The organism is Pseudonocardia xinjiangensis, assembly GCF_012911925.1.
In the GTDB taxonomy this organism is placed as follows: domain Bacteria; phylum Actinomycetota; class Actinomycetes; order Mycobacteriales; family Pseudonocardiaceae; genus Pseudonocardia; species Pseudonocardia xinjiangensis.
In genome coordinates, this window is record NZ_JAAXKY010000002.1 from 56,485 (window position 1) to 114,155 (window position 57,671).

Consider the following 57,671-nt stretch of genomic DNA (forward strand, 5'->3'; position numbering starts at 1 on the left):
CCGGGTGGCGGTGCTGCCCGAGTTCGTGCAGGCCCATCGACTGCAGACGATGACTGATCTGCCAACACTGCTGTTGTTCAGCTACGGCGGCCCGCCCGAGAACCAGACACACTCGCATTCCCAGGGCATCGTCGGAATGCGCCAGGCTTGCGGGCTCTGCGGGAACCTCGCTGCCGACGGAGCCGTCATTGCTACCGGTGGCGTACCGCGCCGGCTGCCGGCCGCCAACGGGCTGCTGGGCGTGCACGCATTGCGCACCGTGGAGCACACGGACGTTCTCCGCGCCGAGCCGACCGATGGTGCCCGTGTGGCCGCCCGACGGCGCCGGCCGGTGTCGCGTCGCCGCCTGGTACTGAGCGACGGTCAGCGACTGCGCGTCGACGTTGTCGCGTTCGGGGCGAGCGCCTCCTCGACCCCGTCGTTTCTCCCTCGACGGTGGCCCGTGGGACGTCGACCTCAACATGTGGATCGTCGGCCACGCCCACGAGGGGGATCGTCATCGACGCCGCGCACGACGTCGAGAAGATCGCGCTCGGGGTCGGCGGGCGCCGGCGATTGGGATGGCGAACGTACGAGCACGGAGTCAATCCGGCGTCCAGCGCGGAGGTGCCGCACCTGGCGAAGCGGATTGCACAGGGGCACTGACATGTATGCCGTCTGCCTGACCTGTCCAGTTGCAATCGGCGTTATTGGCACACTCCATCTCACTTCGGCCCCACGAACCGACCGTCCGACCCGTACGTCGCGAGGAGGCTGTCGCCATGGTATTACCCCACCACCACGAGCACGCCGACGCTGGGGTTCCGCCACCGTTCGAGCCACCGTCGCTCGCCGCCTCGGCTGAGGAGCATTACCCAGTCGACCGAGTGATCTTCAGTGTGGCCGCCGTGCTCGTCATCGCGTTCATCGCCTGGGGCACGCTCCGCACCCAGACGCTGAGCAGGGTGGCGAGCACCGTGCTCGGCGGGTTGATGACCGGTGGCGGCTGGGCCTTCGTGCTCGCCGCAAGCGGCTTTGTCGTGTTCGCGCTGTGGCTGGCGTTCAGCAAGTACGGCCGGATCCCGCTGGGCCGCGAGAACGAGCCGCCGGAATTCCGCACCGTCTCCTGGATCGCGATGATGTTCAGCGCCGGGATGGGCATCGGCCTGATGTTCTACGGCGTCGCCGAGCCCTTGTCGCACTTCGTCTCGCCCCCGCCCGGCACGGCGCAGCCTGGAACACCGGAGGCGCTTGATGTCGCAATGGCGACCACGCTGTTCCACTGGACTGTGCACCCGTGGGCGATCTATGCCGTCGTCGGCCTGGCTATCGCCTACAGCACCTTCCGACGCGGGCGCTGCCAGCTGATCAGCTCCACCTTTGCGCCGCTGTTCGGCCGGCGCGGCTCCAGCGGCGCGTTCGGGCGCGCCGTCGACATCCTGGCGATCTTCGCGACGCTGTTCGGTTCAGCCGCCTCGCTCGGGCTCGGGGCGCTGCAGATCGGCGGCGGCCTGGTGGCGGGCGGGTTCATGGCCTCGGTCGGCACGGGGCTGCTCGTTGCGATCATCGTGGTGCTGACCATCGCGTTCATCGCCTCTGCCGTCACCGGGGTGGCCAAAGGCATCCAATGGCTGTCGAACATCAACATGGTGCTGGCCGCGGTGCTCACGATCGTCGTGTTCGTAGGCGGACCGACCGTTTTCATCCTCAACCTCCTACCCACCATGATCGGAGACTACTTCGGCAACCTTGCCCAGATGGCCGCACGCACCGCGGCGACCGGCGGTGACGCCACAGCCGAATGGCTATCCGGCTGGACGGTCTTCTACTGGGCCTGGTGGATCTCGTGGACGCCGTTCGTGGGCATGTTCATCGCGCGCATCAGCCGCGGCCGCACGATCCGCCAGTTCATCGCGGGCGTCGTGCTCATCCCGAGCACGGTGAGCCTGCTCTGGTTCGCGGTCTTCGGCGGCGCGGCGATCGCCGCCCAGCGAGGCGGCATCGACCTCGCGTCGCAGTCCATCGAGGGCCAACTCTTCGGGCTACTGAACACCCTGCCCCTCGGCGGCCTGCTCGGCATAGTAGCCATGACACTGGTTGCGATCTTCTTCGTGTCGGGCGCCGACGCGGCATCCGTAGTCATGGGCACGCTGTCGCAGGGTGGCACCATCCATCCCTCGCGCGGCATCGTCGTGTTCTGGGGCGCCGTGCTCGGCGCCATCGCAACGATCATGCTGCTGGTCGGCGGGAATGACGCGTTGTCCGGCATTCAGAACATCACCATCATCATGGCGGCACCGTTCGTGCTCGTCATGGTCCTGATGTGCGTGGCGTTGACGAAGGACCTGCGCAACGACCCACTGATGCGCCGGACGCACCGCTGCACCACCGCCATCGAGCAGGCCGTCGAGTTCGGCACGCAGAACTACGGCGACCGCTTCTACCTCCCGGTCAAACCGCACCCGGATCGGGCGTCCGCCCCCCAGATCCGGGGACGGCGCGAAGTGACCGGCGGGTCCGGCGCGAGAGAAGGACCCGGCTAGCCGTGTCGCGCGTCGACCTGGCCGACAGGGCCAGGTAAGCAAGCGCGCGGGCCCGACGAAGGGCGCACGCGCACTTCATCGACTGAGGCTCCGGCCGACTGGTGATGCTCCGTCACTGGGGTTGCCGCCCGCGTTGCTCGTCGTGCTGGGCCTGCTTCGGGTTCCTCGCGCCCATCGTCCACGAAGTGCGTGCACACGGTCGACCGCGCGCCCATCGACTCGGCAATCTCGGTGCTCGTCGCGCGCTCATGGCCGAGCGAGCCGTGACTCGATACGGCGCGAACCAGGTGCTCCGGCAAGTGGCAGCCGACCGGGGCCGGCTCGAGGAGGCTGCGCAGGTGGTAACGCTCCGGTGAATGCGGCTCAACCGGGCGTCATGCCTGTGACCGGCATGCTCCAGGTGGCCGCCGTCAGCGGTATCGACGCGGGGCCTGTGCTGCGACTGCAAAGGCCCTTAACCGAAGTGGCCGAGCCGGGCGCTGATTTCCCTGGCGCCCTCGACGAGGTGTACAGCCACGGCGGGGAAGGACTCGGCTGTGAGCCGGTAGGCGGGCCCGGACACTCCAACCGCAGCAACCACCTCCCCGGTTCCGTCGTGGACCGGTGCGGCGATGGCATTGAGGCCGATCTCGAGCTCCTCGGCCGTGGAGGCCCAACCCTGCTCACGCACTTTCGCCAGCTCTGCCTTCAGCAGTGTCGGCTTCGTAACGGTGTGCGAGGTGTAGCGATGCAGCTGGGAAGCCAGAACCTTCTTCAGGGTCACAGGGTCCGTGCAGGCCAGGAGTATCTTGCCGCTCGCGGTCGCGTGTAGCGGAGTGCGCTGACCGAGCCAGTTGCGACCAGTGATCGCCGACGGTGCGTACTCCTGGAGGATGCTCGTCGCCTCGCCGCTATCGAGGATCGCGACGTCGACCGCCTCGCCCAGTTCCGTGGCCAGGCGCCGGCACACGGACCGACTCTCGGTCGGCAACTCCAGTCGCGCGGCCGTTGCAGCCGCCAGTCGGAGGACGCCCAGCCCGAGGCGGTACTTGCCCCGCTCGCCGTCCTGTTCGACGAGGCTTCCGTTCTCGAGCGCGGAGATCACCCGGAATGCCGTTGATTTGTGCACGCCGAGCTCGGCGGCCACCTCAGTGACCCTTGTACCCCCCCGCTGCGCGAGCAGGTGCAAGACCGCGATAGCCCGATCCACCGACTGGACCTGGGACCGCCCGGACTCGCTGCCACCGCTCACTGAACTGTTCGCCACCTTCCGGGCTGTATACCCCAGCCACCGCGACCGAGCAGGAGCCTTGACACGACCGCGGCGCAAACTTACCATCACGTTGCGCTGATCGCGATTGGTTGCATAATGTGGAACACAGCACTGTCGACGGAGCCTCTCTCTCCGCGCCACGGCCAAGGCGTCTCGTCACATCGACACCCATCGAATTCACCGGGTTGCGAGCAGGACTTCGCCACCGCCGAGGGGTGCCAGTTCGCGGCCAGCTCGAGGGCGTACGCCACCGGCGGGGTGCTCAGTGCCCAGCGAGCACCACATCGGCCTGTTCCACGAGTGGGTCACCTGGCACCTCGATATGTACGTCGGACACGCGTCGTGGCCCCACGCCCGTCCCGGGGTCACCGCCGGACGCGGTCACGGGCGCGGAACAAGGTCCGGGTCGCGAAACTCCCGAGATGGGACAGGTGAGTAATGGCCGTGCAGACGACCAAGCCACGCCGCGGCGCTGACCCGGTGTTGAGCCGGAGCCTGGCCGAGACCGACCCCGAGGTACAGATGGCGATCTCGGCAGAGCTGGCGCGCCAGGAGTCGGGCCTGGAGATGATCGCGAGCGAGAACTTTGCTCCGCTCGCCGTCATGCAGGCCCAAGGTTCGGTTCTCACCAACAAGTACGCCGAGGGCTACCCCGGGCGTCGCTACTACGGCGGCTGCGACCACGTCGACGTCATCGAGCAGCTCGCAATAGACCGCCTCAAGGCCCTGTTCGGCGCCGACTACGCGAATGTGCAGCCGCACTCAGGCGCCCAGGCGAACGCCGCCACCATGGCCGCGCTCCTGCACCCCGGCGACACCATCCTCGGTCTCGACCTCGCGAACGGCGGCCACCTCACGCACGGCATGCGACTGAACTTCTCGGGCCGGCTGTACCGGGTCGCGGCGTATCACGTCCGGGAGGACGACCACCTCGTGGACATGGACGAGGTGGAGCGACTGGCCCGCAAACAGCGGCCCAGGATGATCATCGCAGGGTGGTCGGCTTACCCGCGCCACCTCGACTTCGCCGCCTTCCGCCGGATAGCCGACGAGGTCGGCGCCTACTTGATGGTGGACATGGCGCACTTCGCCGGGCTCGTTGCCGCAGGTCTGCACCCGTCGCCGCTGCCGTATGCCCACGTCGTCACCTCCACCACGCACAAGACGCTCGGCGGGCCGCGCGGAGGGGTCATCCTGGCCACGGAGTGTGAGCCGGATCTGCGCAAGAAGCTCAACTCCAATGTCTTCCCAGGGCAGCAGGGCGGCCCCCTCGAGCACGTAATCGCCGCCAAGGCCGTGGCGTTCAAGCTCGCTGCGGGTGACGCGTTCCGCGACCGTCAGTTGCGGACGATCGAGGGCGCCAGGCTGCTCGCCGACCGCCTGCTCGCTCAGGACTCTCGTGCCGCCGGCATCGGTGTGGTCAGCGGCGGGACCGACGTGCACCTGGTCCTGGTCGACCTGCGGGCCTCAGAGCTTGACGGCAAGCAGGCCGAGGACCGCCTGGAGCGGGTGGGCATCACCGTCAACCGCAACGCCGTGCCGTTCGACCCCCGGCCGCCGATGGTCAGCTCCGGTGTCCGGATCGGGACACCGGCGCTCGCCGCGCGGGGCCTCGATGCGCCCGCGTTCGCGATGGTCGCCGACATCGTCGCCGAGGCGCTACGTCCGTCGACCGGCGAGCGCGCGCTCGATGCGTTGCGCGACCGCGTAGCGGCGGTGGCGGCCGCCCACCCCCTCTACCCGATGCTGAAGGAGACCTGGCGATGACGTTGGTCGACAGTGACCCGGTCCGGCCCTTCTCGATCTACCTCGGGATTTACTACCTCCGCCACGTCGGCCCCGACTACGTCTCCTGCTCACCGTTCCGCATCCCCCTCGCCCGCCTCGAAGCCAGGCGCGGCGGCAGGAAGCGATGAACACCCGATGGCCGGACAGGTGATCGGCAGCGCGGGCCGCACGGAGCTGGGCCGGCGCGGCAACCAGTCCGAGCGTGTGGACCGCGACGGACGCGGCTGGCTGCCCCTGCCGGCTACCGGGCCCCCCTCGACCCGCGCTGCGGCGTCCACTCCGGCGGCTGCGGTGCTCGCCTCGTCGCGCGCTCTCGTGTGCGGGATTCTCAACGTCACCCCCGATTCCTTCTACGACGGCGGCCGCTACACCGATTACGCCGCGGCGGTGGAGCACGGCCGCCGAATCGCGGCCGAGGGAGCTGACCTGATCGATGTCGGAGGCGAGTCGACCCGACCGGGTGCTCGGCCGCCGACCGTCGAGGACGAACTGGCCCGGGTGGTACCGGTCATCGAGTCGCTGTCCCGGTCCGTCGCTGTCCCGCTGTCGGTGGATACGTCCCGGCCGGAGGTGATGCGGGAAGCGGCACGGGCTGGAGCAACGATGATCAACGACGTGCGGGCACTGCGTCTGCCCGGCGCCCTCGCGGCGGCCGCTGAGCTCGATTTACCGGTCTGCCTGATGCACATGCTGGGTGAGCCGGACCGCATGCAGCACCACCCCGTATACAACGATGTCGTCGTCGATGTCCAACAGTTCCTCGCCGAGCGGCTACGGGCCTGCGAGCGCGTCGGCATGGACCGCGGGCAGCTCGTGGTAGATCCCGGATTCGGGTTCGGCAAGACCCTCGATCACAATCTGCGGCTCCTCAGGGAGCTGCACGAACTGGTGGAACTCGGCGTCCGCATCATGGTCGGGCTGTCCCGCAAGGGAATGATCGGTGCAGTCACCGGGCGTCCCGTGGACGGACGGTCGACCGGTTCGGTGGCAGCCGCCATGATCGCCGCCCAGCGCGGCGCGAGCGTCTTCCGCGTCCACGACGTCGCCGCCACCCGCGACGTGCTGGCGGTGCTGGCCGCCGTCGAGCACCACGAGGAACCGCCGTAGCCCGCTCCGCGTACCAACCTGGCTCCTTTGGGGAAGGCAGACATGACCATCAGCGCCTTCGACCTGTACAAGGTCGGCATCGGGCCATCAAGCTCCCACACGGTCGGACCGATGCGGGCCGCGCACTCGTTCGTCACTCGCCTGGAATCCGACGGCCTGCTCGCCCACACCGCTCGGGTTCGGGCGGAGATGTTCGGCTCGCTCGGTGCCACCGGGCATGGGCATGGAACCGTGAAGGCCGTTGTGCTCGGCCTCGAAGGCGAGCAACCGGACTGCATCGACCCCACGGCCGCCGAGCCGCGGGTCGCGGTCGTGCGCGCCAACGGAGCACTGCGGTTGGGCGGAAAGCACGACATCGCCTTCGCCGTCGGCGACGACGTCGTCCTGCACCGGCGCAAGCGGCTCCTATTCCACACCAACGGAATGCTTTTCGCCGCAATGGACGGTGACGGGCGGACGCTCCTGGAACGCGAGTACTACTCGGTCGGTGGTGGGTTTGTTCTCGACCAGGACGAGGCGGGCCGTCCCGTCATCATTGAGAAGTCGACGCCCGTACGATACCCGTTCACCACCGCTGGGCAGCTTCTGCAGCGCGCGCGGGAGACCGGGCTGAGCATCAGCGAGATCATGCTGGCCAACGAGGTGTCGTGGCGCAGCGAGGATGACGTCCGATCGGGGCTGCTGGCTATCTGGTCGGTGATGCAGGAGTGTGTGGAGCGCGGCACCCAGGAGACCGGGGTGCTGCCGGGCGGGCTGCGGGTCCGGCGGCGGGCAGCCGCCCTGCGGGAGAACCTGGAGTCCTGCGGCGACGAGCACGACCCGCTGCGGGCGATGGAGTGGGTCACCCTCTACGCGCTGGCCGTGAACGAGGAGAACGCGGCCGGTGGCCGCGTGGTCACCGCGCCCACAAACGGAGCCGCCGGCATCGTTCCCGCCGTCCTGCACTACTACCGCGACTTCGTGGGCTCCTACTCCGAAGACGGCGTGGTCCGCTTTCTGCTCACCGCTGCGGCGGTCGCGCTGCTGTTCAAGGAAAACGCCTCGATCTCCGGTGCCGAGGTCGGCTGTCAGGGTGAGGTGGGCTCAGCCTGCTCGATGGCCGCCGGAGGGCTCGCCGAGGTTCTCGGAGGCACTCCGCAGCAGGTCGAGAACGCCGCCGAGATCGGTATCGAGCACAACCTGGGACTCACCTGCGACCCCGTCGGCGGCCTCGTGCAGATCCCCTGCATAGAGCGAAACGCCATCGCATCCATCAAGGCGATCACCGCTGCTCGATTAGCCGTACGCGGTGACGGCAGTCACTACGTCTCCCTGGACAAGGCGATAAAGACAATGCGTGAGACCGGGGCTGACATGAAGGACAAGTACAAGGAGACGGCCCGGGGCGGCCTCGCTCTCAACATCGTCGAGTGCTGAGGAACTCGGCGCGAAGGTCACGTTCGGAACTGCATGAGACCGTCTTGTAGTCTTTACCGCACGTCGACAGGCAAAGCGGGGCGGCCGCCGCCGAAGGAACTATTGGGACGGTCGATCTCGCGGAGGCTGGTCGCGCGATGCTCGACGAGGCCGCCGGGGTCAACGTCGCCGGCCTGGAGGTGAGGTTCGCCGACTTCAGTCCGCAGGACCTCGTAACCCTGAACGCACTGCTGGACCGGCTGCGCGCCCCCGCCCCGTAGGGGCGCGCCGGGAGTCCCCGAGACTTCCTGCTGTCGCCGAGGTGGCGCCGACGGATCGCCGGGCGCTCATTCCGGCCGGGGTGACTCCTGCAGGCCGGAGAACACCGCAGCGATCAGGCGTCGTCCCTGGGCCACGCCGTCGTCGTTGTTCGCGACGCGCCACAGGAAGCTCATCAACATGATGATGTCCGCCGGATCGTGCCCGCGAGCGATGGTGCCCTCGGCCACGCAGGCGTCGACCAGTTTCGCCACCGCGGCGGTGGTCGGCGCCCAGGAGGCGCTGATCACGTCCTGGGCCGCGGCGCTGTGCAGCGCGTCACCGAGGCCGTGCTTGATGCGGATGTAGGCCGACAGGGTCTCGAACCACTCGACGAACGCGGCCTTGGCCGATGAGTGCCGCGCCAGTACCTCGTCGGCGGTGATGGTCATGCGTTCGATGTCGTGCTGGTAGGCCGCCAGGATCAGGTCCTCACGGGTGGGGAAGTGGCGATACAGCGTCCCCGCGCCGACCCCGGCCCGCTTGGCGACCTCACTCAGCGGCACCAGCGGGTTGTCCGCGAACAGGTCGTGGGCGGCCTCGATGATCGCGACCCGGTTGCGCGCGGCGGCCTTGCGCTGCGTGCCGTAGGTGCTCGGCGTCTGGTCGGTCATGGCCAGATAGTGCACCGCCTTTGACTCGCGGACAATCCTCCGCTAGTTTCGGGCAACTTGCGGAGAGTTCTCCGCTAGTGGCGGACCGAGGGAGACACCCCCCATGCGTTACGTGAAGCTCGGCACCAGCGGCTGGACGGGCGCCGAAGGACTTCGCGAACCGCGACGACGTGGTGCTCGCCACCACGGTGCGGCACCCGACGCGACCGGGACCGAACGGGAGGGGCCTGCCTCGCAAGGCGATCATGGTCACGGGAACGGCGCTGAAGTGAGCTCCATCGTTCGCCCCGGCGTTGCCGCCCGGGGCGGAGCGGTCCTGCTCTTCGTCGGCCCGCTGGTGGCGTGGGGCGCCGAGCTCATCACGGCCGCAGCCTGGCAGAATCCGCACTACTCGCCGTTCTACAACTGGGTCAGTCATCTGGGGCTGACCGGTCCGAGGCAGGTGGCGTTCGGGCAGGTGGCGGACTCCCCGCTGGGGGCCGTCATGGACACCGGTTGGGTGCTCTACGGCGTCCTGCTGATCGTCGGCGCGTTGCTCGCCTTCGACCTGCGCCAGGGACTGCGGCCGATCACGATCGTCGTGCTGGCGATCTTGTCCGGTGTCGGCGTGTCGCTCGTGGGGATCGTCCAGGGATCGAACGCGAACGTCGCGAACGGCCTGATCGCCTTGCACAGCCTCGGTGCTCAGGGTGTGATGCTCGCCGGGAACATCATGGTGATCGTCGTCGGCGTCAACGGTGCCGGAATCGGTTTGGGGCGTAGTCGCCGCATCGCGAGCATCGTGCTGGGGCTCTTCGGTCTGGTCGCGTTCCCGGTGTTCATGGTCGACGTGTTCACCGGCTGGATGTGGAACATCGGTCTGCTCGAACGCGCCGTGATCTACCCGATCATGATCGGCCAGGTTCTCCTCGGCCGCGGTCTCATCGCTCGACACATCTCACACCGCCAGCCGGCCGCCGCCGGCCGGTAGGAACTCGGTGGCCGGCGCCAGGCCGGTCACTCCACACGGCGAAAGGAGTGAGTGAAGGACATGGCTCAGGTACTGGTCACCGGGGGAACCGGCTACGTCGGGGGATGGGCGATCGTCGCCCTTCTCCAGCGCGGCCACGACGTGCGCACGACCGTTCGCTCCTCGTCGCGGGAGCAGGCGGTGATCGACGCGGTATCCGCCGAGGTCGATCCGGGTGAGCGGCTGAGCTTCGCGCACGCCGACCTGACGAGGGACGACGGGTGGGATGCCGCGATGGCCGGTGTCGACTTCGTCCTGCACGTCGCGTCACCGCTGGGCAGTGGAGACGACAAGGATGCCGACGCGCTGATCGTCCCCGCTCGCGACGGTGCGCTGCGCGTGCTGCGCGCGGCGACCCGTGCGCAGGTGAAACGTGTGGTGATGACCTCGGCCGCCAACGCGGCCAGTCCCATGTCCTACCGGACTGAGGGTGTCACCGACGAGACGCTGTGGACCGTCGACGACCCGTCCCTGCCCGCTTACCGGCGTTCCAAGACGATCGCGGAGAAGGCGGCATGGGACTTCATGGCCGGCCACGAGGGTCTGACCGAACTCACCACGGTGCTGCCCGGTGCGGTGCTCGGCCCCGTCCTCACGCCGAATGACGTTGGCACGGCGTCGCTCATCTAGCGGATGCTCCGTGGAGAGATGCGTGGCTCCCCGAAGATCGGTCTGGAAGTCGTCGACGTCCGCGATCTCGTCGATCTCCACATCCGCGCCATGACCGCACCCGAGGCGGCAGGTCAACGGTTCCTCGGTAGCGGGCCGTTCATCTGGATGGCCGACATCGCCCGCGCTCTCAAGGCCGCACTCGGGGACGATGCGGCGAAGGTCTCCGAGCGGGAACTGCCGAACGTCCTCGTCCGGCTGACGTCGCTGTTCGACCCGTCGTTGAAGGCGATCACCGTCTCGCTCGGCCGCCGGAACAGGCACACGACGCACAAGGCACAGCAGATCCTGGGCTGGACGCCACGCCCCGCCGAGAAGACCGTCGTCGAGTGCGCCGAAAGTCTCATCGGCCACGGACTCGGGTGAGCAGCCGGCCGGGACCGGGGGAGCATGCACCGACACTCGTGACGGACATGCCGGTCGCCGCGGATCCGGAGCCGCGCTTCACGCGCTGACCGGTCCGCGGGAAGCGCGTTGCGGCCGCAGGCACCGCCGGGCTCGATCCAGCAGTCGCGGAGCAGCAGGCACGTCGACTGCCGTAGGCAAGCTCATCTTCGATGTTGGCAGCGCCGGGTGGTCGGCGCGGTCTTACCATTTGCGGCGTGCCCGTCGAGGTGGTGACGCGGCTTTCGCGGGGTGCGCGGGTGCTGCTGGTGGTGGCGTGTGTGGCGGCGGAGGGCCCGGCGCTGCTGCTGGACCCGGTTGTCGGCGCGCCGTGGTGGGGTCGCGCGGCCATGGTGGGGTTGCTCGCCGTGCAGGCGGGAGGGATGTGGTTCCTGGCCCGGGCACCGGTGCGGGCGGCGGCGGTGGTGATCACCGCCGGGGCGGGCATCCAGCTGTTGTACCCGGTGGTGGGTCCGGGGATCACGCTGGTCGCGCTGTGCACGGTGGCCTGGCTGTGCCGGCCTCGGTGGTCGCTGTGGGTGTTGGCCGGTACCGGGATGCTGGCGGCGCTGGTGTGGCTGCTGGGGCGGAGCCCGACCGAGGCTCTGCTGTGGGCTGCCGGGGCGCTGCTGGCGTGGAGCTGGGGTGAGCTCGGCCGGACCCGGTCGGCGCGCCGGCGGGCGGAGACCCGGCGCGCGGTGCTGGAGGAGCGTGCGCGGATCGCCCGGGAGTTGCACGACGTGCTCGCGCACACGGTGTCGGTGATGGTGGTGCAGGCCGGGGCGGCTGCCGACGTGTTCGACGTCAGCCCGGAGCGGGCCCGCGCTGCGGTGGGCGCGATCGAGTCCTCGGGCCGGAATGCGCAGGCCGAGCTGCGCCGGTTCCTGCGCACGGTGCGCCCGGACCCCGGCATGGACGACGAACCGCAGCCCGGGCTGGCCGACCTGACCGCGCTGGCGGCGTCGGTGACGCGGGCCGGGTTGCCGGTCGCGCTCGACGTCGACGTGCACACCGACGTGCAGGCGGGTGTCGCCCTGTCGGCCTACCGCATCGTGCAGGAGGCGCTGACCAACACCCTGCGCCACGCTCACGCGACCCGGGCGCAGGTCGCGGTGCGGCTGCTGGAGGGCGAACTGCTGGTCGACGTCCACGACGACGGCCGGGGAATGCCCGGGCGTTCCGCCGCCGGGCAGGGGCTGGTCGGGATGCGGGAACGTGCCGAGCTGCTGGGCGGCCGGCTCCGCACGGGCCCCGATCCCGACGGCGGGTTTCGGGTGTCCGCCCGGCTGCCGCTGCAGGAGCCCGCATGACCAGGGTGCTGCTGGCCGACGACCAGGAGCTCGTCCGCGCCGGCTTCCGGATGATCCTGGAGACGCGCGAGGACGTCGAGGTGGTCGGCGAGGCCGCGGACGGCGACGCGGCGGTGCGGCTGGTCGAGCAGCTGAACCCGGACGTCGTGCTGATGGACGTGCGGATGCCGGGGGTCGACGGGATCGCCGCCACCGAGCGGATCGTCGCGTCCGGCACGTCGTCCCGGGTGATCATCCTGACCACCTACGACCTGGACGAGCCGCTCTACGCCGCGCTGCGGGCCGGGGCCAGCGGGTTCCTGCTCAAGGACGTGCGACCGGTCGACCTGGTCGAGGCGGTACGCGTGGTCGCCCGCGGCGACGCCCTGCTCGCCCCGGCGGTCACCCGCAGGCTGCTGGACCGTTTCGCCGAGGTGCTGCCCCGCGACGACCCGCGCCCGGAACGGCTCACCGCGCTCACCGAGCGGGAGGTGGACGTGCTCGCACTCGTGGCCCGCGCGGCGACCAACGCCGAGATCGCGCAGCGGCTCGTGATCACCGAGGCGACCGTCAAGACCCACGTGTCGTCCATCCTGCGCAAGCTCGGGGTGCGTGACCGGGTCCAGGCCGTCGTGTTCGCCTACGACGTCGGACTGGTCCGTCCTCGCGGCTCATCCTGAAGTCGCAGACCCAACACCATCCTGCGGACCGAGGACGTCCGCGCCGCCCACGCCTACCGTCTCGATCATGGTGAAGCGGATTGCGGTGCTGCTGATCGCGAACCTCGCGCTCGGCGTGCTGTTCGCGGCGCTCACCGTGGCCTTCCGCGACAACGTGATCGACTACCAGCTGGCCCGAGGCAGCGACCAGACCCGCGAGCAGCTGGAGCTGACGGTGTGGATCCGGTCGGGCATCGTCGTCGTCCTCGCGGCCTGGTACGTCTGGATCGCCCGCCGGATGGTGCGCGGCCGCCGCGGCGCGTACCTGCGGGTGCGGTCGCTGGCGGTGCTCGGCGTCGTCGCGGTCGGCTATCTGCTGATCTCGGGCGCCTACCCGTCCTGGATGCGGGTGCTGCAGGCAGCGCAGCTGACGCTGCTCGTCGTGCTCGTCGTGGCCACGAACCTGCGCCCGGTGCGGGAGAGCTTCCCCCGCCGGACCCGTCCCGCGCGTCCGCCCGGAAACCGCAAGGCGGCGCTCGTGCTGGTCGTGCTCACCCCGGTGATCGCCGAGGTCCTGCTCGGCAACGTCTCGGTGGCCATGGCCTGGGTGGTCCTGCTCTACATCCCGATCTACGGGGCGGGCGCGTTGCTGATCCGCGAACTGGTGCGCCGCGCCGGCGGCGGATGGCCCAGCCTGGTGGCGATGGGCATCGCCTACGGGTTGCTCGAGGAGGGCCTCGCGCTGCAGAGCCTGACCAGCCCGACCCTCTACGGGGCCGCCGGGTGGGCACCCCGCGTGTTCGGGATCAACACCGCCTACACCGAGCTCAACCTGCCCTACCACGTCGTGTTCAGCGTCCTGATCCCGATCGCGCTGGTCGAGCTGCTGTTCCCCGGGCACGGCACCCGCCCCTACCTGCGCACCCCCGGGATCGTGGTCACCGCCGTCGTGACCCTGCTGGGCGCGGCACTGCTGCGCCTGTCGGTGCCGACCTCGATCGATCCCGGCTACACCATCCCGCTGCCGGCCGCGCTCGCCATCCTGGGGCTGGAAGCCGTCCTGGTCGTGCTCGCCCTGCGGGTTCTGCCGAGGCTGCAGCCGTGGCGTCCGGCCCCGGTCCGCCCACCCGCACCCGCCCTGGTCGGGGTGACCATCGGAGTCGCCGTGGCCGGGTTCATGGGCCTGCTGTTCCCGTTCGGCGGGGCGACCCGGCCGGCCTTCACCCACGGACCGTGGGTCCTCGTCCCGATGGCCGTGGCGGCACTGCTCGGACTCGGCGCAGCGCAGCTGTTGCTGCGCTGGAGCGGCCACGGGTCCTGGACGGTGCACCACCGGTGGGCCGCCCTCGGCGGCGCCGTGCTCGCCCACAGCGTGTTCGGCCTGGTTGCGAACGCGACCACGCCGAGCGACCGGATAGCGGTCGCCCTGCTGATCGCGGTGACGGGCGCGCTCTTCGCCACAGGCGCTCGACGTCTTCGGGTGCGACCGATCCACCTTTGTCACCGTGGATCGGGTACGGGAGTCCTTGCCCCGATCGCTGTGGCCGGGCCATGCTGGCGTCATGATCAGGATGGCCCGGTCTCGCCTGATGTTCTTCCGGCGCGCGACCACGGCCTCCCGTCCGACGGCCCGAGAACGATGACCCGGATTCGCCCCTACCGCGTGGAAGTGCCCGACCAGGAGCTCGCGGACCTGCGGAACCGACTCACCGGAACACGCTGGGCGCCCGAACCGGCGGGCGGTGACAAGGGGTACGGCGTACCGGTCGCCGCTGTTCGTGAGCTCGCCACGTACTGGCTCGAAAGCTACGACTGGCGCGGCTGGGAGGCGAGGATCAACGCCCACGACCAGTTCACGACCACGATCGACGGAACGAACGTCCACTTCGTTCACGTCCGTTCGCCGGAACCGGACGCAGTGCCGCTGATCCTGACCCACGGTTGGCCCGGCACGCTGGTGGAGTACCTCGACGTGATCGGCCCGCTCACCGACCCACGAGCGCACGGGCTCGACCCGACAGTCGCGTTCGACGTGGTGATCCCGTCACTGCCGGGGTTCGCGTTCTCCGGGCCCACACCCGACACCGGCTGGGGCCCACGCCGGATCGCGCGAGCATGGGCAGTGCTGATGGAACGGCTGGGTTACCAGCAGTTCGGCGCAGCGGGGAACGACTGGGGTTCCTACATCAGCGCCGAGCTGGCCCACATCGCACCAGCGACGATGATCGGCGCGCACGTCACACAGGTCTGGGTGCCACCACCCGCCGACGATCCCGACTGGGCGAGCACGTTGTCCGGCCGCGACGCACGGACGCTGGCCGACTTCCGCGACCTCTTCGACAACCACGCCTCCTACGGCGCTGTCCACGGCCAACAGCCCCAGACGATCGCCCATGCCCTGTCCGACTCACCGGTCGGGTTGCTCGGCTGGAACGCGCAGGTCATGGGTGGTCTGAACACCGACATCCTGCTCACGCACGTCGCCATCCACTGGTTGACCGGCACCGCGGGATCTGCCATCCGCATCTACGCCGAGCATTCGCGTGAACCGGCCCGGACCTCACCCTCGACGGTGCCGCTGGCCGTCGCGCAGTTCGCCGGTGACCTCGGCTCGATCCGCTACCTCGCCGAACGCGCACACTCACGGATCGTGTCCTGGAACGAGTACGACCGCGGCGGCCACTACGCCACCCACGACGCGCCCGACCTGTGGCTGAACGACCTCCGAACCTTCTTCGCCACGCTGACCGCCCGTCCCGGTTCCGACCTGACAACCCCCGACTTCCGCACCCCTGGCAGGACGACGACATGACCGGCAAGGCCATCATCTTCCACGGCACCGACGCACATCCGGACGTGGTGTGGCTTCCTTGGCTCCGTGAGCAGCTGACCAAGCGCGGATATGCCGTGGAAGCGCCGCACTACCCCGCCCTCAACGTCGAACCGATCAGCAGGTTCCTGCCGAAGGTGCTGGCCAACCACACGTTCGACGAGAACACCGTGCTGATCGGCCACTCCGGCGGAGCCGCCCTGCTGCTCGCGATCCTCCAGCACATCGACACCACGGTCAGACAAGCCATCCTCGTCGCCGGTTACTCCACCAAGCCGAACACCAATGACGAGCCCGTCCTTCAGGACGACTACGACTGGGCGGCGATCAGGGGGCACGTCCGCGACATCTACTTCATCAACTCCCGCAACGACCCCAGCGGCTGCGACGACCGACAAGGTCGCGCAATGTTCGAACGAGCAGGGGGCACCCAGATCATCCGCGACGACGGCCACTTCGGCGACGAGAACCAGGCCTACCCAACATTTCCCCTGATCGACCGACTCATCGACTGAGATTCCCGAGTGAGGAGTGGGATGAAGATCACCGACGTGGTTCCGTGGCTGGTCGGGTCCGATGGCACGGGATGGGGCGAGTACCTGTTCGTGGAGGTGCGCACGGACGAGGGGATCAGCGGCTGGGGCGAGATCACCACGACCACGCCCACGGCCAACCGCGGCATCGCGGCGATGGTCAGGCAGGTGAAGGACCTGCTCGCGGGCGACGACCCGGCGCGTATCGAGGACACCTGGCACAAGATCTTCCGGGCCTTCACCTACATGGGCAGCCGCGGAGCGGGCACGAACGTCACGAGCGCGATCGACATCGCCCTGTGGGACATCCGCGGCAAGGTCCTCGGCCTGCCGGTCTTCGACCTGCTCGGCGGCCGGGTCCGGGACCACCTGCTGATCTACACGCACCCGAACCAGCGCCGGTTCGGCACCCGCGAGGGGGTGGTCGAGGAGATCCGCGCGATCGTCGACTCCGGCCACACCGGCATCAAGTTCGACCCGTTCCCGCACCAACCCGGGGTGGCGCTGGCCGACGACCGCTACCTCGGGGGCGGGATGAGCCGCGCCGAGGAGCGGCAGGCCATGGAGCTGACCGCGCTCATCCGGGAGACGGCCGGCCCCGACGTCGAACTCCTCATCGACGCGCACGGCCGGTTCGACGTGCCCACCGCGATCCGGCTGGGCCAGGCACTGGACGACGTCGGCGACATCCACTGGTACGAGGAGCCGGTGCCGCCGGAGAGCTACCACGCCCTCCAGCAGGTGCGCGAGCGCGTGCGCGTGCCGATCTCGGTCGGCGAACGCCTGCACACCCGGTGGGACTTCGTCCCGGTCCTGGAGAAGAGGCTTGCCGACTTCGTCATGCCCGACGTGACCTGGACCGGCGGAATCTCCGAGCTGAAGAAGATCGCCACCATGGCCGAGGCCTACTACGTGCCGGTCTCACCGCACGACGCGGCGGGCCCGGTCAACCTCGTGGCAGGCGGGCACGTGATGGCGACGGTGCCGAACTTCTACCGGATCGAGTCGAGCAGGCACGACCTGAGCAGCTACAACCAGTTCCTGACCACGCCCCTGGACAACAGCGGCGGTCTGCTCAGGCTCCCCCCGGGACCAGGGCTGGGGGTCGACTTCGACACCGACCACATGCGCGCGAACGCACGGGACGGGTTCCACGGCTGACCCGGGAGTGCCGGTTGTCCGTCACTTGGAGAAGCCGGCGGTCATCCCGGCCTGCAGGTGCCGCCGCCCGAGCACGTACAGCGCGAGGATCGGCAGTGTCGCGAGCACGACGGACGCCAGCACCGCGGGGACGTTGATCCCGTACTCGCCCTGGAACGCCCAGAGCGCGAGCGGGAGCACCCGCAGCTCTGAGCTCTGGGTGAGTACGAGCGGCAGCAGGAACGCGTTCCACACCTGCAGGCCCTGGTAGATCGACACCGTGATGAGCGCCGGTCGGGTCAGCGGGAACGCCAGCCGCCACATCGAGGCCCACTCGCTGGCCCCGTCCATCCGCATCGACTCGAACAGCTCGTTCGGCACGTCGCGGATGAAGTTGGCCAGGATCAGCACCGTCAGCGGGATGGCGAACGCGATCGAGGGCAGGATCAGCGCGAGGTGGCTGTCGTAGAGGCTCAGCCGGATGATGATCAGGTAGACCGGGATGATCACGGCCTGCAGCGGGAAGGCCAGCCCCATCAGGAAGACGGTGTTGGTGAACCGCAGGAACCGGCCGCGGCCGCCGCGGACGATCGCGAACGCCGCCATGAACGAGACCAGCACCGCGGGCACCGTCGCGCCGACGGTCACGATCACGGAGTTCGCGAAGTACCTCATGAAGTCGGCCTCGAGCACCGCCTGGTAGTTCTCCAGGGTCGGCTCGGCGGGCAGCATCGGGTTGCTCGTGTAGTAGGCCGACTGCGGTTTGAAGCTCGTGATGACGACCCAGTAGATCGGGATGATGATGATCGCGAGCAGCAGGAAGCTCCCGACGCCCGCGAGGTAGTTGGGCCGCTCCGCGGTCACGGAGCGCCGTTGCGGCGGCTGCGCCTTCCCCGGAGCGGGGACGGACGCCGCCGGGCGTGTGTCGGCGGTGGCGCTGGTCGGTGCGGCCACGTCAGGCCCCTTCCATCCGGCTCTCGTTCGCGTCCTTGCCGCCCAGGCGCTGGATGCCCATTGCGAGCAGCACCGCGACCACGACGATGATCAGCGCGATCACGCTCGCCGGGCCCATCATGTTGCCGCGGAACCCCCGCAGGTACATGTCGAGCGCCAGCACCCGGGTGGCGTCGCTCGGGCCGCCCAGGGTGAGCACGAAGATCAGGTCGAACAGCGTCATCGACCCCGCCACGATCAGTGTCGAAGACGTGATCAACGTGTACTTCAGCTGCGGCAGCGTGATCGAGAAGAACTGCCGCACCCGCCCGGCGCCGTCGATCCGGGCCGCCTCGTAGAGCGACGCCGGGATCTGGCGCACCGCGCCCTGGTAGATCAGCGAGTGGAACGGGATGAACTGCCAGGAGATCACGAAGACCACGGTGGCGATCGCCAGCACGGGGTCGCCCAGCCAGTTCTGCACCAGCAGCGGGACCCCGAGCGAGGCACCGAGACCGAAGTTGGGGTCCAGCAGCGCCTTGTAGGTGATCGCGATCGCCGCCGAGCTCAGCAGCAGAGGGGTGAAGTACAGCACCGCGAGCACCGCGCGGTAGCGCTGCCCGCCCGCGAGGAACACGCCCACGAGGATGCTCATCGGGGTCTGCACCAGCCAGGACAGGGCCATGATCAGGAACGTGACGCCGAGCGCGTGCACCAGGGCGGGGTCGGCGAGCACCGACACCCAGTTGTCGAACCCGGCGGGCGTGATCTCGCCGATGCCGTTCCAGCTGGTGAAGCTCAGTACGAGAACGCCGATGAGCGGGATGATCCCGAACGCCGTGAAGAACAGCAGCGCCGGCAGCACCAGCCAGGTGAGCGACCCGTGCTGCCGGGCACCGATCGAACCGCTGGTCACGAGGAGGGGACCGCGTTCATGTTGGTGGCGAACTGCTCCGGGCTGATCGACAGCGAGAACAGCTGCTCGATGTTGTTGAGCATCACGTCGGCGGGACCGGGCAGCAGCGCCTGGTCCCAGGAGTGCACCCACGACTGCGCCTGGGTGGCCGAGTCGTAGACGAACTTCTGGAACTGCGCGTCGGGTCCGGAGAACCTGCTGTCGACGCCGTTGACGATCGGCACGGCGCCGCTGGCGACCCACCCGTCGATGTCGGCGTCGGTGAGCAGACCGTTGGCGAAGTAGTCCCGGGCGATGGCTTTCTGCTCCTCGGAGGCCTGGGAGGACAGCGACAGGAACGAGGCCGGGTTGCCGACGCCGGTGGTCGGGTCGCCGGCGCCGCCCTCGATCGCCGGGAACTGGGTCCAGCCGAGCTTGCCGCTCGAGACGAAGTCGCCGCCCTCGTCCTTCATCGAGCCGTAGGTCCAGGCGCCGTGCAGCATCATCGCGGCCCGGCCCTGGTGCAGCAGCGCCTGGTCGGCGTTGGCGTCGGCGGCGATCGACTGGAATCCGTTGACGAAACCGCCGGCCCGCACGAGGTCCTGCACCTTCGTCAGGCCGGCGATCGCGGCCGGGTGCGACCAGGCGTTCGGCTCGCCCGCCGCGATGGCGTCGAAGACCTCGGCGCCGCCCTGGCGGTCGAACAGGAACTCCAGCCACATCATGTTGGTCCAGCGGGACTGCCCAGCGAGCGAGAACGGCGCGACACCGGCGTTGTTGAACACCGGCACGAGCGCCATGAGCTCGCCCCACGTGGTGGGCGGCTGTGCGCCGACCCGCTCGAACAGCTCCTTGTTGTAGTACATGACGATCGGCGACACCTGCTCGCACGGCACCGCGTAGATCCGCCCGTCGACCGTCGCCGCGTCGAACGAGGTCTCGAAGCGCTTCGACTTGACCTCGGGGTTCTGGGCGAACCAGTCGGTGAGGTCGTCCACCTGGCCGTTGCGCACGTAGTCGCGCAGGCCACCGCCGCCCCACGTCCAGATGACCGTGGGCGCCTGGTTCGCGCCGACGGCCGTGCGGATCCGGGTCTTGTACGCGTCGTTCTCGAAGAACGTGGCCGCGAGCTGACCGTCGGGGTGCGCGGCGTTGAAGGCGTCGACAGAGGCCTTGCGAAGGCCTTCCTGAGGCTGGCCGGTGAGGTACCAGATACTGGCCTCACCAGCGGCAGCCTGGCCCGGGCCGGTGGTTCCGCACGAGGCCAGCGCGCTCGCACCGAGCGGTGCGGCCATCGCCAGAGCCAGGAACGAACGTCGGGAAACCCGCTTCTGATCCACGTCGATCTCCGTTGCTGCGGGTCGCCTCGTTCCGGCCTCTCGGGAGGGGCCGTCGGACGACAGTGTCGGAAACTTTCGAAACATCAATGCGCGGACCGGACCCTAGTGAGAGCGCGATCACAGCGTCAAGAGCCGACCTTCCGGACAGATTTTCCTCGAAATTCTCGATGACCGTCGCCGGGGCCGAGCCCTGCGGGCAGCCTGGGCAGGACCCGCAAGGGCTCAGGCAGCTCGTCCGCGGTGGGCAGCGTGGGTGATCGACGATGACCGCCACGGCGGCCCGGCGACTGGCCAGTCCTGCGTCCACTCCGGGCGCGGGCGGCGGCGGGCGACCGAGCGCTCGTCGGCACCGGGGATTTGCCTCACATGATCGCTGCGGTCGTCACTCCAACGGTTCGCCATGCTCGGCATTACCGCCGCACCCGGCGTGGGAGGCACGGACTGCGCCGCGACCCGGATACGTCCGCAGCCACGGGGAGATGTCACGTCAACCCGATCAGGAGGGTCTGGGTGGGGGAGATCGAGTCGGTTTTGTCAGTGTCCGGTATGGGTGGAGCAAATGTGGAGCGCGGCATTGTGCCGACCTGGCCCGCGCGACGCCGAGATGCGTTGTACTGCGCAACGTCAAGCCGCGAATTCTCTGTTTTCGCAGGGCAGCGCGACGTGTTGACCGTACGGGGGTAAGAGGGCCGTGTACGTACCTCTAGTGCGCTGATGTGCTCTGACCTGCGCTTACTCCGTTGTGTCCGATCTTCGAGCTAACGATCCCAGGAAAGCGCAGGGCCGACGGGCCCGAGCCGACGGGCGGTGGTGCGATCGTGGAGGTTTGCGCCGTTGGGACTGCTCTCGGTTCGACAGGCAGGCTCATCTGCTGAGCGGTCCGCGGCGCTGTCGAACGATTGCCGATAGCGCCGTGGCGCAATCCACGGCATCGATCCGGGACACTGCGTTGAATCACCCTCGGCTGCACGGAAGACAGCAGTGAGGTCGCCGGCCGGGCTGCGGGGGACCTCATACATGCCGTCGAGGAACTGCCCGCGAGCGCTCATCCGCTGAGCGGTCGTTGCGTCACGGGCGGGGCAGCGCAGTGAAGTCCACCGCGCCCAGGCTGGCGGCGAGGTCGGCGGCTGCCTCCCGGATGCGGGTGGGCAGGGCGAGGTCGTCCGGCTGGTCGGTCCAGCGCTCGAACGCGGTGCGGAATATGGCGACGCCGACTTCCGCGAGGAGCGTCGCCTCTGACTCGGCGGTGCCTCGTTCCCGCAGCGCGTCCGCTACTGCGTCGGTCGCGGCGGCAAGCTTGGTCCGCCCCCTTTCCTGCAGCTCCGGGCTGGCCCGTACGACCGCGCGCCGTTGCGCGGCGAGCGGGGCCTGGTCGGCCAGCGCGCCGGCGACGTCGACGAGAGCGGTCAGGACGGCCTCGCAGGGCGAGAGGGTGCCGTCGGCGCGCCGGACGGAGTCGGCGAGGGCGACCGGAAGTTGTTCGGATCCGGCAAACAGCACGTCCCGCTTGTCCGCGAAGTAGCGGGAGAACGAGCGCCGGGTCAACCCGGCCCGCTCGGTGATCTCCGCGACGGTGACGTTCTCGTACCCACGCTCGAGGAACAACTCCACCGCTGCCGCGCGGAGCCGGTCCTCGGCATTCGGGTTCCAGCGCGGCATGTCTGCCAACATACCAGTGATGACTCAGTGCGTCATCGCTGGTGCTACGCTGACGGCTCAGTGAGTCATCACTGTCCGAGGCGGAGGAGCGGCACCATGGCCCTTTCAGGCCAGCGCATCGTCATCATCGGCGGCAGTTCAGGGATGGGGCTGGCTTCGGCGCGCGCCGCCTCGGCGGCGGGGGCGGCAGTCACGATCGCGTCGAGCGACCAAGGGCGTCTGGAGGCCGCGCTCGCGGGGTTGCCGGGCAGCTGTGAGGGGGTGGTCGTCAACACCCGCAACGAGGCTGACGTCGCCGCCCTGTTCGCCGGCGTCGGGGAGCTCGACCACATGGTTTACACAGCCGGTGACACAGCGCGCCCGCAGCCGCTGGGGGACCTGCCGCTCGACGCCGCCCGGGAGCTGTTCGAGGTCCGCTTCTGGGGGGCGGTCACCGCGGTCAAACACGCGGCACGGCGGGTCCGGCCGGGAGGATCGATCGTGCTGACGTCCGGGACGGTCGCTGTTCGCCCCGCGCCTGGAACCGCGCTCGCGGCCGGCAACGCCGCAGCCGTGGAGGGACTGACGCGAGGGCTGGCCGCCGAGCTCGCCCCAGTTCGCGTCAATGCGGTCCGGCCGGGAGCAATTCGGACGTCGCTGTGGGACCCGGTACCGGAGTCCCAGCGTGCCGCGCTGTTCGCGACTCTCGCCGATCGGACACTCACCAAGTCGATCGGTGAAGCGGACCAGATCGCCGCGGCGCACCTGTACCTGATGGAGAACGGCTTCGTCACCGGAACCGTGCTCACCGTTGACGGAGGCGCCGTCCTCGCCGGGAGTTAGCCCGCTCCCTGTCCGGCTCAGTCCGGATGACCAGACGTAGGCACGACCATCGGGGGCGGCCGTGAGCTCACGTCTTCGTCCTGCTGACTTGCCGACCGTCCGCGCCGTGGAGCCGCGTGCGGACGGCACCCTCACCACGAAGGAGCAGTACATGAGCGCAGTGTCGGAGCTCGCCGCGGTTCTCGATCAGGTCGTAGGGCTGGTCGATTCTGTCGACGAGCAGGAGTGGTCGGCACCGACGCCGTGCGAGGAGTGGGATGTGCGCGCCGTCGTCGAACACCTCCTCGACGTGCAGCAGCGGTTCCTCGCCAACCTGACCGCGCAACCCGTCCGAACTCAGCCCAGCTTCGGGGAGAACGCTCAGCTGCTGGTGAGCGCGTTCTCGGAGGAGGGCGCCCTCGAGCGCCTTGTCCCGGACCGCTTGGGCGAGATCACCGGTCTCACGCTTCTGAAGATCCTCATGATGGAGCATCTGGCGCACGGCTGGGACCTGGGGCAGGCGCTCGCCCACCCTCCGGCGTTCGACGAGGAGGTGGTGGACCGGACCATCGACTTCGTACAGCAGATGAGCCCCAAGGTGCCCCCGGCCCTGCGTCGCTTCGACGACCCGCAGCCCGTCGCCCCCGATGCACCGGCCATCGACCGCCTCGCCGCCCGTCTCGGGCGGAGAGTGTCCGCCTGAACGACCAGAGCCCGTGGCTGCCGGCAAAGGAGCTGCCGGGCAGGTGACAGCTTCCGGGAGGGTCCGACGGACGGCGCGTCCTGCTTCGGCCTCCCGCATCGGCCGTGAGCGCCGGTCGGCGTTGAGGGGGGAGAGGAGGAGGCCACGACGCGTGTTCCGACTGTCTTGCGGTGGCCGCCCGGGCGGTCGGACAGGGCGGGCGCCCCGGCATGTTGGTACGCTGCACCAAGTTGGCACGTTGTGCCAAACGTGCCATCATCGGATGTGTGACAGCGGCGGCGCGCCGGACTCGGCGGCGTAATCAGGTGCTCTCCCGGGAGCAGATCATCGAGGCCGCGATCGGGCTGCTCGACGCGGGCGGCGAGAGCGTGCTGACCGTCCGGGCGCTGAGTGAGCGTCTGGCCACCGGGTCCGGTGCGATCTCCTACCACGTCGGCAAGCGGGACGATCTCCTGGACGCGGCGACCGAGATGGTCGTCACCGGCGCGCTGGCGACGAAGTCCGGCCGGGCGGGGAAAGCGCCCGAGGATGAGATCCGCGTCGTCGCGCTGGCGCTGTTCGACGCGATCGCGGAGCATCGATGGCTCGCTACGCGGCTGACGCTGCAGATCGTCCGTAACCCGGTGGGTCCGGTGACGGTGGGGATCTTCGAGAGGATCGGTCGGCAGCTGGCCGCGCTGGGGGTGCCGCAAGCCTCGTGGTTCGACGCGGCCTCGACGCTCGTCCACTACATCCTCGGTGCGATCAGCCAGAACGCTCGCATCGAAGGGGACACCTCCGATGTCGAGCCGGGCGCGGAGCGCGAGGAGTTCCTGGGCGCCGCGTCCGCGGCGTGGCGGGAGCTCGCCCCCGAGGACTACCCGTTCATGCACGCCATCGTCGGCCAGATGGCGGATCACGACGACCGTGAACAGTTCCTCACCGGGATCGCCATCGTCCTCGACGGCCTCACCCACCTCGGCTGACCCGCCTCATCCGGCGGCTCGGCCCGCACACGTCCGTTCCAGGAGGAAACGTTCATGCACGACGTCATCATCGCGGGGGGCGGTCCGGTCGGCCTGTTCCTGGCGAGCGAGCTCGCCATGTCCGGCTGCTCGGTCCTGGTCGTGGAACGGGACGGGGAACCCGGCGCGCCGCTGAAGGCGCTCCCACTCGGGTTGCGGGGCCTGAACGCCGGTTCCACCGAGACGTTCTACCGTCGCGGTCTGCTGGCCGCTCTGGCAAAGGCTTCGGGTGTCGACGCGGAGACGGTCGGTGCGGACCCTGAAGCCGTCCGCGCGTCGGCTCCCCGCAGTGTGAGCCACTTCGCGGGCATGACGCTCGACGCGGCCGATGTCGACGTGACCGCCTTCCCCCACCGACTGCCCGGCGCGCCCATGGAGGGCTTCTTGACGAGCCTGGAAGCGGTCGTCTCGGTGCTGTCCGAGCGGGCCGTCGTCCTTGGCGCGGAGATCCTCCGGGGTACGCCCGTCACGGCCGTGAGCCAGGACGGTCAGACGGTCACCGTGGTCGCGGGCGGGAGCGAGTTCCGGGCGCGGTGGCTGGTGGGATGTGACGGGGGGCGCAGCACGGTGCGCAGGCTCGCCGGCTTCGACTTCGCCGGCACCGAGCCGCTGCTCACCGGCTACATCGCCCAGGTCGCTTTCACCGATCCCGAGCAGTTGTCGCTCGGATTCAACGTGACCGCGAACGGCATGTACGTGCGGACGCCGTTGGAGGGGTATCTGGGCATGTTGGACTTCGACGGCGGTGAGTTCGACCGCTCCCGGTCCTTGACCCGTGAGCACCTCCAGTCGGTCCTGCGCCGCATCACGGGCACGGACGTGACACTGACCCACGTGCGTCTGGCCTCCAGCTTCACCGACCGCGCCATGCAGGCGACCACCTATCGCGAGGGGCGCGTGCTGCTCGCAGGCGACGCGGCGCACATCCATTCCCCTCTCGGCGGTCAGGGCCTCAACCTCGGTATCGGCGACGCCGTGAACCTCGGCTGGAAGCTCGCGGCGGCCGTCCACGGCCACGTTTCCGACGAGCTGCTCGACACCTACACCAGTGAGCGCCACCCCGTCGGCGCCTCCGTACTGGACTGGTCGCGCGCTCAGGTGGCGACGATGAAGCCGGGCCCCAACGCCCCCGCGCTCCGGCGGCTGGTCTTCGACCTGATGAGCACTCCCGCCGGTACGACGCACGTCTACCGGAGGACGTCTGGGCTGTTCAACCGGTACGACCTGGGAAGCGAGCAGCCGCTCGTCGGGTGTTCTGCCCCGGACTTCCGCTTCGAGGGCGGCACGCGCCTCGGTGACCTGATGCAGGAGGGCCAGGGCGTGGTGCTCGATTTCAGCGGCATCGGCGTCCTGCGGGCCGCCGCCGAGGGCTGGCGGGGACGGATCCGATACGCGTCCGGTCCGGTACGCGACGGCCTCGGGCTGGAGGCGCTACTGGTGCGGCCTGACGGTGTCGTGGCCTGGGCCGCCGAGCACGTCCCCGATCGCGACGCGTTCGAAGAGGTCGCAGCCCGGTGGTTCGGGAGCCCGAAGTGGTAGCGCGGGCAGAGCATGCCTGGGGCACCACTCGACCCGCACACGCCGAGCACTGGGTCCGCACCTGGGGCGCCTCGCCGCAAGCGCCGGACAACTCCGTCAGCTTCGTTGGGCCCCTGGAGAACGCGACGCTGCGCCAAGTCGTACGCATCAGCGGGGGCGGACACCGCATCCGCGTGCGTATCAGCAACGAGTACGGGAGGACTCCTCTGACCATCGGCGCCGCCCGCGTCGCCGTTGCGGACTGCGGCGCCGGGGCCGAGGGGACAGACCATCGGGCGGTGACGTTCAGCAGCCTGCCGATCACCACCGTCCCGGCGGGAGCGCCCGTCCTCAGTGATCCCATCGACATACCGGTCGCCGCTCTGTCGCGGCTGGTGGTCAGCCTCTACCTGACCGACCGGGTCGATACTGTCACCTGTCACGGAACCTTCAACGCACTGGGCTGGATCATCCCGGGCGACGCGACCGCACTCACCTCGACTCCCGCCGGTGCCACCCCCATGCCGGCGGGGGCGCTGATCACGGCGGTGGAGGCCGAGGCCGCCCTGCCGTCGAAGGCCGTCGCCGTCCTCGGTGACTCCCGCGTCGACGGCATCGGCTCCACGCCGGGCGCGGATCGACGCTGGACCGATGTGCTCGCCGAGCGACTGGTGGCCCGCGGCGGGTCGACGCTCTGCGTGATCAATCAGGGCATCGGAGGCAATCGCCTCCTCAGCGACGGCATCGGCACCGCCGCTCTCGCCCGCTTCGACCGCGACATCCTCGCGACCCCCGGCCTGGGCCATGTGGTGATCGCCGTGGGCAACGACCTTGTCTTCTCCTTCGCCCCGCGCACCGGGGAGGCGGCCGGATTCCTCGACATGTTTCCCGGCGCGCCCGTCACCGTGGACGATGTCATCGCAGCTCACCTCCAGTTGGCCTCCCGAGCCCGCGCACACGGCGCCAAGGTGCACGCCGCGACCATCGCCCCCTACGGGGGCTCGGAGATGTACTCACCCCAGGGTGACAAGGCGCGCGAGCAGGTGAACGCTTGGATCCGCACCAGCGGCGCCTTCGACGGCCTGCTCGACTTCGACGCCGTCTGGCGCGACCCCGCCGACCGGACGCGCATCCGCGACGGGCTGCACATGGGCGACCACCTGCACGGCAGTGACGCGGGCTACGCGGCTCTCGCCGAGGCCGTCGACCTCTCGCTCTTCGACTGACCCCTGCTCCGGGACTTGCTTTCACCCGCGCCCATCGGCGTGCTCATCAGCCCTGCGCGAGAACACGGCCCGGTCCGGGTCGGCGGGGTCGGGGGGTGCTTGGCCTCGCCGGCCGGACGGCTTCCTCCGGCGCAACGCGGCGCTCGCCGCGGCACTGGCGGGTGCGTGTGGGCGGACGCGCGGATTCAGTACCGCCTTCGGCGACCTTCCGGTCGAACAGCAGGAGCAGTTGCTCGTGATCACGCCGGTCCTCACGCAGATTCTGCGCAACCGCTCTCGCTTGGGCGCGGGGAATGACTAGGCGCGCCATGCCCAGGCCGACGCACGGAGTCGCATTATCGGCAGCTCACGATCAGCCGGGTCATGCCGCCGGCCGTGGGCTACAGCCTGATCGAGGCCGTCCAGTAGGCAATCGGCACCTTCTTCTTACGTTTCCGTGACGACGCATCGCTGTCGGAGATTCAGTGCATCAATCCGTGCGCGAGGTGAGCTCGCCATGATGTACGTCCATGCCGGCGTCAAGGTTCAGGTGACAGATGACACCGGCTGAATCGCCGGGATCGGGCCGGAGGGCGTGGGCCACGGGCCTAGACTTGCCGCAGGACGGCACGGACGCCGTGCTCGTCACGATCTCCAGCCAGTCGATGATCACCTGGGACTGCGGCTCTGCCAGGTGGACCGGCCGGATCAGATCGAGGTGGTCGAAGCTCCGGCGCTGACCGAGGCCGATCTGGGCCTGACGGATGGCGACGCGCTCATGCGCATCGGCGACGCAGCCGACCTGGCAGAGAAGCCGGGCTACCCGGGCTTTGACGCTGTGTTCGAAGGCATTGAAGTGGCGCTGACGCCCGGCTCCGCGCTCGTCCCCATCCTCGGCAAGCTGATCAAGGACTGATGAAGATGCAGATGACCTACCTCGGCAATCGGACCGAAGGCATCGTCGGCAAACTGGTTGGACCGAACAAGGACGGCCACCTCTACGAGGCTGTGCGGACCGAGTACATGTCCTTGTCCGACCAGACGGTGGTGAGCTTCGAGTTGGTCACCGCCGATGATTCACGCGCGGCGAAGCGGATTGGGCTCGGAGAGGCGTTGGTCCTCCCCGAAGCAATAGCGTCGTAGGCGCTGGAGCGGGTCCCGCCGGCCGGACCGGGGCGACGAGCAGCACGCCAGATCAGGTCCACCGACGTCGAGGCCGCGCGCGTCCTGTCCCGACCAGGGGGAGGCGCAGGTTCAGATCCTGTCGTCCCGACGGCATGATGGGCGGTTCCCTCTCGTGGGGGAGCCGCCCATCAGCATTTCTACCTGCGGAAACTTGCCGAAGCCGGGTTCCCCACCGCAGAGCAGGTTGCGATACACCCACCGCCGAGCACCGCCGACCGCGGCGGGCGAGAATTCCGCCGGACGGGGGAGCGCCTCACTGCGTAACAGGTAGCATCGATCTTGCGACCGTGCGTATGACGTTGCCCGACTGACCTGCGGGGGAACGAACAGGGTGTCCGCGTCCGAGCCGACGGCGTCTGAACCACCGGCGCTCGAACCGGCGTTGAGGGTCTGTCCTCGGCCTGCCCCTTTCTACCGACGGCGCTCGTTCCTGTGGCGATTCGTTCCCGTGTCGGTGCTCGCGATCGTCGGGATCGTCGCGCTGATCGCGTCGGGCACGGTGGCCCTCCCGTTCCAGCGGCTGGTGACGCTCGTGGGCGTCGGCGGTTCCAAGATCGAGTACCTCGACGACCCCGTCGTTCGTGCCCAGCTCCTGCGTCATCACATGGCGGTGCGGTTGACCGCGCTCGGCTCCCGGGAGGCGGCGCGGGTGCCGCTCGACGGCGTCGACTTCGTGTTCCCGTCGGGTCAGCCCGCCGCGGAGCTGGTCGCCGAGCGCCGGGTCGCTGCCCAGGAGTACTCCTCGCCCCACCGGGTCTTCGTGAGTCCCATCGTGCTTGCCACCTATCGGGAGTACGCGGAGACGCTGCGGGCGGCGGGGGTCGCGAGACCGCAGGCGAACCAGGACCCGGAGCAGCCGTACTACTACGACCTCGACCTCGCCGGGTTCCTCGAGCTGGCGCGGGCCGGCCAATCGTGGGACGCACTGGGTATCGGCGGTTGGGGTTTCACGAATGGCAACACCGTTCTCGCGCAGACCACCGACGTGTGCGCGGCCAACAGTGCGGCCACCTATCTCGGGCTGGTCGCCTACGTCACCCGCGGCGGCGTGCCCGTGTCGGTGCAGGACGCGGTCGATCTGGCGCTCCAGATCAAACCGCTGTTCCGCGAGCAGGGCCTGCCCACCCGCAATCCCGACGGGATCTACTTCGTCCCCGAGGGGCGGGGGATCCTCCCGATCGTCGTGATCTACGAGCACCAGTACCTCGCTTACCAGTTGCAGCGCGTCGGCAGAGGCGGGGAGCCGGACCAGGACCGCGTGCTGCTCTACCCGGACGTCGAGTTCCAGAGCGAGCCGACGATGGTGGCGCTCAACGCGGATGCCCAGTCGCTGGCAGTGCTCCTGGGCACGGACTCGGTGCTGCGCAGGCGGGCCCTGGAACTGGGCTATCGAGTGCTCGACTCGAGCCTCGAGGACTCCAGCGCGGAACTGCCCCGGTTCCTCGCCGAGCGAGGGGTGCCCGCACCGGCGATCTCGACCAGCTACACCCGGGGGCTGTTGCCGGACGTGCCGATGCTGGAGGCGATGATCACGACCGTCGGCGACTGCCGACCGATGCCGTGATGATCTCGACGATCGTGCGTCCGCTGGCCGCGCTCTGCGCAGCGCTCGCCGTGCTGTCCGGTTGCACCGCGACCCCGCAGGTTCCGGTCACGCTGCGGGTGCTGGCGACACCCGAGCTGGCCGACCTGGCGCCCCTGCTGCCCGACCTCCGAGCGGACACCGGCGTCGACCTGCAGCTCGACATGGACCACGGTCTCGACGCGGTCGGCGCGCTCCGGCCCGGCCAGTACCGGCACGACGCGGCCTGGCTGTCGTCCGACCGCTACTTCCAGCTCGAGCTCACTGCCTCGGGCTATACCGGGCCGCGGCCGCCGAGCACGTCGATCATGCTGTCGCCGGTGGTCGTGGGGATGAAGCGGGCCACGGCCGAGCGGCTGCGGGCCGGCGGGCCGATCTCCTGGGCCGACATCGCCGCGAGTGCGGCGGCGGGCGAGCTGCGGTTCGGAATGGCCGAGCCGCGGCGCTCGGGGAGCGGGCTCGCAGCGCTCGTCGGGGTTGCCACGGCGGCCGCTGACACCAGGCGTGCGCTGCAGCTGGAGGACGTCACCTGCAACCGCGTCCGCGGCCTTTTCGCCGGGCACACACTGCGTGCCGACACATCCGCTGCGCTCGTCGACGGCTTCATGACCCGCGAGTCCGAGCTGGACGCGCTGGTGGCGCCGGAGTCCACGCTGTTGTCACTCAACGGCAGCGGTCGGCTGGCGGAGCCGCTGGAGATCGTGTATCCGACCGACGGGATCATCCAGTCCGACTTCCCGTTCCTGCTTCTGGACCCGGCGCAGCGCGACGCGTACGACCGGGTCGTCGACTGGCTGCTGACGGAGCCGGTGCAGCGGCGGATCATGGAGCAGACCGCGCGACGGCCGATCGACCCGAACGTCCCGCGTCCGCCGCAGCTGCCGGTGACAACGGGCAACGCGCTGTACTTCCCGGACCGACTGGAGGTCGTCGATGCGCTGCTCGCAGAATACGAGGCGGTTGACACCCCTACCCATGTGATCTTCGTGCTCGATTTCTCCGGCTCGATGCGCGGCGACCGGATCGCGGCCCTCCGAGCGGCGTTCGTCCAGCTCAGCGGTGAAGGCGAGGCGTCGTTCGTGCGGTTCCACGCGGGGGAGCGGATCACCGTGGTCCGCTTCGGCGGCGAGGTTCTCGCGGAGCGCGAGTTCGCCGCCGGCGACCCCGCCGAGCTGGCGGCACTGCGCGAGTTCGTCGACGTGGATTCCTTCGACGGTCGAACGGCGGTGTGGAGTGCCACCGAGCACGCGTACGGCATTGCGGCGCGGGTGCTCGCCACGGACGCCGCCCGGCCCGTGTCGATCGTCCTGATGACCGACGGGATCAACAACGCCGGCCTCACCGCGGACGAGTTCCTGGAGCGCCTCGATGTTCCGGGTCGGCCACCCGTGCCGGTCTTCACCATCCGGTTCGGCGAGGCTGACGCGGCCGAACTGGCCAGGGTCGCGACGGCCACCGGCGGCCGGTCGGTCGACGCCGACATCGACCTCACCTCCGCGTTCGAGGAGTTCCGTGGCTGTCATTGACGAGTCATGGCTGGCGGTGTGGTGGCCGTGGCTGCTGGTGTGGGGTGCCACGGCGGCGCTGCTCGCGGCATCGGTGGCCATCGTGTTCCGCTACCGGACCTACTACAGGTCCCCGCCCCGCCAGGACATCTGCGTCTACCTCGACGCCGGCTCCGTCATGGACCTTTACCACCGGTACGGAGGCGTTTACGCGGCGGCGCTGAGCCGTCAGGTGGAGAAGAGGGTCAGCAGGAGCCGGAGGTTCGCGGGGTCGGCCAACCTCGACCCGCTGAGCGTAGACGCAGAACGCGGTGTCACCAGCGAGGTCTTCGAGAAGTACGTGGTCAACGACTCGCCGATCTCGATCATCTCGATCGTCCTCGGGGTCCTGGACAAGGCGCACGACATCGTCGACGTGAACCTGATCAGCCAGGAGGTGGAGGCGAGCGATGCGTTGGACAAGGCATTCAGTCGTCGACCGCTGACTGAACACGTCCGGCTCGGTCGGATCAACGCCTTCCTGTTGATCCAGGGCGAGTTCCGGGTCGTCGACCGGACCGCCAGGGCCGTCACGCTCCAGGCCCCTTTCGGTGAGCCTGCCGATCCCGGCCAGGGACCACAGGTCCGACTCGTCTGCGCGGCGGCCGGCCTGCGCACGCACGAGCTCTTCTCCGGGACGTTCCGGTGCCTCGGCCGAGGCGCGAGTTGGGACGCGACGACACAGACGCTGGAGGTGCGTCCTATCGCGGTCTTCCACTGACCACTCATACGGACTGCCGTGTTCGGGCGGCAGGCCGATTCCGTTGGCTTCCAGATGCAGGTAGCGGAAGCCGCACCGATGATCGAGACGGCCGAGCTGCACGTCTGTCGCGCTGCTCACCGGGTTGACCTGCGATCAGGCTGTCATCGGGCGGTTGCTGTGTCGCCGTCGCGAGTGCGGGTGATGACGGCGACGGCGAGCGCGGTGGTGAGGGGAACCGATGCGACGAGCCCGATGCTGCCGACCAGGGTGCGGACCACCTCGGTGGCGATCACCTGGGTCGTGAGTGTGTCGGTGAGTCCACGTTCGGCGACGCTGAACAGCAGCAGGAGGGGGAGCGCGGCCCCGGCGTAGGCGAGTACGAGGGTGTTCACCGCGGATGCGACGTGGTCGCGACCGATGCGCATGGCGGCGCCGAAGAGTGCGATCGGGCGTAGGTGTGGGTCGGCGCGGTGTAGTTCCCAGACGGCGCTGGTCTGGGTGACGGTGACGTCGTCCAGCGCGCCGAGGGCGCCGATCATGAGGCCGGCGAGTACGAGACCGCGTCCGTCGAGGTCGCTACCGAGGGCGTTGGCGAGGTTGGCGGTGTCCTCGTCTGCGCCGGTCAGTGACGCCGCGGCGGCGAATGCCGCACCGAGCAGACCGATGAGCAAGAGGCTGAGCAGTGTGCCGAGCGCGGCGGTCGAGGTGCGCGCAGAGAACCCGTGGGCGAGGTAGAGGACGCCGAACATGATGGTGCAGCATCCGACGACGGCGACGGCAAGTGGATCGCGGCCGGCGAGGATCGCGGGAAGCATGAACGCGAGCAACACCACGCCGGTCAGTCCCAGGCCGACGAGCGCCGCGAGGCCGCGCCAGCGTCCGAGCGCCAGCACGGCTGCGGCGAAGACGAGTGCGAGAACCAGCAGCGGCTGGTCGCGTTGGAAGTCGACGATCTGGAACGACTCGGGGTCAGCGGGGTTCTCGCCGGACCAGAGCATGATCACGTTGTCGCCGACGCCGAACGCGGCCTCGCCCCGCACGATCGACACCAGGGTGACGATGCTCTGACCGGGCCGTGGCCCGTCGGACATCTGGGTGGTGAGCGCGAGGCAGCCCCTGCCGCCCGGCCTCCCGTCGGCGCAGTCCACCTCGGCCGCGGCGGTGACGTGTGCGGACAGCCGTGTGGATTGATCGTTCGCCGAGTGCTGTCGGTTCTCGAGGGGGTAGAGCACGATCAAGCCGACCAGGGTGGCGAGAAGGGCCGGCACGAGCAACGCTGAGATCGCGATCCGGACGCGTCGGCCGGCGGGCGCGGCAGGCCCGTGCCCGTGCCCGTGCTCCATCTCGATCCCGGCGGGTCGGCGCCGGTGTCGGGCGCCGACGTACTGCGGGGACGGATTGTCAGGATGCACCGGCAGATCCTCCCGCGCCGGAGTCCCGTCGTAGCGAAGCGTCCCGATCTCGACGGAGAACGGTGGGGGTCCGGGCTCATCCACCAGCAACACATTCACGTCCCCCGCCGTCCCGATCACCGCGGGACAGACCTACGGGGCCGACACCTGGATCACCTTCGTCGACCCACCGAGCCCGGGGTGGATTCAGACCGCGGTCAACGAGTGGACCCCGTGAGTCTGCCGCGCACCGCGTGATGCCACGGCAGCACATCCTTGCCGCTCAGGAACACCCTTTCAGTTGTTTGACACCCCACTACGGATCTACATCGTGAGGACCCCGCGGCACGACATGGACAATGGGAAGTCCGCCCCAGATTGGCGGCCCAGGTCTGATGGGTTGGCGCGCCGGTCGGTCAACAGGAGTACCGATGGACCACATCCTCATGTCCACCTCCGCGGCGCACGGCCACGTGCACCCCAACCTGCCTGTGATGGCCGAACTGGTCGCCCGCGGCCACCGCGTCACCTACCCCGTCCCGGACCGTTTCGGCCACGCCGTCGCCGCCACCGGCGCAACCCCGCTGCCGATCCATACCGACCTTCCCGACCCGGCGAAGGGTGAGCAGTGGCCCGAGGGCGGGGTCGAGGCGATGCGGTTGTTCTCCGACGAGGCCCGTAGCGCTTACGCGCAGATCAGCGCGGCGCTGGAGCACGACCTGCCCGACATCGTGTGCTATGACGGCAGCGGCTGGGCCGGGCATGCGCTGTCTCGGGTGCACGGTATGCCGCGGGTTGAGCTGGCCCCACACATGATCGCCTGGGACACCTTCGAGGAGGACTTCGCCGAGGCCTACGCGTTCTATGAGACTCCGGAGGGTCTGGCCTGGCAGTCCGAGATGGACGCCTGGCTGGACGAAGTCGGCGTCGGGCTCGGGAACCGGGAATTCCTCGGCCCACCGGACCGGTCGGTGGTGCTGATCCCCGAGGCGATGCAGCCACACCTCGACCGCGTCGACCGGACCCGCTACACGTTCGTCGGGCCGGTGATCGGCGACCGCTCCCACGAGGGATCGTTCGCCGACCTCGGAACGAGGTCGGACCGGCCGCTGTTGCTGGTCTCGCTCGGGTCGGCCTACAACGACCGGCCGGCGTTCTGGCGGGACTGCATCACCGCCATGCACGACACCGGCTGGACGACCGTGCTGGCCCTCGGCCCCTACGTCGACGTGACCAGGCTCGGGGACATCCCTGACGACGTCATCGTCCGGGAGTGGGTGCCACAACTCGCGGTGCTCGCGCACGCGTCGGCGTTCGTCACGCACGCCGGGATGGGCGGCTGCTCGGAGGGGCTCTGGCACGGCGTCCCGATGGTCGCCGTGCCGCAGGCGGCCGACCAGTTCGTCAACGGCCCACGGCTCGCCGAGCTCGGTGTCGGCGAGCATCTTCCGGCTGACGAGGTCACCCCGGAGCGACTGCGCGCGACAGTGCTGCGGGTCGCCTCGTCACAGGACGTCGCGGATCGATGCGTCGAGCAGAAGAAGATCGCCAGGGCCGCCGGCGGGGCTCCGGCCGCGGCCGACGTGATCGAGTCCCTGATCGGGTAACCAGGGCGGACGGATTCGGCCGGAGCTCGGCTCAGGCGCCCTGGTCGCGATGTGCCGGTGCACGACGTCGATCTGGACCGCGTGCTGGTTGCGATCTGGCCCTCGGGCCAACTGCTCACGGCGCTCGCCCGTGCCTTGATGGACGTCGCGTTGCGTAGTAGAGAATCATTGAGCGGATCTGGTCATCGGGAGGGGCGATGCTGGTCACGGTGGTCGGGAGCGGGGATGCGTTCGGGTCCGGCGGCCGGTTTCAGACCTGCATCGCGCTGGCCGGTGAAGGCCCTGCCGCTCCAGTACACACGCTCGTTGACTGCGGGGCCACCAGCCTTGTTGCGCTGCGGAAGGCCGACGTCGATCTGGCGGCGATTGAGACGGTGTTGGTCAGCCATCTGCACGGCGACCACTTTGGTGGTCTGCCGTTCCTGATCCTCGACGGCCAGTTTCGGCGCCGCACCAAGGACCTGACTGTCGTCGGGCCGCCGGGCACAAACGTCCGGCTTGCCGAAGTTATGGAGATCCTGTTCCCGGGGTCGAGCACGGTACGGCGTCGGTTCAACGTCCGGGTGATTGAGCACGCCGACGGTGATGTCTTGAACCTCGAGCGGATGACCGTCACGGCATTCGAGGTGCGCCACGCCTCCGGCGCACCCGCATACGCGCTGCGCGTCCGTGACCGCGAGGCGGGCAGCAGTGTTGCCTACTCGGGAGACACCGAGTGGACCGAAGCGCTGGTGCGGGTCGCAGACGGTGCCGACGTTTTCCTCTGCGAGGGGTATGCACCACAGCCGGTGCGTTGGCACCTCGACCTCGACTCTCTCGCCCGCAACGCCGATCGGCTCGCCTGCCGCAGGCTCGTGCTGACGCACATGTCACCGGCAACCCTCGGACTGAACCGGCTCGACTGGGAGGCTGCCCACGACGGCATGGTCATCAACCCGTCTGGCGGATAGGCCTGGCACTCCACGGGCGTGGGCAAGCTGCGGTGGCGGTCGCCGGCTGCGACCCGCGCCTGTCACACAACCAGCAGCAGAAACCGTCGCGACGGCGTGAGGCGACCGGCACGAATACCTTCTCAGGTCCAACCGGGTTGCCCCAGTTGGCCGAACCGGGCCGGCTCGAGGCGGACGTTTTCTTGTCAGCTGGAAGACATTTCATCTTCGAAGGTTGCGGGAGCAGATCCGGAGTGGCAATGCTCAGGACGTCAGCAGCCGCGCGTCATTCCGCATGGCAGCAATCTCCGCTCGAACATCCTGCGGGCGCGGAACCCGCCGCAGCAGCGGTCGACGCCCGAGTCATGAATCAACTTCCGAGGCCCGGTTTTGCTCGGAGAGGAGCTACAGAGGTGCGTGAGAACAACGGCGCGGAGACGGTCGACGTCGTGATCGTCGGAGGTGGGTCGGCGGGCGCGGTGCTTGCCAACCGGTTGTCGGCCGACCCGGAACGTACGGTCCTCCTGGTCGAGGGCGGCCCCGCCTACACACCCGACGAGTACCCCGCCGTCCTGCGGGACCCCGCGAGGGTCGGCGGTGACGAGCACGACTGGGGCCTGACGGCGACGATCGACGACACCGGGCGGGTTATCCCGACGCCCAGGGGCAAGGTGCTCGGAGGCAGTTCCGCGGTGAACGCGGCGGTCGCCCTGCGCGCCCGCGCCGACGACTTCGAGAAGTGGGCGGCGCACGGGGTCACCGGGTGGTCCTTCGAGGAGGTGCTCGAGACCTACCGGGCGCTCGAGAACACGACCGATGGCGACCCGCGGCTGCGCGGGCGGACCGGGCCGTTCCCCATCCGCCAGCGGACTCGCGCCGAGCTGACGCCGTCGCTGCGGGCGTTCATCGACGCGTCAGCGGCACAAGGGCTCGCGAGGATCGACGACCCGAACGGCACGCAGCAGAACGGCGTGACCCCTTACCCGCTGAACGTCGTGAACGAGGTACGGCAGAACACCGGCCTGGTCTACCTGAGCGATGAGGTCCGCAGGCGGCGCAACCTCACGATCCGGGGCAGGACGACGGTCGACCGTGTGCTGTTCGACGGAACGGCCGCGACCGGGATCGTCACGCTCGACGGGCAGGTGCTGCGGGCGGGCGAGGTGATCCTCTCCGCCGGCACCTACGGGAGCGCGGGGATCCTGATGCGTTCCGGGATCGGCCCGGCCACCGACCTCGGGCGGTACGGCATCGAGGTCGTGAGCGACCTGCCCGTCGGCCGCCGGCTCCAGGACCACCCCTTCTACTACAACATCTACACACTGAAGCCGGACGCGAACGCGATGTCGCCCGCAGCAGGTGCCATCGTGTGGACGCGAAGCAGCGAGGCGGTCGGTGACGAGCTCGATCTGCACATCTCGGCGACCCACCTCGCCGACCCGAGCATCAGCCCGACGGGGGGAGCGATCGTGCTCGCTACCGCCGTCACGCAGCCCGACTCGATCGGTTCCGTCGCGCTGCGCAGCCGTGACCCCAAGGACGGCCTGGCCATCGACCTCAACTTCCTCGCCGAGCCTCGCGACCGCCGTCGCATGTTGGAGGGTGTGCAGCTCAGCCGCCGGATCGGCCGCGAAGCAGCGATGGCCGCGGTTGTCGACAGCGAGCTGACCCCCGGGCCCGGGATACGCGACGACACTGCTCTGGAACAGGTGATCCGCCAGCAGCTCGACACCTACCAGCACCCCACCTCGACTGCTCCGATGGGGGCCGAGAACGATCCGTGGGCCGTGGTCGACAGCGTGGGCAACGTCCGGGGCATGAGCCGCCTCCGGGTCGTCGACGCCTCGATCATGCCTCGCGCGCTGTCGACGGCCCCGAACGTCACGACGATCATGCTGGCCGAGCACATCGCCCGCACCAGCCTGCTCTGAGGGGACGAAACCGGCACCTCACACAGCCCCTCCCTGAGGCGACGGTGTCCATCGACCGGATCGACCGGTCGACCGCATCGACTGTTTGTCCGGGTTCGAGCGTGGCTAGTTCGCACCACGTCAGCGCGGGCTCCGCGAGGCCGCAACACCCTTCCTGGCGGATCCCTTCGAAGCCACCCGCGAAACCGTGCACCTCGCCGTCCCGGAGGACATCGAGGTGGGGACCGATGAGCTCACAGCCAACGATCGAGACCGACTCCGAGAATCAGTGCCGGTCAGCTGGGGCTGATAGGACTGGGCGGATCGCGGGGACTCGGTCTGGCCCGGCTTGTTCACGCCGAAGACCGTAACCCTCGGATATGGCGATCGCGGTGGCGGCGCCAAGGAACCCGGAGCCGTTTCCGCCGTTGATCCGGGTGGCGGAGCAGACGAAGAACTTCAGCAATACCGGCATCCGATCACGGGAGCAGCATGATCCGGTGATTGTCGTCGGCCTGCTACCGCCTTCAGCCGCGCTCGGGGAGGACAGGTAGGAGAAGTCGATGTAAGAAGTGAGTATCGTGCGGCACGTGGGGCCGAGGACCATCTCCACCATCTCGGCGAAGCGAAGTGCCGGCCGGTCCGGCCCGGCGCCGCCGCGGAGCGCGTCTCGCAATCGGCGCCCGTGGAGGAGGTCGTACTCTGCCGCTGCAGTGCGTGAGTCCTGCGGTCACGGTTGCCCCACGGAACTTATCCATCACGAGCATCACCAACGCGACCCGGTTGACCCTGTGCAGGTCGTCGAGCACGACAACGATGGGTCCGGTCCTCGCGGCCGGGACGACGAATGGTGGTCAGTGCGTCCAGGAGCCGGAACGCGGTGTGTCAGATGCGGCCCCAAACGGAGTAAAAATGGTGTCTCGGATGCCGCGACCTACGCAAATGGTATAAACATAACACCGATATAAAGCGCTAGGCGCTAACCTCGCGTGGGTGCAGATCTGCGAGTTCCCCGCTGGAGAATTCGAGGGCGTCATCCGTCAGTTCTTCATTCCGACGATCTCCCGAGGTGGGTGCAACGTTCCGGTGCGGGCGGCGCTGCAGACGCTGGGTGAGGGCCTCGCACTCTCGCGGTCGCGCTGGGGGCCGAGATCGTCGATCCGGACGGACAAGATGGCAGCGAACTCGTCGGAAGACAACCGGATGCTCTTCACCGTGCAGGTGGCCGGCCAGGGCCAAATGTTGCAGCGCGGCCGTTTCGCCGAGACGGCGGCCGGTGCAGGGATTCTGATCGAGGCGCGCAGTCCCTTCGAGCGGGTCACGCCGACCGAGTCCCAGTACTTGACATTGTCTTTCTCCCGTGAGTTGCTGCCGCTGCGTGTCGCTGAGATCACCGAGGCGTGCGCACGCACGCTGGATCCGGCGGCCCCGGCCATGCAGGTGCTGGGCGCCTACCTCGGTCGGTTGTTCGGGATCGCGGACCGCCTCACCGCGCCGCAGCGGCTGGACGCTGGGCAAGCTGCGATCGATCTGCTCGCCATGGCGTTGCGGGACGTCGTGCCCTCGGTGCCGGGCGGGGACGGTTCCGCGGAGGTGTTGCTCGAGATGATGCTGATGCACGTGCGCGAGCACCTGGCCGATCCGCGTCTGCAGGTCGAGGAGCTGGCGCGGCGGCACCACGTCTCGGTCAGCCACGTGTACACCCTGTTCGAACGGCTCGGGACCACGCCCGGCGCGTACCTGCGCGAGCAGCGGCTGCTCGCGGCACAGGGGATGCTGTCCGACCCGCGGTACGCCCGGCTCAGCACCTCGGACATCGCGGCTGCGGTGGGATTCCTCGAACCCAGGACGTTCCTGCGGGCGTTCCGCCGGCAGTACGCGACGACGCCCAGCAACTGGCGCCGGGAACATCTCCACTCCGGATCCGCACCCACAGCCCTCGAGGAGGATGTGCCTGCCCGTGCGGGTGTGCCGCTTCGATAGAGGTGGATCCCAGCTTGACACCTCGGTCGGGTTGCCGCCCTTGTGCGGTCCGGCGGATTCCACCTCTCCTCCGGTGTGCTCAGCCCGCGCGCGACGCAACCCAGTCCAGGGTCGCGGAGCGCCACGGCGGCCAGTGGTCGTCGACCGTGGGCACGTCCGTGGCCAGGTGGTGGAAGCAGTCCTGGCACTTCGTCACCATGCGCGGCCCGATGTGGTTGGCCACCGGGTAGCGCCGGACGTCCTTCGACCCGCACTTCGGGCAGGTCTCGTCGACGGGCGTGCGCTCGACAACGATCTTGTCCGCGGCGGGCGGGGGGAACAGGAGACGGTCGACGCCGCTCATGCTGATGCCTCCACAGTGATCCGGGGCAGGCCTGTCCAGTCGAGGGAGCAGGCGCTGGGCACCGTCCAGCTCCCGTTGTCCCGGTCGCGTGCCATGGTGGCGCGGCGTTCCCGGGTGGCGTCCTCGTCGATGGTGCCGCCGTCGATGACGACGCCGAATGCCTTCTCGACGAACGCGGCGCTGTAGACACCGTCCTCGACGTCGAGCAGCACCTTGGCGGTGGCCCGTTCCAGCGGGTCGCCCCAGCCGCCACCGCCGCCGACCACCAGACGGATGCCCTGGCCCGGTTGCAGCACGATCTGCGCGATCTTGCCGGTCTGGTGGGCGGTGCCCTGGCCGAACTCGCCGTCGTCCGGGCTGGGGTGGCCGTCGGAGTCGAAGACCCCGAAGAGGGGCTCGGCGTTCGTCTGGTCGAGCGGGTCGAGCCCGGTGGAGCTGCCGAGGTCGTGCAGGCGCCACGCGTAGAACGGCATCCCGCGGCCGCCGCCCTGCACGCCGGGTGCGCCCGCGCGGGAACGGTCCCCGGTCACTGTGACCACGGTCGTGGAGTGGGCGCCGATCGTGTACACCGCGCCGGCGCCGCCGCGGTTCTCACCGACGCCCGCGGAGTCGGGCATCAGCTCGTGCTCCCACACGATGAGCGGGTTCTCCCGCTCCACGTGCTCCTGGACCGACGAGCGGCAGTTGCCCATCGAGACGAGGCAGAGGCTCAGCCCGTCGCCGGCCCAGGTCCCGCCCCAGCCGCCGCCGGGCAGGGAGAAGGCAGCCCAGGGGGTCCCTTCCCTGCCGGTGCGGGTGTCGATTCCGCTGATGTTGATCATTCCGGCGGTTCCCGAGTCGCAGGCGATGGCGCGCTCGCTCAGGGCCTCGGCCATCGCCTGGGTCATCATGTTGACGACCCGGCTGCCGGTGTCGACGTGGTTGGAGCAGCTCGACGGCGGCAGCACGCAGACCGCGCTGCCCGGCGGCATGATCGCCTCCACCGGCCGCAGGGTCCCGCTGTTCACCGGCGAGCTCGGGTCGAGGATGAACTTGGCTCCGATGATCGCGCGGGTGGACTCGATCCAGGCGGTGCCGACGTTGCCGTCCGGCTGCCGGGAGGTGCCCGAGTAGTCGATCTCCATCGAGTCACCGCGGACCTTGACGGTCATGACGAGCTCGATCGGCTCCGGGGTGAGGGAGTCGTCGTCGAGGAAGTCGGTGACCTTGTAGTCCCCGTCTGGAACCCGGGCGATGCCCGCACGCATGGCGGCCTCGGTCATGTCCATGCCGTAGTTGCCGCCTGCCTTGACCTTGTCCAGGCCGTAGCGCTCGACGACGTCCTCGAGCCGGAGGGCACCGACCTGCAGGCTGCCGGACAGTGCCCGGACGTCACCGAGTACGAGGTGCGGGACGCGGTTGTTCTCCAGCAGGTGGTTGAAGGCAGGCCGCACCGGGACGCCCTCGGCGTAGAGCAGCGTCGGCGGGAACTTGAGCTGCTCCTCGAAACTGGTCCGCGTGCCGTTGGCGAAGCCACCGGGGATCGGGCCCCCCAGGTCCGCGACGTGGGAGGTGGTGTGCAGGACGAACTCTGCGCGGCCGTCGATGATCACCGGCCGAAGCACGTTGATGTCGCTGCAGTGGATCGCGCCGCGCCACGGGTCGTTGACCATGATCACGTCGCCGTCCCGCAGCGTGGACTCGTCCCACTCGGACATCGTGAAGTTCACGATGTGCGGTGAGGTGAAGGCGTGTTGTACGCAGCCCTCCCAGGACGAGATCATCTGCCAGCCCTCGTCCGTGCGCATGTGGATGCACGCCGTGCAGTCCCGCACGTCCCGGACGATGGGGGAGAAGCCGCCGCGCATCAGTGTCTCGTGCATGTCGCGCGCGACCTCGATCAGGCCGTAGCGCAGGGTCTCCAGGTCGACGACGTCGAACCCGTAGCGGGCGACGGCCTGGGTGGCGTCGAGGCCGTGCTGCTCCGTTCCGGTCGGTTCCATGGGCGTCATCGGGCACCTCCGGCAGGGGTGGTCAGGGCGACGGTGAGGTTGCCGCTGCCGTCGAGGCAGGCAGTGGAGCCGTCGTCGATCGCGGTGGTCGCGTAGGACTCGACGATGATCGCCGGGCCGTTCACGACCTCGTCGGCGCCGAGCTTGTCCCGGTCGTACACACCAGCGTCCGGGTATTCCTCGCCCGCCAGGCGCATCGACGTGCGGCGGATCAGGCTGTCGCCCGCACCGGCTGTGGGCCGCCATGACGGCAGGATCGGGCGGGACGCGGCGGCGGTGACCTCGATCGTGGTCAGCATGATCGGGATCTCTTCGGCTGTGAACCCGTAGCGGGACAGGTAGAACTCGTGCACCTGCGCCGCGATGCCGTTGAGACGGGCGTCGTCGATCAGGCCTGGTTCCAGGGCGATGCGGTTGTCCCACGTCTGGCCCGCGTACATGGCGAAGATCTCGCGGCTCACGCCGATGCGGGACTCCGCCACGCCCTGGTGGACCAGGTCGGCCGTGGCTGCGTCCTCGAGCGCGACGAACCCCGCCTCCAGCTCGTCCGGGCCGATCGCCAGCAGGGGCGCAAGCGGGGACTGCGCCCTGGTGACGCGCAGGTCGCTCGCCACCAGCCCGTACGCGGAGAACTCGCCGGGGTGGCCCGGGACGATGACCGAGCCGATGCCCAGCCCCCTGGCCACCTGGACGGCCATCATCGGGCCCGCCGCGCCGAAGGCGAGCAACGAGAACTCCCGCAGGTCCAGGCCGCGGAAGGTGGAGATCGACCGCAGTGCCCCGGCCATGTTCGAGCAGGCCAGCCGGTAGGCGCCGTCGGCGAGCTCGGTCGGGGTCATGCCCAGCTGGTCCGCGACGGCCTCGAGCGCGGATTCGGCGAGGGTCGGGTCGAGCCGGATCGCGCCGCCTGCGAACAGATCCGGTTGCAGGATCCCGAGGTGCACGCAGGCGTCAGTGATCGTCGGGCGCGCGCCGCCGCGGCCGTAGCAGGCCGGTCCCGGCTGGGAGCCGGCGGATTCGGGGCCGACCCGCAGGGTGCTGAGCGAGTCGAGGTGGATGAGGCTGCCTGCTCCCGAGCCAACGCTCCGGACGTCGACCGCTGGCATGGTCATGACCAGCCCGTGCTCAACCGTCCACAGGTCGGTCAGCGGGGTCTGCCCGCGACGGACCGCGGCGACGTCGGTGCTGGTGCCGCCGACGTCCATCGTGAGGAAGTTGCCGTTACCGCCGGTTCCGTCCCCGTCGAGGGTGCGGGCCAGCTGGACGGCCCCCGCGACGCCGCCGACCGGGCCGGAGACGAGCTGGAAGACCGGAGCCTTCGAGGTCTCGGGGACCGAGCCGACGCCGCCGTTCATCGTCATGACCCACAGCGCGCCACCGAAGCCGATCCCGGCCAGCTCCTCCTCGAGCCGGTGCAGGTAGCCGGTGACGGTCGGGCCCACGTAGGCGTCGAAGACGACGGTCGTGGTGCGTTCGTGCTCCTTGGTGACCGGGTAGAGCGCGGAGGTCTGGACGTAGACGTCCGGGTACTCCTCGCGCAGTAGCTCCGCCGCCCGGATCTCGTGCGCCTGGTCGAGGTAGGAGTTCATGAAGCAGACCGCGACGGAACCGATGCCCCGGTCCCGCACCTCGCGGGCAATCGTGCGGACCTGGTCCTCGTCGAGCGCGATGATCTCGGCACCGTCGGAACCGATGCGCTCGCGCACGCCGTAGCGGTCCCGGCGCCGGACGATCGGGTGCTCCTGGTGGGGCCGCAGCCATGTCGGGTCGTACAGCCTGGGGCCGAACTCGCGGTCCATGCGGCCCAGGTCCAGCAGGTCCCGGTGGCCCGCCGTGGCCAGCAGGGCGGTCTTCGCGCCCTGCCGGCTCAGCACGGCGTTGATGCCGGTCGTGTGGCCGTGGACGATCTCGTCGATCTGGTCGATCGGAATGCCGCTCCCGCGCACGGCCTCGAGCACCCCCTCTTCCTGGCGGGGCCGGGTCGTGAGGACCTTGAGGTCGCGAATCTCCCCGGTTTTCCGGTTCACCGCCACCAGATCGGTGAAGGTGCCACCGATGTCGATCCCCATCCACCAGCGTTCGTCCGACGCCATCGCACTCCTCTCGCAGCGTTCGTGCGAGCCGTATCGTCGAGCCTTTCAGTCCGAGCTGTCGGGTATCGGAAGATGATGGAGAAATGAAATTCAGTAGGGTCAGCAAAGCATGTGAGGGCGCCGGTCTCGAATCTATTGTGACAGTGGCCACACTCCCTCGGCGTGATGGATGTTTTCTGGTCAGCGTGTGACTTTTTTTCCTCGAGGGTTGCAGGGGCGGGCCGGAGTGATGAACGTGGAATTCGTGAATGACATGCCGGAGAGTCGGCCGACCACGGATCCCCTGTCCACTGCGAGCGCAGTTCCGTATCCAGCCCTGACCCGGGCGGCGCGCGAGCTGTTCCGCAGTATCGACGCGATGGACGTCGCGGCGGTACTCGAAATGTTTGCCGAGGACTGCGCTTTGCGTTTCGCCAACCAGGAACGCGTTCTGGGCAGGTCAGGGGTACGGCAGGTCATCGAGGCGTTGTTCTCGGGGATTCGCGCGCTGAACCACTCGATCACCGGGCTGTGGTCGGGCACCTGGGAGCGAGGTGCGGTCGTGAGCGTGGAGAGCGAGGTCACCTACACGGGCCTCGACGGGGTGCGGCTGGAGCCTCTTCCCGCTACGAGCACGTTGCGTATCGAACGGGGCCTGATCCAGGACTTCCGGGTGTTCATGGACCCCTCGCCACTGTTCCCGACCGAGACCTGAGACGACCGGGACCTGACGCGGGGCACCACTCGGTTCGACACGGAGACACCGGAGGATTCACGTGCGGTTCGGCTATGCCATCTGCAGCCAGAACTACTGGGACTGGAAGCGTTTCACGTCGGGCGTCGATCAAGCCGTCGACTATCCCGACCACCAGTTGACGTCCGAGGCGGTGAAGCTTGCGGTGCTCGCCGACGATCTGGGCTTCGACACACTGTGGAGCACGGAGCACCACTTCAGCCCCTACCTCATGACGCCGTCACCGATCCAGATGCTGAGCTACCTGGCCGGCCGCACCAGGAACGCCGACGTCGGGTCCGCCGTGATCGTCCTCCCGTGGCACGACCCGGTGCGGTTGGCCGAGGAGATCGCGATGATGGACATCATGCTGGGTGACCGCATGCTCTTCCTCGGCTTCGGCCGGGGCGCCTCCGCAGACGAGTTCGACGGACTACGGATTCCGATGAGTCAGTCACGCGCACGGTTCGCTGAATGTCTGGAGATCATCCGTCGGGGCCTCAGCGAGACCAGATTCTCCTTCGAAGGTGAATACTATCAAATCCCAGAAATCGAGATCCGGCCCAAGTCTCGCAGGGATGTCGCCGGGCGGATGTACTGTGCGTGGATGAGTCCGGAGACGCTCGAGATTGCGGCGAAGCAGCGGCTGGGTCCGTTGTTCGCTGTCTCCCGGGACCTGGAGGACTATCCGAAGGAGACCGCTTCCTTCAACGAGGCCCGAGCTGGGGTGGGGCTCGGTCCGTCGGCTCCCATCGTCATCAACGCCGTAGCTTGCGCTGAGAGTGAGCAGGAGGCCTACGAGCGAGCGCTGCACTACCAAGAATACCAGGAAAGCGTCGCCCTGCACTACAACTGGATCGACGCCGAACGATACAAGAAGATCGGTGGTTACGACTACTACATCGCGAAGGGCCAAGAGCTCGGCGCCGAACAGGTGCGGCACGACAAGGTTGCGAAGATTCTATGGGGCACACCGGATCAGTTGATCGAGAAGATCAAGGCGCTCCAGGAGGCGGCGTCGGCCGGTGAGATCGCCGCGTTCTTCCGGTACGGCGGCATGTCCTTCGAGACCGCGGAACGAAACATGCGACTGTTCGCAGAAAAAGTTCTGCCAGCCGTGCACGGATTCTCGTGCCCCGTACCCGGGTGATCCCTGATCGAATGATCGTTTTTCTCAGACCCGACCGAGTTACCCGGGTTGACCGACGTTTCTCGTCACGGGGAGGCATCTCTTGAGGGTGCGGGAGGGGATCCGGAGTGGAGATGTTCCCGGCGCCAGTTGCTGGGCGTTATCGCGTACTGCCGGCGGAACGCCCGCAGGAACGTCCTGGGTTCGAGGAATCCCACCGCAGCCGCGATGTCCGAGGTGCTGAGCCGGGCGTACCGCGGGTCGGACAGCATCCCCTGTGCCGCGAGCAGCCGTTGCTCGCGCAGGTACGCGCCGGGCGTGGTCCCGAGCCGTTCGAACAGGGTGTACACGTGGCTGACCGAGACGTGGTGGCGCCGCGCGAGCTCCTCGACCTGCAGACGCGGATCGGCCAGGTGTTCGCGCACGTGCATCAGCATCATCTCGAGCAACACCTCCGCGGAACCGTCCGCGCCCGGCACCGAGGGCACGACGTCCCGCAACGCCATGGCGAGCAGATCGATCGCAGCTTGCCCAGCGTCCAGCCGCTGCGGCGCGGTGAGGCGGTCCGCGATCCCGAACAACCGACCGAGGTAGGCGCCCAGCATCTGCATGGCCGGGGCCGCCGGGTCCAGCGTGCGTGCGCACGCCTCGGTGATCTCAGCGACACGCAGCGGCAGCAACTCACGGGAGAAAGACAGGGTCAGCTGCCGGTTCTCGGCCGGTGATGCCCATTTGTAGGGACTGCGCGCCTCGGCCAGAACTCCCGTACCGACCGCCAGTTCGGCGAGACGGCCGCGCTGCAACATTTGGCCCTGGCCAGCCACCTGTACGGCGAAGAGCATCCGTCTGGCTTCGGATGTGCTCGCTGCCATCCGGTCGGTCCGGTCCGCCGACCTCGGTCCCCAGCGTGTCAGCGAGAGGGTCAGATCCTGGCCGAGCTCCTGCAACGCCACCCGTCCGCGAAAGTCGGGGCCGCTCCGGACCATCACCGGGATGAAGAAGTGACTGACAATGTCTTCGAACTCCTCGCTGGAGAACTCGTGAATCTGCACGCACGCGAGGCTACCCGCAGGATTGCGGGTCGCATTATCCACATTCCGATTTGTGTAGGTAGTGCCATCTGGGAAGGACCATTTGCACGATGTCCGGGACAGCGCCGCGCGTCGTGGACGAGCTGGTGACACTCCTCGTCGGGGCCCGCGAGGACCAGGCCCCATCGCTGCGCCGACCCGTGCGTGGTCGGGGCTCCGACCACGCACGGGTGGTAGCGCGACAGCCTCCCCCCACAGGCTGTCGTGGTCCCGCCCTGGATCGCAGGGCGAGGACGCGTTCGGTCGATCGCAAGGTGCTAAATCTTGCGATTCTCCGCTTTGACCATCCAGGCCAGCTTCTCGAGCGTGTCGGTGATCGCGTGCAGGAGATCCGACGTGCTCGGGTCCACGGCATCGACCGCATCGTGGACGGCCCGGATCGTGTAGACCGCGGTGTAAATGCGGGTGGTGATCAGTCCGACGACCTCGGCCGTGTCGTGTTCGCCTGCCGGGAACTGAGGAAGGCTGGTGGTCGCCGCGATCGTGTCGGACCGCCCGTCGGGAACCCCGTCGAGGGAGCGCATCCGCTCGGCGATCGTGTCGCTGGCCTCACGCGCGGCGTCGACGAGTTCGTCCAGCTGCAGGTGAAGGTCGCGGAAGTTCTTTCCGACGACGTTCCAATGAGCCTGCTTGCCCTGCAGATGCAGTTCGATCAGGTCCGCGAGGACCCGCTGCAAATTGGCGGCCAGCTGTGGCGATGCCTGGAAGTTGCCGACGGCGCCCTCACCTCGACGGGTGGTGCGCTGTTCGCTCAGAGGCGCTGGGGTGTTCACCCTGCTTCCCCTGAGCTCTTGGTCAGGCCCTGGGCGATCTGGCCGACCAGTACGACGAAGGACATGTCGAGCGCCGCGTAGACCTCGCCGGCGAGTGGGTCGGCGTTGTCACCGAGGATCTCGACGATTGCGGTGGAGTAATCGATCGGGGTGATGCCGGACTTCTGCATACGCAGGAGCCCCGCCTCGCGCTTGGTCTGGGAGAACGTGCCGGCGGCGTCGATCACGGCGTAGGCGTCGAAGCCCTCCGCGGTCGTGCTCAGTGCAGCGAAGGCGAGACAGACCTCGGTCGAGATTCCCGCGATGAGAAGTTTCGTGCGACCCGTTGCGCGGACCGCCTCGGCGACCCGCGGGTCGTCCCAGGCGTTGACGGTGGTGCGGTCGGGCACGGCGAGATCGGCGGGTAGCGCCGCGGCGAGCTCGGGGATCATCGGCCCCCACATGCTGTCGGTTGCCGTGGTGGTGGCGACGATCGGCAGGCCCAGGACCTGCGCTGCCTTGGTCAGGGCGACCACGTTGTGCTTCAGCTCGGCGAGCGGGATGTCGACGATTCCGCTGTAGAGGCCGACCTGGTGGTCGATCAGCAGGAGCGCCGCATTGTCACGGGTAAGTCGCTCGCTGCACTTGGGGTCGCTCACAGTTCCTCCGGAGATGTTTCGATTCATGGGCTCGGACGTCGATCGCGGCTGCGGCGGGCGCTCGCCGGAATGATGTTCGAGCGGGCGTTCCGGCGGCAGCACGGAATGACGCCTGACACGAGCTTTGGCACCCCGGATCTGCTCCCGCAACCGTCAACGAGGAAATGTCTCTCAGCCGACGAGAAAACGTCCGCCCCGAGCTGGCCCGGTGCGGTCAACTGGGGTAGCTCGGTCGGACCGAAAGTATTCGTCCCGGTCGCCTCAAGCCGTCGTGACGGTTTCATGATCGGCGATCGCGAGTCAGCTGAACAGGACGAGGGGAAATCGACATGGCAGGACGTCTCGAGGGCAAGGTCCGCTCTGGTCTCCGGCGCGGCGCGGGGGCAGGGCCGGTCGCATGCGGTGCGGCTGGCGCAGGAGGGTGCGGACATCATCGCGTTCGACGTGTGCCGCCAGCTCGACACGGTGCACTACCCGCTGGCCACGCCGGAGGACCTCGCGGAGACGGTGAAGCTGGTGGAGGAGCTGGGCCGCGGGATCGTGGCGGGTGAGGCGGACGTGCGGGACTCGGCTGCGGTGCAGGCGCTGGTCGATGGGGGAGTGCGCGAGTTCGGGCGTCTGGACGTGGTGTGTGCGAACGCGGGTATCGGCGGGGTCGTGGAGAACACCTGGTCGATCACCGAGGAGGAGTGGGAGGAGATGATCGCGGTCGACCTCACGGGGGTGTGGAAGACCGTGAGGGCGGCGGTGCCGGCGATGGTCCAGGCCGGCACCGGCGGCTCGATCGTCATCACCAGCTCGGCCGCCGGCCTCAAGGGCATGCCGGGCGCGGCTCACTACGTGTCGGCGAAGCACGGCCTGGTCGGTCTGATGCGCACCCTGGCCAACGAGTTGGCTCCCTACTTCATCCGCGTGAACTCGGTGCACCCGACAGGTGTCAACACGCCGATGATCGTGAACGAGTTCATGGCGCAGGCGCTGTCGAGCGCGGATGGGTCGTTCAATCTGCAGAACGCGCTGCCGGTGGAGATGGTCGAGCCGGTGGACGTCTCGAATGCGATCGTGTGGCTCGCTTCCGAGGAGGCCCGCTACGTCACCGGGGTGTCGCTGCCGGTGGACGCCGGGTTCCTGCAACGGTGACCACGCCGGCAGCAGCTGTCACCCCGAGCGCAACGCACCACCTTCCGGGGCCGCCACTCTGGTCCGCCTCTCGCATCGGGGGCGGCGTGTGGCACATACTGGCTGTCCCGAAGGCCACGGCGGGCCTCGAAACGGCTGTCACCCGGTGGCTGTTCGGAACCTGTTGGTCCGAACAGGGCATGTGGGGGCGCGTGGCACTGGACACGAGGACTTCCAAGTGACGACAGCTGAGCAGGTGGTATCCCGCATCCTGCAGGACGTTCCACAGCCGATCTGGGTGGTCGACACCGACGGGCGCATCACGTTCGCCAACCCCGCGGCGGTCGCGGCATTGGGTTATCAGGACAACAGCGAGTTCCTCGGTAAGCCGAGCCACACGACCGTCCACTACTGCCCGCCCGACCGACCGGCGGGTGATGAGAACTGCGCCCTCCTCGCACCGGCGCGGACCGGCAGAGCTGCGCACGGTGAGAGCGAGCACTTCATCCGGCGCGACGGCTCACTGTTCCCGATCGCCTGGTGGTCCTCGCCGATCGACCTGCCGGCCGGTCGCGGTGTGGTCCTGGCGTTCACCGACATCACCGAACGCAGATGTGCTGAGCAGACAGATCGGGAGCGCGACGCGGCCACCATTCGTGCCGCGGAGGCCAAGGCGGCGCAGCGCCGCATCATGGAGCAGACCACGGAGATCCGCCGTCAGACTGCCCGGAACCTGCACGACGGGGCACAACAGCGGCTCGTCGCGTTGATGGTCAGTATGGAGCTCGCCCGCGGCGAGCTCGCCCCCGGAGACTCCGACCTGCGGGTGTTCCTCGACAGCGCCGTGACCGAGACCCAGAGCGCGATCGACGAGCTCCGCGAGCTGGTCGCCGGACTCCATCCACCGACGCTCCAGTGCTACGGGCTCATGGCTGCCGTCCAGGGACTCGCCGACCGGATGCCGATACCGAGCCGGATCACGAGCAACCTCGGGAAGCGAATGTCGGAGTCCGTCGAGGCGAGTGCGTACTACGCGGTTGCCGAGGCGATGGCGAACGCGGTGAAACACGCGCGGGCGAACCGCGTGACCGTCTCCGTGGAGTTCGACGGCAAGGCGCTCGACATCGGTGTCAGCGACGACGGGATCGGTGGTGCCCGGGTCGGTGCAGGTTCCGGGCTCGTCGGGCTCATCGACCGGATCGGCGCTCACGACGGCGCTGTCGAGGTGGACTCTCCGCCTGGCGGTGGCACCACCGTCCGGATCACGATCCCGGTGGATCCGGGGAGCGCGGGGAGGCGGAAACCGGTGAAACCCGGTGCTCACCCCTCTCGGGAGGCGTAGGGCGTCCGCTGGTTGCGGAGGTAGGCCAGCACGGCGAGCACGCGGCGGTGCTGGGTCCGGTCGGCCCTCTGCAGGCCGAGCTTGGTGAAGATCCCCGTGACGTGCCGCTCGACGGCCGGGACGGTCACGACCAGGCGCTCGGCGATCCCGGCATTGGTGTGGCCTTCGGCCATCAGAGTCAGGACCTCGTGCTCTCGACGAGTCAGCTGGGCGACCGGACCGGGCCCGCCGCGCCGGTTGACGAGTTGGGCGATCACGTCGGGATCCAGGGCGGATTCGCCGGCCGCGACACGGCGGACGGCGTCGAGCAGGGCCGCCGTGTCGGCGACCTTTTCCTTGAGGAGGTAGCCGGCTCCTTCGGGATGCGTGCCGATCAGCTCGAGCGCGTAGTCGGCGTCGAGGAACTGTGAGAGGAGGATGACCCCGATCTCCGGCTGTGCCGCGCGCAGTTCGAGGGCTGCTCGCAGGCCGTCGTCGTCGTGATCCGGGGGCATCTCGATGTCCGCCACCACGACGTCGGGCTTCAGATCCAGTGCTGACCGCCGCAGGTCGTCCGCGTTGTCGACGGCGTCGACCACGTCGACGCCGCCGTGTTCCAGGATCCGGACGATGCCCTCGCGGACGAGGGCGTTGTCCTCGCCGACGACGACCCGCAGTGCGGCCACTGCCTCAGCGTACGGAGGCCGGTACCGGCTGTCTGTGGGGTTCGCCCTACACCTGCCCTCGGGTGTGCATCGCTTCAATTCTGGTGGACACGCAATGGGCGCGAAAGGCTGCCGGCGCCACACTCGCCTGTACGGACGCGGTAGGGCATACCGGGACTCTCCGGGTCTATCTACCTTATCGCGCAGTCAGGCGCGAACGAGTGAAACGGCACGTCGGGGATTTGCGCGGACTGGAGATCCGGACCACCAGACGACCCCGCGTGATCCGACATTCGGACACGGACCCAAGGACGCCCATGACGACCCCACGAAGGCCCTACCGAGCCCTCCTCGTCCTCACCGCAGCCCCGCCGGACGACGCCCACGGCAACAAGCCCTGGTCCGTCTTGACGACGGAGGGCTGGACGGTGGACGTGACCTGCATCGGAGACCGGTCCCCGGGACCGCAGATCCCGCGGGCACCGGTCCGCGCAGCCCGGCTGGAGCAGCTCGATACCGCGGGCCAACCCGGTCTCGGAGATCACGACAGCGCCGACTCCGGCCAGGCCGATTGCGACTGCACCGACTACGACATCGTCTGTTTCGTCGACTCCCACACCACCACGTGGCTCTCGCCCCGGAGCCCCGACCTGTCGCTGCTCATGGGCCGGTTCTCCGAATACGGCGAGATCATCGCGGTTGTCCGGCCCGCCGCGTTCGACTTGCTCGAAGAATTCTGCCTGCGCGAGTGCTGACGCAGGCGCCCGGGCTTGTTGTTTCTCGGCGTGGCCGGCGGACTTCTCGAGCGCCGTCAGCGGGCCGCCGTCGTGATTTCGGGGGCATCTCGATGTCCGCCACCATGGCGTCGGGGGTCGACCACGTCGACGCCGCCGTGTTCCAGGATCCGGACGATGCCCTCGCGGACGAGGGCGTTGTCCTCGCCGACGACGACCCGCAGTGCGGCCACTGCCTCAGCGTACGGAGGCCGGTAGGGGCTGTCCGTGGGGTTCTCCCTACACCTGCCCTCGGGTGTGCATCGCTTCAATTCTGGTGGACACGCAATGGGCCCGAAAGGCTGCCGGCGCCACACTCGCCCGTACGGACGACATCCGGAAAGGACTCAGATGGACGGCACAACCGGGATACGTCGCAGGACGACCACCGATTGGTCCGAGGACTCCGACTCGGCGGCCCCGGCCTCACTTCGCGGGCGCGGGAATCTCTTGTTAGTCCGGCACCTCCCCAGTCCGAGATCCCCGGGGTCGGTCGATCGCCTTCTCGACCTCATGCTGATGCACGTACGCGAACATCTGGCCGATCCGCGTCTGCAGGTCGGGCAGCTGGCGCGGCGGCACCACGTCTCGGTCAGCCACGTGTACACCCTGTTCGAACGGATCGGGACCACGCCCGGTGCGTACGTGCGCGAGCAACGGCTGCTCGCGGCACAGGGGATGCTGTCCGACCCGCGGTACGCCCGGCTCAGCACCTCGGACATCGCGGCTGCGGTGGGGTTCGCCGAACCCAGGACGTTCCTGCGGGCGTTCCGGCGGCAGTACGCGACGACGCCAGGCAGCTGGCGCCGTGCGCATTGCCCCGGATCCGCTCCCGCATCCTCAAGAAAGAAATGCCGCCGAAGCCAGTTGGCAACAGGTCTGAACGCCTCGACGGAACGCCGCCGACAATTCACCGGAAGGAAGACAATTCAATGAGCAAACCCGTTCTGGAACCAGCGGCCCAGGAGATCGCCGACGCCACCTCGAAGCCGCCGTTGCTGTACGAGCTGGGCCCCGACGGCGCCCGGAAGGCGTTGGACGACATCCAGGCCGCGCCGATCGACAAGCCCGAGGTCGAGGAGAAGTGGATCACCGTGTCGGCCGAGGTCGGTGAGGTGCGGGTCCGCATCGTCAAGCCCGTCGGCGCGACGGGTGTGCTGCCGACAGTGCTCTACGTGCACGGCGGTGGCTGGATCCTGGGCAACGCCGGGACGCACGACCGGCTGGTCCGTGAGCTGGCCGTGGGAGCCGACGCGGCGCTCGTGTTCGTCGAGTACGACCGTTCGCCGGAGGCGCGGTATCCGGTGGCGATCGAGCAGGCCTACGCCACGGCCCGATGGATCACCCGCGAGGGTGCCGCGGAGGGGCTGGACGCGTCGAACCTCGTCGTGGCCGGTGACTCGGTCGGCGGCAACATGACTGCGGTGCTCGCGATCCTCGCGAAGCAGCGCGGCGACGTGACATTCCTGCACCAGTCGCTCTACTACCCCGTGACCGACGCGGGGCAGGACACCGAGAGCTACCGCACCTACGCCGACGGCCCGTACCTGACCGCCAAGGCGATGGCGTGGTTCTGGGACGCCTACCTGCCTGAGAAGGACAAGCGCGGTGACATCACCGCGTCACCGCTGCGCGCGAGCCTCGACGACCTCGCCGGCCTGCCACCGGCGTTCGTGATCGTGGACGAGAACGATGTGCTGCGTGACGAGGGCGAGGCCTACGCCCGCCGGCTCATCGAAGCCGGCGTGCCGACCACGAGCGTTCGTTACAACGGAACCATCCACGACTTCATGATGCTCAACCCCCTCCGCAGCACCAACGCGGTGACGGGGGCCGTCGAGCAGGCGATAGCGGTGCTGCGCAAGGCTCTCGGCCACTGACGGCACGAGTTTCGAGATACACGGCGCGGACGAGCCACAGCCCGTGTGGACAGCGCCCCACCGTGTCCAACGGTGTGCTGGTCGGAGGCCGTCCGAGGGGTGACGGTCTCCGGCACGGTCGTCCACGCCGGGTGCGGGGCCGGGCGGGTCTTCGCTCGGCATGACGGGGTCGAGATCACGCACGTGTTCGAGACTCATATTCACGGTGACTACGTCACCGGTGGTTACGCGCCGGCTCGCGCGGCCGGCGCGGAGTACCTGGTCAACGCCGAGGACCCGGTGTCCTTCGCGCGCACGCCTCTACGCGATGGCGATGACATCGACGTCGGACGGACGACCGTGCGCGTACTGCATACCCCCGGCCACACGTTCACCCACCTCTCCTACGCGGTGGCCGTGGACGGCGCACCGGTCGTGGTGTTCACCGGCGGTTCGCTTCTTCACGGCGCCGTCGGGCGTCCCGAGCTCGTCTGTCCCGAGCACGCGCGGGCGCTGGCACCCGCCCAGTGGAACTCCGTGCACAGGCTGGTGAACACCTTGCCCGAGTTTCACGCCGATCTATCCGACCCACGGCGTCGGCAGTGTCTGCCCAGCGGCGCCGCCGGGTCGGACGCTCGCCACGGCGCAGTTGCGCAGGCGCATCGACGCCGGCGAATGGGTCGTGGACCTGCGCGAGCACAGGGCGTTCGCAGCAGGGCATGTGGCCGGCAGCGCCAACGTCGAGCTCAACGAGCGACTCGCCACCTACCTGGGATGGCTCGTGCCCTGGAACGCCTCGGTAACCCTCCTGGGGGTTACCGAGGGTGAGGTCGATCAGGCCCAACGAGAGCTGGTGCGTATCGGTATCGAACGCCCCGTCGCCGTGGCCACTGGCGGCCCGCACGACTGGGCTGGTCTCGAACCGCTGGTCCGCTACCCGCGAGCGACCTTCCACGATCTCGCCGATGCGCTCGCCGGACCCGATCCGCCCACAGTCCTCGACGTCCGCCTGCCCTCCGAACGCATCGGCTGGCATATCCGCGGTTCGCTGCGCGTGCCGATTCCCGAGGTCCTCGGTCGCATCGACCAGATCCCCGAGCGCCCGCTGTGGATTCTCGGCCGCGGCCGTCAGGTCGGTGTCGCCGCCGCTCTGCTGCACGCCCACGGTCGCGACGTCACCGCGGTCGACGACGACTTCGCGAACGCAGCCGATGCCGGCCTTCCGCTGACCAATTCGGCGCGGCGCTGATGGGAAGTACGGCGTGCCGGATTGATGCCGGTCGAAGACCTGTGCGCGCCATGTCGCTCCCAGTGGCCTGATCGGAAGTCGGTCCGATACATGCTCGGGGCCGTGGAACATCACAGTACTGCTGTCGGCATCCCCGGCCAGCTGGTCGGAGTGGGCGTGTGGCTGCGCCGAGTCACCTCCCGGGACGTTTTCTCGTCGGCATGGGATAGTTCCTTTTCAAGGGTTGTGGAAGCAGATGTGGAGTGGCAACGTTTTGAATTCGTGAACGACATGTTAGGGCGTCGGCCCAGCGCGGAACACCTGTGGAATGCGGGCCCCGGACTCCGGGATTTCCGGATGACTGAATGTTCCGGCATGAGAGGAGACGCCCCTATCGCCGTGCAGATAAAGCGCCCGCAGGAACTGCGCGATCCCGGTCGATAGTCGCGTATGAAGGGCGATTCAGGCCGCGCTAGCGACGGCGGCTGGAGCGACCTCGATCGCGAGGATGGGCGTCAGCGCGCCGGAAGCGTCGGACGAACGAAGAGTCGCGCCAGGCTGATCGAGCCCAACACGAACAAGCACACCATGCCGTAGTCGAAAATGACGTGGCCCACCGCCGTGCACTCGCTGATGTTGCGGAAGATGGCGGGCGAGTGCGGCCATTCCCAGCGCCGCGCTCGACGGCGGTGAGCGAGCACACCCGGGTGTTGCCAGCGAGGGGGTCACAAGGCCGGAACCGCACCCTGCTCGCCCCGGAACTGAGCGGCCCGATCACCCGCTACCGGTTCGACATCACGCTACGGATCAGTGGTGAAACGATTTTCTTTCTCGTCTGACCAGGAGGGAGACCTCCTTCCGAGGAGTGTGATCCCGCATCTGTTCGAGCCTCCGCGCGGTCTGGTTGGACGTCTACTCGCTGACTATCGACACTTCGTAAGGACCACGATGATGCACTGGAGCGGCGACCCGTTCGACGCGGATCTGGAACTCTCCCGATTGCAGCGGGTAACGAGCAGAGTGGCAGGGGCAGGGGCAGCCAGGCTCGCGAAGAACTGCGCCGGCTTGTGGATCGACTACGAGTGTGCCGGTCGTCGAGCGTGATCTCGTCCCAGAGCGGGTTCCGTCGTCACGAGTTGGGTGAGTTCCTCAAGGCGCGGCGTCGGCAACTGGTGCGCGCTGAGCTGGGTCTGCCCCCCGTCTTGGGGAGGGGTGTTTCCCGGGTGCGCCGTGAGGAGGTTTCCTGCCTCTCTGGGGTGAGTGTCACCTGGTACACGTGGCTGGAGCAGGGCCGTCAGATCAAGCCGTCCCGGCAGGTGCTGGACGCGCTGGCCCGGACCCTGCGCCTGTCGCCCGCCGAGCACGGCTACATCCTGTCGCTGGCCGGGTACTCCGCCCCCCAGTCGATCCCCGAGCCGAGCGCTGAGGCTGCCCCGCCACACGTGCAGCGGTTGCTTGAGTCACTCGATGGGTTCCCGGCCTATGTGATCGCCCCACACTGGGCGATATGGGGTTGGAACGCGGCCTATACGGCC

The 57,671-nt window shown here is 68.8% G+C and carries 53 protein-coding genes and 1 pseudogene (2 of these 54 only partly in view); 38 read left to right on the top strand and 16 right to left on the bottom strand.

The window, feature by feature from the left end; all coding sequences use genetic code 11:
• Positions 1-247 carry the 5' portion of a hypothetical protein gene (locus tag HF577_RS01365; RefSeq protein WP_169393838.1) on the bottom strand. Its footprint begins 140 nt before the window's first position, so only the first 247 of its 387 coding nucleotides appear in the window; its start codon is at positions 245-247; the stop codon falls past the left edge of the window.
• A 514-nt stretch (positions 248-761) separates the two neighbouring features.
• Here HF577_RS01365 and HF577_RS01370 point away from each other — a divergent pair.
• Positions 762-2,522, top strand: coding sequence for a BCCT family transporter (locus HF577_RS01370; protein ID WP_169393839.1), 1,761 nt, complete (start codon positions 762-764; stop codon positions 2,520-2,522).
• Between the two features lie 454 nt (positions 2,523-2,976).
• Here HF577_RS01370 and HF577_RS01375 read toward each other — a convergent pair whose 3' ends face one another.
• Entirely contained in the window at positions 2,977-3,768 is a 792-nt protein-coding gene (locus HF577_RS01375) for an IclR family transcriptional regulator (RefSeq protein WP_312858872.1), read from the bottom strand.
• A gap of 444 nt (positions 3,769-4,212) precedes the next feature.
• Here HF577_RS01375 and glyA point away from each other — a divergent pair, with 444 nt between their 5' ends.
• The 4 genes from glyA (at position 4,213) to HF577_RS39075 (ending at position 8,345) form a co-directional block, all read left to right on the top strand.
• The gene (gene glyA / locus HF577_RS01380; RefSeq protein WP_169393841.1) at positions 4,213-5,541 is read left to right on the top strand and encodes a serine hydroxymethyltransferase; all 1,329 of its coding nucleotides are present in this window, start codon (positions 4,213-4,215) and stop codon (positions 5,539-5,541) included.
• 12 nt (positions 5,542-5,553) lie between these two features.
• Complete coding sequence (gene folP / locus HF577_RS01385) at positions 5,554-6,669, top strand: dihydropteroate synthase (protein WP_312858873.1); 1,116 nt, start codon at positions 5,554-5,556, stop codon at positions 6,667-6,669.
• Between the two features lie 42 nt (positions 6,670-6,711).
• Complete coding sequence (locus HF577_RS01390; protein WP_169393842.1) at positions 6,712-8,085, top strand: L-serine ammonia-lyase; 1,374 nt, start codon at positions 6,712-6,714, stop codon at positions 8,083-8,085.
• A gap of 137 nt (positions 8,086-8,222) precedes the next feature.
• Entirely contained in the window at positions 8,223-8,345 is a 123-nt protein-coding gene (locus HF577_RS39075) for a hypothetical protein (RefSeq protein WP_281359620.1), read from the top strand.
• Positions 8,346-8,411: 66 nt separating this feature from the next.
• On the opposite strand, the gene HF577_RS01395 is transcribed toward HF577_RS39075, so the two are convergent.
• Positions 8,412-8,996, bottom strand: a complete 585-nt coding sequence (locus HF577_RS01395; protein WP_169393843.1) for a TetR/AcrR family transcriptional regulator — start codon at positions 8,994-8,996, stop codon at positions 8,412-8,414.
• Positions 8,997-9,264: 268 nt separating this feature from the next.
• Between HF577_RS01395 and HF577_RS01405 the strand changes: the two genes are divergently transcribed.
• From HF577_RS01405 to HF577_RS01435, 8 genes are all read left to right on the top strand, one after another.
• Entirely contained in the window at positions 9,265-9,966 is a 702-nt protein-coding gene (locus HF577_RS01405; protein WP_169393844.1) for a DUF998 domain-containing protein, read from the top strand.
• Between the two features lie 60 nt (positions 9,967-10,026).
• Positions 10,027-10,635, top strand: coding sequence for an NAD-dependent epimerase/dehydratase family protein (locus tag HF577_RS37285; protein ID WP_246265374.1), 609 nt, complete (start codon positions 10,027-10,029; stop codon positions 10,633-10,635).
• Positions 10,636-10,653: 18 nt separating this feature from the next.
• The gene (locus HF577_RS37290; protein WP_211173637.1) at positions 10,654-11,040 is read left to right on the top strand and encodes a Rossmann-fold NAD(P)-binding domain-containing protein; all 387 of its coding nucleotides are present in this window, start codon (positions 10,654-10,656) and stop codon (positions 11,038-11,040) included.
• 236 nt (positions 11,041-11,276) lie between these two features.
• The gene (locus HF577_RS37840; RefSeq protein WP_211173638.1) at positions 11,277-12,368 is read left to right on the top strand and encodes a sensor histidine kinase; all 1,092 of its coding nucleotides are present in this window, start codon (positions 11,277-11,279) and stop codon (positions 12,366-12,368) included.
• Positions 12,365-13,027, top strand: a complete 663-nt coding sequence (locus tag HF577_RS01420; protein ID WP_169393846.1) for a response regulator — start codon at positions 12,365-12,367, stop codon at positions 13,025-13,027. Before HF577_RS37840 ends, HF577_RS01420 begins: the two co-directional genes overlap by 4 nt.
• A gap of 67 nt (positions 13,028-13,094) precedes the next feature.
• Positions 13,095-15,818, top strand: a complete 2,724-nt coding sequence (locus HF577_RS39560; protein WP_312858874.1) for an epoxide hydrolase — start codon at positions 13,095-13,097, stop codon at positions 15,816-15,818.
• Complete coding sequence (locus HF577_RS01430; RefSeq protein ID WP_169393847.1) at positions 15,815-16,351, top strand: RBBP9/YdeN family alpha/beta hydrolase; 537 nt, start codon at positions 15,815-15,817, stop codon at positions 16,349-16,351. Before HF577_RS39560 ends, HF577_RS01430 begins: the two co-directional genes overlap by 4 nt.
• Positions 16,352-16,372: 21 nt before the next feature.
• Positions 16,373-17,530: a mandelate racemase/muconate lactonizing enzyme family protein gene (locus HF577_RS01435; RefSeq protein ID WP_169393848.1), complete on the top strand. Its 1,158-nt coding sequence runs from the start codon at positions 16,373-16,375 to the stop codon at positions 17,528-17,530.
• A 21-nt stretch (positions 17,531-17,551) separates the two neighbouring features.
• On the opposite strand, the gene HF577_RS01440 is transcribed toward HF577_RS01435, so the two are convergent.
• The 4 genes from HF577_RS01440 to HF577_RS01455 all read right to left on the bottom strand — a co-directional run bounded on the left by HF577_RS01440 (position 17,552) and on the right by HF577_RS01455 (position 22,336).
• Positions 17,552-18,373, bottom strand: coding sequence for a carbohydrate ABC transporter permease (locus tag HF577_RS01440; protein ID WP_169393923.1), 822 nt, complete (start codon positions 18,371-18,373; stop codon positions 17,552-17,554).
• Between the two features lie 91 nt (positions 18,374-18,464).
• The gene (locus tag HF577_RS01445) at positions 18,465-19,358 is read right to left on the bottom strand and encodes a carbohydrate ABC transporter permease (protein WP_169393849.1); all 894 of its coding nucleotides are present in this window, start codon (positions 19,356-19,358) and stop codon (positions 18,465-18,467) included.
• Positions 19,355-20,677: an extracellular solute-binding protein gene (locus tag HF577_RS01450; RefSeq protein ID WP_211173639.1), complete on the bottom strand. Its 1,323-nt coding sequence runs from the start codon at positions 20,675-20,677 to the stop codon at positions 19,355-19,357. Before HF577_RS01450 ends, HF577_RS01445 begins: the two co-directional genes overlap by 4 nt.
• A gap of 1,068 nt (positions 20,678-21,745) precedes the next feature.
• The gene (locus HF577_RS01455) at positions 21,746-22,336 is read right to left on the bottom strand and encodes a TetR/AcrR family transcriptional regulator (protein ID WP_169393850.1); all 591 of its coding nucleotides are present in this window, start codon (positions 22,334-22,336) and stop codon (positions 21,746-21,748) included.
• A gap of 96 nt (positions 22,337-22,432) precedes the next feature.
• On the opposite strand from HF577_RS01455, the gene HF577_RS01460 reads away from it, so the two are divergent.
• The 10 genes from HF577_RS01460 to HF577_RS01510 all read left to right on the top strand — a co-directional run bounded on the left by HF577_RS01460 (position 22,433) and on the right by HF577_RS01510 (position 32,599).
• Positions 22,433-23,158, top strand: coding sequence for an SDR family oxidoreductase (locus HF577_RS01460; RefSeq protein WP_169393851.1), 726 nt, complete (start codon positions 22,433-22,435; stop codon positions 23,156-23,158).
• Between the two features lie 106 nt (positions 23,159-23,264).
• Positions 23,265-23,840: a TIGR03086 family metal-binding protein gene (locus tag HF577_RS01465; RefSeq protein WP_169393852.1), complete on the top strand. Its 576-nt coding sequence runs from the start codon at positions 23,265-23,267 to the stop codon at positions 23,838-23,840.
• A 266-nt stretch (positions 23,841-24,106) separates the two neighbouring features.
• Positions 24,107-24,805, top strand: a complete 699-nt coding sequence (locus HF577_RS01470) for a TetR/AcrR family transcriptional regulator (protein ID WP_312858875.1) — start codon at positions 24,107-24,109, stop codon at positions 24,803-24,805.
• Positions 24,806-24,859: 54 nt separating this feature from the next.
• Entirely contained in the window at positions 24,860-26,383 is a 1,524-nt protein-coding gene (locus HF577_RS01475; protein ID WP_169393853.1) for an FAD-dependent oxidoreductase, read from the top strand.
• A gap of 278 nt (positions 26,384-26,661) precedes the next feature.
• The gene (locus tag HF577_RS37845; RefSeq protein WP_312858876.1) at positions 26,662-27,588 is read left to right on the top strand and encodes an SGNH/GDSL hydrolase family protein; all 927 of its coding nucleotides are present in this window, start codon (positions 26,662-26,664) and stop codon (positions 27,586-27,588) included.
• A gap of 673 nt (positions 27,589-28,261) precedes the next feature.
• Complete coding sequence (locus HF577_RS01490) at positions 28,262-28,483, top strand: hypothetical protein (protein WP_169393856.1); 222 nt, start codon at positions 28,262-28,264, stop codon at positions 28,481-28,483.
• The gene (locus HF577_RS01495) at positions 28,483-28,710 is read left to right on the top strand and encodes a hypothetical protein (protein ID WP_211173640.1); all 228 of its coding nucleotides are present in this window, start codon (positions 28,483-28,485) and stop codon (positions 28,708-28,710) included. The genes HF577_RS01490 and HF577_RS01495 overlap by 1 nt, the downstream gene beginning before the upstream one ends.
• Before the next feature lie 490 nt (positions 28,711-29,200).
• Positions 29,201-30,316, top strand: coding sequence for a hypothetical protein (locus tag HF577_RS01500; protein ID WP_312858877.1), 1,116 nt, complete (start codon positions 29,201-29,203; stop codon positions 30,314-30,316).
• On the top strand, positions 30,316-31,860 hold the full coding sequence (locus HF577_RS01505) for a VWA domain-containing protein (RefSeq protein ID WP_211173641.1): 1,545 nt from the start codon (positions 30,316-30,318) through the stop codon (positions 31,858-31,860). Before HF577_RS01500 ends, HF577_RS01505 begins: the two co-directional genes overlap by 1 nt.
• Positions 31,847-32,599 carry a hypothetical protein gene (locus HF577_RS01510; RefSeq protein WP_169393858.1) on the top strand — a complete coding sequence of 251 codons (753 nt, stop codon included), beginning with the start codon at positions 31,847-31,849 and terminating at the stop codon, positions 32,597-32,599. Before HF577_RS01505 ends, HF577_RS01510 begins: the two co-directional genes overlap by 14 nt.
• A 143-nt stretch (positions 32,600-32,742) precedes the next feature.
• Here the strand turns inward: HF577_RS01510 and HF577_RS39565 are convergent, their stop codons facing one another.
• The gene (locus HF577_RS39565) at positions 32,743-34,077 is read right to left on the bottom strand and encodes a YibE/F family protein (RefSeq protein ID WP_312858878.1); all 1,335 of its coding nucleotides are present in this window, start codon (positions 34,075-34,077) and stop codon (positions 32,743-32,745) included.
• 326 nt (positions 34,078-34,403) lie between these two features.
• Between HF577_RS39565 and HF577_RS01520 the strand changes: the two genes are divergently transcribed.
• The 5 genes and pseudogenes from HF577_RS01520 to HF577_RS01540 all read left to right on the top strand — a co-directional run bounded on the left by HF577_RS01520 (position 34,404) and on the right by HF577_RS01540 (position 40,401).
• On the top strand, positions 34,404-35,579 hold the full coding sequence (locus HF577_RS01520) for a macrolide family glycosyltransferase (RefSeq protein WP_169393859.1): 1,176 nt from the start codon (positions 34,404-34,406) through the stop codon (positions 35,577-35,579).
• 197 nt (positions 35,580-35,776) lie between these two features.
• Entirely contained in the window at positions 35,777-36,529 is a 753-nt protein-coding gene (locus HF577_RS01525; RefSeq protein ID WP_169393860.1) for an MBL fold metallo-hydrolase, read from the top strand.
• Between the two features lie 392 nt (positions 36,530-36,921).
• A pseudogene (locus tag HF577_RS01530) lies at positions 36,922-38,397 on the top strand (GMC family oxidoreductase); the annotation flags it as partial.
• A gap of 401 nt (positions 38,398-38,798) precedes the next feature.
• On the top strand, positions 38,799-38,972 hold the full coding sequence (locus HF577_RS01535; RefSeq protein WP_169393862.1) for a hypothetical protein: 174 nt from the start codon (positions 38,799-38,801) through the stop codon (positions 38,970-38,972).
• 532 nt (positions 38,973-39,504) lie between these two features.
• Positions 39,505-40,401, top strand: a complete 897-nt coding sequence (locus HF577_RS01540; protein ID WP_169393863.1) for a helix-turn-helix domain-containing protein — start codon at positions 39,505-39,507, stop codon at positions 40,399-40,401.
• Between the two features lie 79 nt (positions 40,402-40,480).
• Here the strand turns inward: HF577_RS01540 and HF577_RS01545 are convergent, their stop codons facing one another.
• Genes HF577_RS01545 through HF577_RS01555 form a run of 3 tightly spaced genes read right to left on the bottom strand, consistent with a single transcriptional unit; the run spans position 40,481 to position 44,828 of the window.
• The gene (locus tag HF577_RS01545; RefSeq protein WP_169393864.1) at positions 40,481-40,744 is read right to left on the bottom strand and encodes a hypothetical protein; all 264 of its coding nucleotides are present in this window, start codon (positions 40,742-40,744) and stop codon (positions 40,481-40,483) included.
• Complete coding sequence (locus HF577_RS01550) at positions 40,741-42,735, bottom strand: hydantoinase B/oxoprolinase family protein (protein WP_246265320.1); 1,995 nt, start codon at positions 42,733-42,735, stop codon at positions 40,741-40,743. The genes HF577_RS01545 and HF577_RS01550 overlap by 4 nt, the downstream gene beginning before the upstream one ends.
• Complete coding sequence (locus tag HF577_RS01555) at positions 42,732-44,828, bottom strand: hydantoinase/oxoprolinase family protein (protein WP_169393865.1); 2,097 nt, start codon at positions 44,826-44,828, stop codon at positions 42,732-42,734. The genes HF577_RS01550 and HF577_RS01555 overlap by 4 nt, the downstream gene beginning before the upstream one ends.
• 229 nt (positions 44,829-45,057) lie before the next feature.
• Between HF577_RS01555 and HF577_RS01560 the strand changes: the two genes are divergently transcribed.
• Positions 45,058-45,522: a nuclear transport factor 2 family protein gene (locus HF577_RS01560; RefSeq protein WP_169393866.1), complete on the top strand. Its 465-nt coding sequence runs from the start codon at positions 45,058-45,060 to the stop codon at positions 45,520-45,522.
• Between the two features lie 61 nt (positions 45,523-45,583).
• A complete protein-coding gene (locus HF577_RS01565) occupies positions 45,584-46,690 on the top strand; it encodes an LLM class flavin-dependent oxidoreductase (RefSeq protein ID WP_169393867.1) in 1,107 nt (368 codons plus the stop codon).
• Positions 46,691-46,755: 65 nt separating this feature from the next.
• Here HF577_RS01565 and HF577_RS01570 read toward each other — a convergent pair whose 3' ends face one another.
• From HF577_RS01570 to HF577_RS01580, 3 genes are all read right to left on the bottom strand, one after another.
• The gene (locus HF577_RS01570; protein ID WP_169393868.1) at positions 46,756-47,721 is read right to left on the bottom strand and encodes a helix-turn-helix domain-containing protein; all 966 of its coding nucleotides are present in this window, start codon (positions 47,719-47,721) and stop codon (positions 46,756-46,758) included.
• Positions 47,722-48,017: 296 nt separating this feature from the next.
• Entirely contained in the window at positions 48,018-48,533 is a 516-nt protein-coding gene (locus HF577_RS01575) for a Dps family protein (RefSeq protein ID WP_312858879.1), read from the bottom strand.
• Complete coding sequence (locus HF577_RS01580; protein ID WP_312858880.1) at positions 48,530-49,171, bottom strand: isochorismatase family protein; 642 nt, start codon at positions 49,169-49,171, stop codon at positions 48,530-48,532. The genes HF577_RS01575 and HF577_RS01580 overlap by 4 nt, the downstream gene beginning before the upstream one ends.
• Here HF577_RS01580 and HF577_RS01585 point away from each other — a divergent pair.
• Complete coding sequence (locus HF577_RS01585; protein ID WP_312858881.1) at positions 49,106-50,311, top strand: mycofactocin-coupled SDR family oxidoreductase; 1,206 nt, start codon at positions 49,106-49,108, stop codon at positions 50,309-50,311. The two genes, HF577_RS01580 and HF577_RS01585, sit on opposite strands and share 66 nt — an antisense overlap.
• 217 nt (positions 50,312-50,528) lie before the next feature.
• Positions 50,529-51,632, top strand: coding sequence for a PAS domain-containing sensor histidine kinase (locus HF577_RS01590; RefSeq protein ID WP_312858882.1), 1,104 nt, complete (start codon positions 50,529-50,531; stop codon positions 51,630-51,632).
• Here the strand turns inward: HF577_RS01590 and HF577_RS01595 are convergent.
• Complete coding sequence (locus tag HF577_RS01595; RefSeq protein WP_211173655.1) at positions 51,611-52,288, bottom strand: response regulator transcription factor; 678 nt, start codon at positions 52,286-52,288, stop codon at positions 51,611-51,613. The genes HF577_RS01590 and HF577_RS01595 overlap by 22 nt on opposite strands.
• A 305-nt stretch (positions 52,289-52,593) precedes the next feature.
• Here HF577_RS01595 and HF577_RS01600 point away from each other — a divergent pair, with 305 nt between their 5' ends.
• On the top strand, positions 52,594-53,031 hold the full coding sequence (locus HF577_RS01600; protein WP_169393873.1) for a hypothetical protein: 438 nt from the start codon (positions 52,594-52,596) through the stop codon (positions 53,029-53,031).
• Between the two features lie 56 nt (positions 53,032-53,087).
• On the opposite strand, the gene HF577_RS01605 is transcribed toward HF577_RS01600, so the two are convergent.
• A complete protein-coding gene (locus HF577_RS01605) occupies positions 53,088-53,243 on the bottom strand; it encodes a hypothetical protein (RefSeq protein WP_169393874.1) in 156 nt (51 codons plus the stop codon).
• A 319-nt stretch (positions 53,244-53,562) separates the two neighbouring features.
• On the opposite strand from HF577_RS01605, the gene HF577_RS01610 reads away from it, so the two are divergent.
• The 5 genes from HF577_RS01610 to HF577_RS01630 all read left to right on the top strand — a co-directional run.
• Complete coding sequence (locus HF577_RS01610) at positions 53,563-53,985, top strand: helix-turn-helix domain-containing protein (protein ID WP_169393875.1); 423 nt, start codon at positions 53,563-53,565, stop codon at positions 53,983-53,985.
• A complete protein-coding gene (locus tag HF577_RS01615) occupies positions 53,982-54,929 on the top strand; it encodes an alpha/beta hydrolase (RefSeq protein ID WP_169393876.1) in 948 nt (315 codons plus the stop codon). Before HF577_RS01610 ends, HF577_RS01615 begins: the two co-directional genes overlap by 4 nt.
• 628 nt (positions 54,930-55,557) lie before the next feature.
• Positions 55,558-56,157 carry a rhodanese-like domain-containing protein gene (locus HF577_RS01620; protein WP_344017177.1) on the top strand — a complete coding sequence of 200 codons (600 nt, stop codon included), beginning with the start codon at positions 55,558-55,560 and terminating at the stop codon, positions 56,155-56,157.
• A gap of 668 nt (positions 56,158-56,825) precedes the next feature.
• Entirely contained in the window at positions 56,826-56,975 is a 150-nt protein-coding gene (locus tag HF577_RS01625; protein WP_169393878.1) for a hypothetical protein, read from the top strand.
• Between the two features lie 261 nt (positions 56,976-57,236).
• Positions 57,237-57,671, top strand: partial view of a helix-turn-helix transcriptional regulator gene (locus tag HF577_RS01630; protein ID WP_312858883.1) — the 5' portion only. It continues 420 nt past the right edge of the window; 435 of the gene's 855 nt are visible here — the first part of the coding sequence; its start codon is at positions 57,237-57,239; the stop codon falls past the right edge of the window.

Excerpts from the sequence above, each read along its gene's own strand:
- HF577_RS01560 (WP_169393866.1), top strand. The coding sequence starts at position 45,058 with ATGAACGTGGAATTCGTGAATGACATGCCGGAGAGTCGGCCGACCACG.
- HF577_RS01520 (WP_169393859.1), top strand. The coding sequence starts at position 34,404 with ATGGACCACATCCTCATGTCCACCTCCGCGGCGCACGGCCACGTGCAC.
- HF577_RS01525 (WP_169393860.1), top strand. The coding sequence starts at position 35,777 with ATGCTGGTCACGGTGGTCGGGAGCGGGGATGCGTTCGGGTCCGGCGGC.
- HF577_RS39075 (WP_281359620.1), top strand. The coding sequence starts at position 8,223 with ATGCTCGACGAGGCCGCCGGGGTCAACGTCGCCGGCCTGGAGGTGAGG.
- HF577_RS37285 (WP_246265374.1), top strand. The coding sequence starts at position 10,027 with ATGGCTCAGGTACTGGTCACCGGGGGAACCGGCTACGTCGGGGGATGG.
- glyA (WP_169393841.1), top strand. The coding sequence starts at position 4,213 with ATGGCCGTGCAGACGACCAAGCCACGCCGCGGCGCTGACCCGGTGTTG.
- HF577_RS01610 (WP_169393875.1), top strand. The coding sequence starts at position 53,563 with ATGCTGATGCACGTACGCGAACATCTGGCCGATCCGCGTCTGCAGGTC.
- HF577_RS01495 (WP_211173640.1), top strand. The coding sequence starts at position 28,483 with ATGAAGATGCAGATGACCTACCTCGGCAATCGGACCGAAGGCATCGTC.
- HF577_RS01545 (WP_169393864.1), bottom strand. The coding sequence starts at position 40,744 with ATGAGCGGCGTCGACCGTCTCCTGTTCCCCCCGCCCGCCGCGGACAAG.
- HF577_RS01435 (WP_169393848.1), top strand. The coding sequence starts at position 16,373 with ATGAAGATCACCGACGTGGTTCCGTGGCTGGTCGGGTCCGATGGCACG.
- HF577_RS01460 (WP_169393851.1), top strand. The coding sequence starts at position 22,433 with ATGGCCCTTTCAGGCCAGCGCATCGTCATCATCGGCGGCAGTTCAGGG.
- HF577_RS01370 (WP_169393839.1), top strand. The coding sequence starts at position 762 with ATGGTATTACCCCACCACCACGAGCACGCCGACGCTGGGGTTCCGCCA.
- HF577_RS01535 (WP_169393862.1), top strand. The coding sequence starts at position 38,799 with ATGGCGATCGCGGTGGCGGCGCCAAGGAACCCGGAGCCGTTTCCGCCG.
- HF577_RS01475 (WP_169393853.1), top strand. The coding sequence starts at position 24,860 with ATGCACGACGTCATCATCGCGGGGGGCGGTCCGGTCGGCCTGTTCCTG.
- HF577_RS01615 (WP_169393876.1), top strand. The coding sequence starts at position 53,982 with ATGAGCAAACCCGTTCTGGAACCAGCGGCCCAGGAGATCGCCGACGCC.
- HF577_RS01555 (WP_169393865.1), bottom strand. The coding sequence starts at position 44,828 with ATGGCGTCGGACGAACGCTGGTGGATGGGGATCGACATCGGTGGCACC.
- HF577_RS01420 (WP_169393846.1), top strand. The coding sequence starts at position 12,365 with ATGACCAGGGTGCTGCTGGCCGACGACCAGGAGCTCGTCCGCGCCGGC.
- HF577_RS01600 (WP_169393873.1), top strand. The coding sequence starts at position 52,594 with ATGACGACCCCACGAAGGCCCTACCGAGCCCTCCTCGTCCTCACCGCA.
- HF577_RS01430 (WP_169393847.1), top strand. The coding sequence starts at position 15,815 with ATGACCGGCAAGGCCATCATCTTCCACGGCACCGACGCACATCCGGAC.
- HF577_RS01455 (WP_169393850.1), bottom strand. The coding sequence starts at position 22,336 with ATGCCGCGCTGGAACCCGAATGCCGAGGACCGGCTCCGCGCGGCAGCG.
- HF577_RS01390 (WP_169393842.1), top strand. The coding sequence starts at position 6,712 with ATGACCATCAGCGCCTTCGACCTGTACAAGGTCGGCATCGGGCCATCA.
- HF577_RS01505 (WP_211173641.1), top strand. The coding sequence starts at position 30,316 with ATGATCTCGACGATCGTGCGTCCGCTGGCCGCGCTCTGCGCAGCGCTC.
- HF577_RS01395 (WP_169393843.1), bottom strand. The coding sequence starts at position 8,996 with ATGACCGACCAGACGCCGAGCACCTACGGCACGCAGCGCAAGGCCGCC.
- HF577_RS37290 (WP_211173637.1), top strand. The coding sequence starts at position 10,654 with ATGCGTGGCTCCCCGAAGATCGGTCTGGAAGTCGTCGACGTCCGCGAT.
- HF577_RS39560 (WP_312858874.1), top strand. The coding sequence starts at position 13,095 with ATGGTGAAGCGGATTGCGGTGCTGCTGATCGCGAACCTCGCGCTCGGC.
- HF577_RS01550 (WP_246265320.1), bottom strand. The coding sequence starts at position 42,735 with ATGACGCCCATGGAACCGACCGGAACGGAGCAGCACGGCCTCGACGCC.